This window comes from Streptomyces xanthophaeus (assembly GCF_000725805.1).
GTDB lineage: Bacteria > Actinomycetota > Actinomycetes > Streptomycetales > Streptomycetaceae > Streptomyces > Streptomyces xanthophaeus.
In genome coordinates this window covers 1-55,739 of the sequence record NZ_JOFT01000036.1, presented here as the reverse complement: position 1 = coordinate 55,739, position 55,739 = coordinate 1, and the positions used below count along the sequence as shown (strand labels likewise).

Annotated in this window: 53 protein-coding genes (1 of these 53 running past the window's edge); 19 read left to right on the top strand and 34 right to left on the bottom strand. The window is 72.9% G+C overall.

The features are described 5' to 3' along the window. Positions 1-737, top strand: partial view of a thiolase C-terminal domain-containing protein gene (locus tag IO30_RS0122805; protein WP_031145592.1) — the 3' portion only. It extends 493 nt beyond the left edge of the window; only the last 737 of its 1,230 coding nucleotides appear in the window; the start codon falls outside the window, past its left edge; its stop codon occupies positions 735-737. Positions 738-752: 15 nt separating this feature from the next. On the opposite strand, the gene IO30_RS0122800 is transcribed toward IO30_RS0122805, so the two are convergent. Beyond that, a complete protein-coding gene (locus IO30_RS0122800; protein WP_157853357.1) occupies positions 753-1,334 on the bottom strand; it encodes a hypothetical protein in 582 nt (193 codons plus the stop codon). Positions 1,335-1,358: 24 nt separating this feature from the next. Between IO30_RS0122800 and IO30_RS0122795 the strand changes: the two genes are divergently transcribed. Further along, positions 1,359-2,069, top strand: coding sequence for a pyridoxine/pyridoxamine 5'-phosphate oxidase (locus IO30_RS0122795; RefSeq protein WP_031145590.1), 711 nt, complete (start codon positions 1,359-1,361; stop codon positions 2,067-2,069). A gap of 22 nt (positions 2,070-2,091) precedes the next feature. Here IO30_RS0122795 and IO30_RS0122790 read toward each other — a convergent pair whose 3' ends face one another. From IO30_RS0122790 to IO30_RS0122770, 5 genes are all read right to left on the bottom strand, one after another. Beyond that, a complete protein-coding gene (locus IO30_RS0122790) occupies positions 2,092-3,822 on the bottom strand; it encodes a hypothetical protein (protein WP_031145589.1) in 1,731 nt (576 codons plus the stop codon). A gap of 150 nt (positions 3,823-3,972) precedes the next feature. Next, positions 3,973-5,019, bottom strand: coding sequence for a CU044_5270 family protein (locus IO30_RS0122785; RefSeq protein ID WP_051902520.1), 1,047 nt, complete (start codon positions 5,017-5,019; stop codon positions 3,973-3,975). Then, complete coding sequence (locus IO30_RS0122780; RefSeq protein WP_063768227.1) at positions 5,016-5,582, bottom strand: RNA polymerase sigma factor; 567 nt, start codon at positions 5,580-5,582, stop codon at positions 5,016-5,018. Before IO30_RS0122780 ends, IO30_RS0122785 begins: the two co-directional genes overlap by 4 nt. A 66-nt stretch (positions 5,583-5,648) precedes the next feature. After that, complete coding sequence (locus IO30_RS0122775) at positions 5,649-6,083, bottom strand: Zn-ribbon domain-containing OB-fold protein (protein ID WP_031145584.1); 435 nt, start codon at positions 6,081-6,083, stop codon at positions 5,649-5,651. Next, complete coding sequence (locus tag IO30_RS0122770) at positions 6,080-6,532, bottom strand: DoxX family membrane protein (RefSeq protein ID WP_031145583.1); 453 nt, start codon at positions 6,530-6,532, stop codon at positions 6,080-6,082. Before IO30_RS0122770 ends, IO30_RS0122775 begins: the two co-directional genes overlap by 4 nt. 215 nt (positions 6,533-6,747) lie before the next feature. Between IO30_RS0122770 and IO30_RS0122765 the strand changes: the two genes are divergently transcribed. The 3 genes from IO30_RS0122765 to IO30_RS0122755 all read left to right on the top strand — a co-directional run bounded on the left by IO30_RS0122765 (position 6,748) and on the right by IO30_RS0122755 (position 11,693). After that, on the top strand, positions 6,748-7,926 hold the full coding sequence (locus IO30_RS0122765; protein WP_031145581.1) for a flavin-containing monooxygenase: 1,179 nt from the start codon (positions 6,748-6,750) through the stop codon (positions 7,924-7,926). 166 nt (positions 7,927-8,092) lie between these two features. Beyond that, entirely contained in the window at positions 8,093-10,327 is a 2,235-nt protein-coding gene (locus IO30_RS0122760; protein ID WP_031145579.1) for an acetate--CoA ligase family protein, read from the top strand. A 565-nt stretch (positions 10,328-10,892) separates the two neighbouring features. Beyond that, positions 10,893-11,693: an enoyl-CoA hydratase/isomerase family protein gene (locus IO30_RS0122755; protein ID WP_031145577.1), complete on the top strand. Its 801-nt coding sequence runs from the start codon at positions 10,893-10,895 to the stop codon at positions 11,691-11,693. A 53-nt stretch (positions 11,694-11,746) separates the two neighbouring features. Here the strand turns inward: IO30_RS0122755 and IO30_RS0122750 are convergent, their stop codons facing one another. After that, on the bottom strand, positions 11,747-12,535 hold the full coding sequence (locus IO30_RS0122750) for a VOC family protein (RefSeq protein ID WP_031145576.1): 789 nt from the start codon (positions 12,533-12,535) through the stop codon (positions 11,747-11,749). Between the two features lie 193 nt (positions 12,536-12,728). Here IO30_RS0122750 and IO30_RS0122745 point away from each other — a divergent pair, with 193 nt between their 5' ends. Continuing rightward, a complete protein-coding gene (locus IO30_RS0122745; RefSeq protein ID WP_031145574.1) occupies positions 12,729-13,349 on the top strand; it encodes a flavin reductase family protein in 621 nt (206 codons plus the stop codon). Here IO30_RS0122745 and IO30_RS0122740 read toward each other — a convergent pair. The 4 genes from IO30_RS0122740 to IO30_RS0122725 form a co-directional block, all read right to left on the bottom strand. After that, entirely contained in the window at positions 13,339-13,890 is a 552-nt protein-coding gene (locus tag IO30_RS0122740) for a hypothetical protein (protein ID WP_037894866.1), read from the bottom strand. The genes IO30_RS0122745 and IO30_RS0122740 overlap by 11 nt on opposite strands. Before the next feature lie 121 nt (positions 13,891-14,011). Further along, positions 14,012-15,079 carry a Zn-dependent alcohol dehydrogenase gene (locus IO30_RS0122735; RefSeq protein WP_031145571.1) on the bottom strand — a complete coding sequence of 356 codons (1,068 nt, stop codon included), beginning with the start codon at positions 15,077-15,079 and terminating at the stop codon, positions 14,012-14,014. Beyond that, positions 15,076-16,278, bottom strand: coding sequence for an acyl-CoA dehydrogenase family protein (locus IO30_RS0122730; RefSeq protein WP_031145569.1), 1,203 nt, complete (start codon positions 16,276-16,278; stop codon positions 15,076-15,078). Before IO30_RS0122730 ends, IO30_RS0122735 begins: the two co-directional genes overlap by 4 nt. Before the next feature lie 31 nt (positions 16,279-16,309). Then, positions 16,310-17,230, bottom strand: coding sequence for an SDR family NAD(P)-dependent oxidoreductase (locus tag IO30_RS0122725; protein ID WP_031145567.1), 921 nt, complete (start codon positions 17,228-17,230; stop codon positions 16,310-16,312). 108 nt (positions 17,231-17,338) lie between these two features. Between IO30_RS0122725 and IO30_RS0122720 the strand changes: the two genes are divergently transcribed. The 3 genes from IO30_RS0122720 (at position 17,339) to IO30_RS0122710 (ending at position 19,662) form a co-directional block, all read left to right on the top strand. Further along, a complete protein-coding gene (locus tag IO30_RS0122720; protein ID WP_031145565.1) occupies positions 17,339-18,265 on the top strand; it encodes a cyclase family protein in 927 nt (308 codons plus the stop codon). A gap of 152 nt (positions 18,266-18,417) precedes the next feature. Beyond that, entirely contained in the window at positions 18,418-19,140 is a 723-nt protein-coding gene (locus IO30_RS0122715; protein ID WP_051902518.1) for a hypothetical protein, read from the top strand. 102 nt (positions 19,141-19,242) lie between these two features. Continuing rightward, positions 19,243-19,662, top strand: a complete 420-nt coding sequence (locus tag IO30_RS0122710) for a hypothetical protein (RefSeq protein WP_051859595.1) — start codon at positions 19,243-19,245, stop codon at positions 19,660-19,662. A gap of 267 nt (positions 19,663-19,929) precedes the next feature. Here IO30_RS0122710 and IO30_RS0122705 read toward each other — a convergent pair whose 3' ends face one another. The 4 genes from IO30_RS0122705 to IO30_RS0122690 form a co-directional block, all read right to left on the bottom strand. Continuing rightward, complete coding sequence (locus tag IO30_RS0122705; protein WP_031145560.1) at positions 19,930-20,403, bottom strand: ATP-binding protein; 474 nt, start codon at positions 20,401-20,403, stop codon at positions 19,930-19,932. A gap of 331 nt (positions 20,404-20,734) precedes the next feature. After that, positions 20,735-21,673, bottom strand: a complete 939-nt coding sequence (locus IO30_RS0122700) for an acyl-CoA dehydrogenase family protein (RefSeq protein WP_051902516.1) — start codon at positions 21,671-21,673, stop codon at positions 20,735-20,737. A gap of 5 nt (positions 21,674-21,678) precedes the next feature. Further along, positions 21,679-22,833, bottom strand: a complete 1,155-nt coding sequence (locus IO30_RS0122695; protein WP_031145556.1) for an acyl-CoA dehydrogenase — start codon at positions 22,831-22,833, stop codon at positions 21,679-21,681. Further along, entirely contained in the window at positions 22,833-24,026 is a 1,194-nt protein-coding gene (locus IO30_RS0122690) for an amidohydrolase family protein (protein WP_031145554.1), read from the bottom strand. Before IO30_RS0122690 ends, IO30_RS0122695 begins: the two co-directional genes overlap by 1 nt. Positions 24,027-24,160: 134 nt before the next feature. Here IO30_RS0122690 and IO30_RS0122685 point away from each other — a divergent pair, with 134 nt between their 5' ends. Further along, positions 24,161-25,735 carry a class I adenylate-forming enzyme family protein gene (locus IO30_RS0122685; RefSeq protein WP_031145552.1) on the top strand — a complete coding sequence of 525 codons (1,575 nt, stop codon included), beginning with the start codon at positions 24,161-24,163 and terminating at the stop codon, positions 25,733-25,735. Positions 25,736-25,762: 27 nt separating this feature from the next. Here IO30_RS0122685 and IO30_RS0122680 read toward each other — a convergent pair whose 3' ends face one another. Then, positions 25,763-26,281 (bottom strand): EF-hand domain-containing protein, encoded by a 519-nt coding sequence (locus IO30_RS0122680; protein ID WP_031145550.1) that lies wholly within the window; start codon positions 26,279-26,281, stop codon positions 25,763-25,765. Between the two features lie 300 nt (positions 26,282-26,581). Between IO30_RS0122680 and IO30_RS0122675 the strand changes: the two genes are divergently transcribed. Further along, positions 26,582-27,160 (top strand): sigma-70 family RNA polymerase sigma factor, encoded by a 579-nt coding sequence (locus tag IO30_RS0122675; protein WP_031145548.1) that lies wholly within the window; start codon positions 26,582-26,584, stop codon positions 27,158-27,160. Then, positions 27,157-28,410, top strand: a complete 1,254-nt coding sequence (locus IO30_RS0122670) for a maleylpyruvate isomerase N-terminal domain-containing protein (protein ID WP_031145547.1) — start codon at positions 27,157-27,159, stop codon at positions 28,408-28,410. Before IO30_RS0122675 ends, IO30_RS0122670 begins: the two co-directional genes overlap by 4 nt. Before the next feature lie 85 nt (positions 28,411-28,495). On the opposite strand, the gene purU is transcribed toward IO30_RS0122670, so the two are convergent. Then, positions 28,496-29,380 (bottom strand): formyltetrahydrofolate deformylase, encoded by an 885-nt coding sequence (gene purU, locus IO30_RS0122665; protein ID WP_031145546.1) that lies wholly within the window; start codon positions 29,378-29,380, stop codon positions 28,496-28,498. Positions 29,381-29,394: 14 nt separating this feature from the next. Next, positions 29,395-29,841 carry an SCO4402 family protein gene (locus IO30_RS0122660; protein WP_031145545.1) on the bottom strand — a complete coding sequence of 149 codons (447 nt, stop codon included), beginning with the start codon at positions 29,839-29,841 and terminating at the stop codon, positions 29,395-29,397. Positions 29,842-30,038: 197 nt separating this feature from the next. Here IO30_RS0122660 and IO30_RS0122655 point away from each other — a divergent pair, with 197 nt between their 5' ends. After that, positions 30,039-31,358, top strand: coding sequence for an ABC transporter substrate-binding protein (locus IO30_RS0122655; RefSeq protein WP_031145543.1), 1,320 nt, complete (start codon positions 30,039-30,041; stop codon positions 31,356-31,358). 21 nt (positions 31,359-31,379) lie between these two features. On the opposite strand, the gene IO30_RS0122650 is transcribed toward IO30_RS0122655, so the two are convergent. Beyond that, the gene (locus IO30_RS0122650; RefSeq protein WP_245234198.1) at positions 31,380-32,795 is read right to left on the bottom strand and encodes a hypothetical protein; all 1,416 of its coding nucleotides are present in this window, start codon (positions 32,793-32,795) and stop codon (positions 31,380-31,382) included. A 129-nt stretch (positions 32,796-32,924) separates the two neighbouring features. Continuing rightward, the gene (locus IO30_RS0122645; protein WP_031145538.1) at positions 32,925-34,307 is read right to left on the bottom strand and encodes an NsdA family TPR-like regulatory protein; all 1,383 of its coding nucleotides are present in this window, start codon (positions 34,305-34,307) and stop codon (positions 32,925-32,927) included. A gap of 215 nt (positions 34,308-34,522) precedes the next feature. On the opposite strand from IO30_RS0122645, the gene IO30_RS0122640 reads away from it, so the two are divergent. From IO30_RS0122640 to IO30_RS0122630, 3 genes are all read left to right on the top strand, one after another. Next, positions 34,523-35,209, top strand: coding sequence for a bifunctional DNA primase/polymerase (locus tag IO30_RS0122640; RefSeq protein WP_031145536.1), 687 nt, complete (start codon positions 34,523-34,525; stop codon positions 35,207-35,209). 110 nt (positions 35,210-35,319) lie between these two features. Beyond that, complete coding sequence (locus IO30_RS0122635; RefSeq protein ID WP_031145534.1) at positions 35,320-36,156, top strand: ABC transporter ATP-binding protein; 837 nt, start codon at positions 35,320-35,322, stop codon at positions 36,154-36,156. Further along, positions 36,153-37,772 (top strand): hypothetical protein, encoded by a 1,620-nt coding sequence (locus IO30_RS0122630; RefSeq protein ID WP_031145533.1) that lies wholly within the window; start codon positions 36,153-36,155, stop codon positions 37,770-37,772. Before IO30_RS0122635 ends, IO30_RS0122630 begins: the two co-directional genes overlap by 4 nt. Before the next feature lie 87 nt (positions 37,773-37,859). Here IO30_RS0122630 and hemB read toward each other — a convergent pair whose 3' ends face one another. From hemB to IO30_RS0122600, 6 genes are all read right to left on the bottom strand, one after another. After that, entirely contained in the window at positions 37,860-38,861 is a 1,002-nt protein-coding gene (hemB, locus tag IO30_RS0122625; protein WP_031145531.1) for a porphobilinogen synthase, read from the bottom strand. 537 nt (positions 38,862-39,398) lie between these two features. Beyond that, on the bottom strand, positions 39,399-41,072 hold the full coding sequence (locus IO30_RS0122620; RefSeq protein WP_031145529.1) for a bifunctional uroporphyrinogen-III C-methyltransferase/uroporphyrinogen-III synthase: 1,674 nt from the start codon (positions 41,070-41,072) through the stop codon (positions 39,399-39,401). After that, positions 41,069-42,037 carry a hydroxymethylbilane synthase gene (gene hemC, locus IO30_RS0122615; RefSeq protein WP_031145527.1) on the bottom strand — a complete coding sequence of 323 codons (969 nt, stop codon included), beginning with the start codon at positions 42,035-42,037 and terminating at the stop codon, positions 41,069-41,071. Before hemC ends, IO30_RS0122620 begins: the two co-directional genes overlap by 4 nt. Then, positions 42,034-43,746, bottom strand: a complete 1,713-nt coding sequence (locus tag IO30_RS0122610) for a glutamyl-tRNA reductase (RefSeq protein ID WP_031145525.1) — start codon at positions 43,744-43,746, stop codon at positions 42,034-42,036. The genes hemC and IO30_RS0122610 overlap by 4 nt, the downstream gene beginning before the upstream one ends. After that, on the bottom strand, positions 43,743-44,552 hold the full coding sequence (locus tag IO30_RS0122605; RefSeq protein ID WP_031145523.1) for a redox-sensing transcriptional repressor Rex: 810 nt from the start codon (positions 44,550-44,552) through the stop codon (positions 43,743-43,745). The genes IO30_RS0122610 and IO30_RS0122605 overlap by 4 nt, the downstream gene beginning before the upstream one ends. Positions 44,553-44,825: 273 nt before the next feature. Beyond that, positions 44,826-45,104 (bottom strand): glutaredoxin family protein, encoded by a 279-nt coding sequence (locus tag IO30_RS0122600; RefSeq protein WP_373316488.1) that lies wholly within the window; start codon positions 45,102-45,104, stop codon positions 44,826-44,828. A 107-nt stretch (positions 45,105-45,211) separates the two neighbouring features. Here IO30_RS0122600 and IO30_RS0122595 point away from each other — a divergent pair, with 107 nt between their 5' ends. From IO30_RS0122595 to IO30_RS0122585, 3 genes are all read left to right on the top strand, one after another. Further along, positions 45,212-46,174 carry an HAD family hydrolase gene (locus IO30_RS0122595; RefSeq protein WP_031145520.1) on the top strand — a complete coding sequence of 321 codons (963 nt, stop codon included), beginning with the start codon at positions 45,212-45,214 and terminating at the stop codon, positions 46,172-46,174. 360 nt (positions 46,175-46,534) lie between these two features. Beyond that, the gene (locus IO30_RS0122590) at positions 46,535-47,350 is read left to right on the top strand and encodes an ECF subfamily RNA polymerase sigma factor, BldN family (protein WP_031145518.1); all 816 of its coding nucleotides are present in this window, start codon (positions 46,535-46,537) and stop codon (positions 47,348-47,350) included. A 233-nt stretch (positions 47,351-47,583) separates the two neighbouring features. Next, positions 47,584-48,795, top strand: coding sequence for a DUF5667 domain-containing protein (locus IO30_RS0122585; RefSeq protein WP_031145516.1), 1,212 nt, complete (start codon positions 47,584-47,586; stop codon positions 48,793-48,795). Between the two features lie 60 nt (positions 48,796-48,855). Here the strand turns inward: IO30_RS0122585 and IO30_RS0122580 are convergent, their stop codons facing one another. From IO30_RS0122580 to IO30_RS0122545, 8 genes are all read right to left on the bottom strand, one after another. Beyond that, positions 48,856-49,854, bottom strand: a complete 999-nt coding sequence (locus tag IO30_RS0122580; protein WP_031145514.1) for a lysophospholipid acyltransferase family protein — start codon at positions 49,852-49,854, stop codon at positions 48,856-48,858. Further along, the gene (locus IO30_RS0122575) at positions 49,854-50,930 is read right to left on the bottom strand and encodes an NAD-dependent epimerase/dehydratase family protein (RefSeq protein ID WP_037894875.1); all 1,077 of its coding nucleotides are present in this window, start codon (positions 50,928-50,930) and stop codon (positions 49,854-49,856) included. Before IO30_RS0122575 ends, IO30_RS0122580 begins: the two co-directional genes overlap by 1 nt. A gap of 95 nt (positions 50,931-51,025) precedes the next feature. Further along, complete coding sequence (locus tag IO30_RS43715; RefSeq protein WP_003948845.1) at positions 51,026-51,124, bottom strand: 30S ribosomal protein bS22; 99 nt, start codon at positions 51,122-51,124, stop codon at positions 51,026-51,028. Positions 51,125-51,254: 130 nt separating this feature from the next. Then, positions 51,255-51,464 carry a helix-turn-helix domain-containing protein gene (locus IO30_RS0122565; RefSeq protein ID WP_031145511.1) on the bottom strand — a complete coding sequence of 70 codons (210 nt, stop codon included), beginning with the start codon at positions 51,462-51,464 and terminating at the stop codon, positions 51,255-51,257. A gap of 115 nt (positions 51,465-51,579) precedes the next feature. Beyond that, positions 51,580-52,410 carry a phosphatase gene (locus IO30_RS0122560; protein ID WP_031145509.1) on the bottom strand — a complete coding sequence of 277 codons (831 nt, stop codon included), beginning with the start codon at positions 52,408-52,410 and terminating at the stop codon, positions 51,580-51,582. Between the two features lie 78 nt (positions 52,411-52,488). Continuing rightward, positions 52,489-53,658, bottom strand: a complete 1,170-nt coding sequence (locus IO30_RS0122555) for an acetoin utilization protein AcuC (RefSeq protein ID WP_031145508.1) — start codon at positions 53,656-53,658, stop codon at positions 52,489-52,491. Then, positions 53,609-54,829, bottom strand: a complete 1,221-nt coding sequence (locus IO30_RS0122550; protein ID WP_031145506.1) for an MFS transporter — start codon at positions 54,827-54,829, stop codon at positions 53,609-53,611. Before IO30_RS0122550 ends, IO30_RS0122555 begins: the two co-directional genes overlap by 50 nt. Positions 54,830-54,872: 43 nt before the next feature. After that, positions 54,873-55,526, bottom strand: a complete 654-nt coding sequence (locus IO30_RS0122545) for an HAD family hydrolase (protein ID WP_031145504.1) — start codon at positions 55,524-55,526, stop codon at positions 54,873-54,875. Positions 55,527-55,739 lie beyond the last annotated feature (213 nt).

The window sequence follows — 55,739 nt, the reverse complement described above, 5'->3', positions numbered from 1 at the left end:
CCAAGTACGCGATGGCCGCCCGCCGCCACATGCACGAGTACGGCACGACGCTGGAGCAGCTCGCCGAAGTGGCCGTCCAGGCAAGGGCGAACGCGGCCACCAACCCGGACGCGATGTTCCGCGAGCCCATCACCGTCGAGGAGGTCCTCTCCGGGGACATGATCGCGGACCCCTTCACCAAGCTGCACTGCTGCATCCGCTCGGACGGCGGCTGCGCGGTGCTCCTGGTGGCGGAGGACTACGTACCGGACACCGCCAAGGCACCCGTGTGGATCCTGGGCTCGGGCACCTCCGTCTCCCACACCACCATGTCGCAGTGGGACGACTTCACCGTGTCCCCGGCCGCGGTCTCGGGCCGGGTCGCCTTCGAACGGGCGGGCCTCACCCCCGCGGACGTGGACCTCGCCGAGATCTACGACGCCTTCACCTACATGACCCTGGTGACCCTGGAGGACCTCGGCTTCTGCGCGAAGGGCGAGGGCGGCGCCTTCGTGGAGAAGGGCCGCCTGCTGCGCGAAGGCGAGCTCCCGGTCAACACCGACGGCGGCGGCCTCTCGGCCTGCCACCCCGGCATGCGCGGCCTCTTCCTCCTGGTCGAGGCCGTCCGCCAGCTCCGCGGCGAGGCGGGGGCGGGCCAGGTGACCAAGTCCGGCGGCCGGCTGCCCGAGGTGGCGCTGGCCTCGGGCACGGGCGGCTGGTTCTGCTCCTCGGGGACGGTGATCCTGGGCCGGGACTGACCCCGGCCCCGCTCCTCACCAGACCAGGCTGCTCAACGGGCGGCCCTGCGGGGAGAGTTCGATCAGATGCGGCTGGTGGTCGAAGTCGATCAGGCGGATGACGTCCGGGGAGGCCCATTCCGCGTCGCGGACGCCCTGCGGCCAGGGCACCAGCTCGTCGAACCGGGCCACCGGCCAGCGGCGGGCCGTCGGGAAGCTGCCGTCGTCCACGTAGACCTCCCAGACCGGGTCGGTCAGCGCCGAGGTGCGCTCCACCACCAGGCGGCGCGCGACGCCGTCCGGGGCCGGCACGTCGTACTCGACGGAGGGGAAGGGGTCGGTCGCGATCAGGTAGACCGGGACGCACGACGCACCCAGGACGACCGCCCACACCAGACCGTGGGCCGCAGCCGTACGCAGGCCCTTGCGGCGGGAGGAGAGTCCGGCGGCCCCGGCCAGGGCGAGGGCCGCGAGGGAGCCCACGACCAGGGGTTCGTCGAGTTCGGCCAGCAGGGCGTATCCGCCGGGCCGGTGGTACAGCGGGGCGAGGACCGCCGCCCCGGCAAGTATCGCGGCGAGGGCGAACAGGGCCCTCGCCACACCTCTGTGCACGTTCATGGGCCCGCACCCTAGCCTGACGCCATGACGAGCCAGAACAGCGAGACCGACGGCAGGGGCGGCGAGGAGTTCCGGGCCGCCCTGCACTCCCTGCGCGTATGGGAGAACCCGCTCCCCGCCTTCGACACCGGGGCCGCGCCGGACGCGCCCCTGCCGCTGTTCCGGGAGTGGTTCCTGCACGCCGCCGCGGCGGGGCAGCCCGAGCCGCACACGATGAGCCTGGCGACGGTGGACGACCGGGGACGGCCCGACGTGCGCATCCTGATGCTGCACGACGCCGATGCCCGCGGCTGGCACTTCGCCTCGCACTCCACCAGCGCCAAGGGCAGGCAGCTGGCCGGGCAGCCCGAGGCCGCGCTGGCCTTCTACTGGCCCGCCGTGGGCCGGCAGGTGCGCATCCGGGGCCGGGTCACCGCGTGCGGGCAGGAGGAGAGCCGGGCGGACCTGGCCGTACGCTCGCGCGGCGCGCTGGCCGCGGCACTGACGGGACGGCAGAGCGAGCCCCTCGGCTCCCGGGAGGAGCTGGAACGGGCCTCGGCGGCCGCCTGGGCGCGTGCCGAGGCGGAACCGGACGCGCCGGCCCCGACCTGGACCCGGTACGTCCTGGAGCCCGCCGAGGCCGAGTTCTTCCAGGGCGACGCCGCCCGCCGCCACACCCGGCTGCGCTACCGCCGCAAGGACGGGACCGACGCGAGCGACGCGAACGGCTGGCTCCGCGAACTGCTGTGGCCTTAGCGACGGACACCGGCAAGGGGCGTCACGCCGTGGGACGGCGCCGCTTGCCGGTGCCCGCGACGAGCGCGGCGCCCATGGCGACGGCGAGGCCCGCACCCCCCAGGGCCCAGCTGGTGGCCGGGTCGGCGCCGGCGGTGGCCAGCTTGCCGCCGCCCGCCGTGGCGCCCTGGCCCGCGGCCGGGCCGGAGCCGCCGTCGGGCTTCGGCTGGTTGCCGTTGCCGTTGCCGTTGCCGTTGCCGCCGTTCTGACCGCCGGCGGCGGGATCGGCGGTGCCCGCCGCGAGGATGTGCGTCGGGAGGGACTGCGTGCTCGACGAGACGAACTCGCCCTTGTCCGTGTGCGCGTAGCCCCCGAACATCAGGTGGAAGGCTCCGGAAGTGGTGTCCTCGGTGAAGCGCAGGCGCAGCTTCAGCGTGGTCTTCGCGCCGGCCCCCAGCGACACCTCGCCGAGGTCGCCGCCCATGACTTCCTCGGAGCCGTCGATCGCGACGTCGTACCAGCCGTCGGCCCCGTAGGCCTGGAGCTTGACCTGCGCGGGCGTCACCCACGGGCCCTCGTTGAAACCGCGCCCCATGCGGGCGGAGACCAGGAAGTCCTTGAGGTCCGGTCTGCCCGCGTTGTCCAGGTGGAGCTGGAGCTCCTGCCAGTCCGCGCCCGCCCGGAAGCCGCCGGCGGGGATGCCGTCGACGCTCACCTTCGGGCCCTCGACCTCGACGGCACCGGAGCCGGAGGCGACGTGGGAGGAGTACGTGGCGGTGTCGGCGACGGCGCCGCCGTGGTGGGGGTTGCCCGACCCGAAGACGTTCAGCGCGAAGGAGGTCTGGGGGGTGTCCCCCGCGAACCGGACCCGCAGGACCAGGTCCCGCTGCTCACCGGCGCCGTATTCGCCGCCGAAGTTGAAGATCCGGACCTTGCCGTTCTCCTTGGTGACCTCGATCGGCTCCCAGTAGGTGGTGCCGTCGGTGGTCCTGGCGAAGTACTCCACCTCGACCTGGTCCGGCCGGACCTCGGCGTGCTGCCCGACGAGGTCGACACCGAGGTGGAACTCGCCGGTGCCGGGGCGCCCGGAGTTGTCGACCTTCAGGGTGAGGGTGCGCCAGGTGGCGTCACCGGCCTTGAAGCCGTTCTCCGGCAGGCCGGAGAGGCTGAGCCCCGGGGCCTTGGCGGCCTGCTCCTGGCGGGTGGTCTTCGATGTGTACTGGGCCGTGCGGGAGTTGACGTCCTTGCGGTTCGTGCCGGTGACCTGGATCCGCAGCGGGGAGGCGGGGGCGTCGGCGGCCACGCGCACGCGCACGGGTATCTGGATGGACTTGTCCTGGGCGACGGGGATCCCGGACAGCACGTCGAACGACGCGGTCTGCGGGCCCGGTCCGGCCTTGCGGTCGGCGGGCTGCCACACGCCGGCGTAGCGGTGCTCGACCTCGATGTGCGCGCCCTTGACCGCGGGGTCGGTGCCGGAGAAGGACATGCCGATGTCGTAGCTCGACAGGTCCTTCCCCTCGCTGTTGTCCATGCGCAGGGTGAGGTCGGTCCACTCGCCGCCGGCCTCGAAGCCGTCCTCCGGCAGACCGTCGAGCGCCAGCCGGGGGCCGTTGTAGGCCGTCTCGGAGCCCGCGGCGTCGCCCTTCGGGTCGGTGTCCGGGGTGGTCACCGCCGGGTTCTTGACCTCGTCGGCCATCGCGGGCGTGGCCATCAGGACGCTGGGGCCGACCACCGCGGCGGCGGCCACGACCGCCATGCGCTTGAACTTCATCTGTGCTGCTTCCCCTCGTACCGGCTCCGGACGCGCTGATGGGCGCGTCCCCCGCGGAGCCTGGTCACCGATCGCTGTGAACGCGGTCAGACTAATTCAGCTGCGGGGCACCGGAATCCAGTCCGCGTCCCGGGTCCGCACCGGCCCGCGCTACGGGGTCCGCCCGGCCCGGTCCACGACCCCCCGGCCGACCACCGCCACCGAGGTCACCGGCGTACCGGCCGTCCCCCACGCACTGTCCTCCAGGAGGACCGTGCGCTCGCCCAGCAGGCGCAGGCTGTCCCTGTCGAAGATCCATTCCGTGCGCTCGGCGTCGTGGACCCGCGCCACCGCCACCCCCGTCCGCCCGGCGGCGTCGGTCGCCTCGGGCACCAGGACCACGCCGGGGATGCGGGCGGCGGCCCGGTAGAGGGCGGCGCTCACGCCGGGCGGGGCCTCCGCGGTCCGCAACAGGTCACCGATCATGACGAACGCCTGCTGGTCGGGACCCGTGGTAGAGCCCGAACCCGCGCCATGGCCGCGGCGGGCCTCGGCCCGGATCAGCTCCAGCAGCCGGGCGGGATCCGTGGGGAGGGAGGCGAGGAAGCGGTACGTGGGATTGCCCAGGCCGGGCTTCCCCGCACCCGCACCCGCACCGGGCACAGTCGCGCTCCCCCGCGCGGTGCGCGTGAGGGTGCCCGCCGACCCGTCCACGGACACCCAGCGCTCGGCCGATTCGTCCGTGCGGGCCGCCTCCATGGCGCCGTTCGCGGTCTCCGACAGGGAGGTGGAGTGGCCGGTCGTCCGCGTGTAGAGGAACTGCCCGTCCCGGACGGCCGGATCGGGCTCCGCCTGCGCCGCGAGCGCCACCCGGTCCAGCAGGTGCACGGCCGCCGGTTCGCTCCGGGCGGCGGGTGCCTTCGCGCCGGAGCCTCCGTCCGTGAGGAGGGCGACGGTCAGGGCCAGGGCGCAGGTGGCGGCCCCGGCCGCGAGGGCCAGCGCCAGGGGGCGGCGGGTCCGCGTCCGCGCTCCGGACCAACGGCTCGCGGGCGTACGGGCGCCCGGCGTACGGGCCTGCGCGCGCGCCTCGTTCAGCAGGTGCTCCCTGATCCGGAGCTCGCCCTGGAAGGGCAGCTCCGCGTCGCAGAGCCCCGGCAGCCGGCTGCGTACGTCGGCGCGGTCCGCGTCGGCGGAGTGGTCGGAGCGGGCGGCGTTCACAGGTTTCCCTCCCGTGCGGCGGGGGACACGGGCAGGCGTCCGGGGGCTGGGGGCTGCGCGAGGCGGGCGTCCGTGAGCCGGCGCAGGCGGGCGCGGGCCCGGGAGAGGCGGGAGCGCACGGTGCCCACGGGCACCCCGCAGGCCCGCGCCACCTCCTCGTGGCTGAGGCCGGACCACACGTGCAGCAGGAGGGCTTCGCGGTCGGCGCGCCGCAGCCGGTCCAGCACGGCGAGGGCCGCGGCGGCCTGCGCCGCGTCGGCGAGCCGGGACACGACGGCGTCCGCGGGGTCGGGCACGGCTTCGGGCGGCGGGAGGCGGGTCATCGCGTCCCGGTGACGGCGCGCCGTCCTGCGGGTGTTGCGCATGACGTTCGTCGCGATCCCGAGGAGCCACGCCCGGTGGCTGGTGACGGAGTCGAGCGTGTCGCGGAGCCGCCACGCCTGGAGGAAGGTGAGGGAGACGACGTCCTCCGCCCCGGCCCGGTCGGCGGTCATCCGGACGGCGTGCGCGTACACCGCCCGGGCGTGTGCGTCGTAGATGTCCGCGAACAGTTGGTGGTCCACACCGGGTAGTGTCCGCAGGCGCCCGGGCGTTGCACGTGACCTACGCCACTGCCCCTGCGGCCTCGTTCACTGCGGAACCGGCGGGCGGAACACCGCCACGGCCACGCCGTCCGCCGCTTCCCGGAAGGTGACCTCCAGCTCCATCCCGATCCGCAGGTCCCCCGGCGCGCAGTCGACGACCTCGGTCATCATCCGCGGCCCCTCCGCCAGGTCGACCACCGCCGCCGTGTACGGGACGCGCGCCCCGAAGGGCGGGAGGTCGTTGCGGTGGATGACCGACCAGGTGTAGAGGGTCGCCCGGCCGCTCGCCGGCTCCCAGGTGACGCGGTCCTCCCCGGCCCAGCAGGACGGGCAGAACTCCCGCGGGTAGTGGTGCGCCCGACCGCAGTCGGCGCAGCGGCGCAGCAGGAGGCGGCCCTCGGCGGCCGCGTCCCAGTACGGGCGGGTGAAATCGTCCGTCTCGGGGAGGTCGAAGCGGGCGGTGTCCGGCGGCGGGGTCACAGGAAGAGTCCGATCGACGCGTCGAGGGACCAGGTCTGCCAGCTCATGGCGAGGAGCGCGACGAGGGAGATGAGCGCCATCATCGCGTTCTGGCCCTGCTCGGCCCAGTCGTGGATCATCAGCACGAGGTAGAGCAGGTTGAGCAGCAGCCCGCCGATCAGGGCGACCGGGGTCAGGAAGCCGAGCACCAGGCCGAGTCCGAGGGCGAGTTCGGCGTAGACCACGACGTAGGCCATCAGCTTGGGGCGCGGCTGGACGACCTTCTCGAAGCCGCCCTTGACGAAGGACCAGCGGTGCTTGCCCGCGACGTCCGCGGCCCAGGCGATGCCGGTGCCGCGTTCGAACCAGCCCTTCCTGTCCTTGTGCCGCCAGCTCTCCAGCCACCACAGGCCGAGGCCTATCCGGAGCACGGCGAGCCATTCGGCCCCGCTGAGCCAGACGGTCTGCATCTGCAGCCTCCACCCCTCGCACCATTGATCTGACGGTACGTCAGTTCAGCGGATCCGCGGCGATCGCGCAAGGCCCCGGCGGCCACGGCGCGGCAGCCCCGCCGCCCGAGCCCCGCAGCTGCCCCGCCCCCCGCCCCGCCGCCGTGATCGATCCGCAATCGATTCCCTCCTTGACCGAGACCCATCAACGCTGCGTGGCGATACGATCACACCTCATGCCCGCAGTCCCCGCAGCACCTGATCTGACCACCCAGCCCCGCCCCGTGTACGTCATCGGAGCGGGCCCCGGCGGCCTCGCCGTGGCCGCCGAACTGCGCTCCCGCGGGATCCGCGCGGTGGTCGTGGAGAAGTCCGACGCGGTCGGTGCCTCCTGGCGCCGCCACTACGACCGGCTCCACCTGCACACCACGCGCCGCCTGTCCGCCCTCCCGGGCCTGGCCGTACCGCGGCGCTTCGGACGCTGGGTCTCCCGCGACGACCTGGTGCGGTACCTGGAGAAGTACGCCGAGTTCCACGAGCTGGAGCTCGTCACGGGCGTCGAGGTGACCCGGATCGAGCCCGCGGCCGAAGGCGGCGGCTGGACCCTGCACGCCACCGGCGGCCGGGTGCTGTCGGCCGGAGCCGTCGTCGTCGCCACCGGCTTCAACCACACCCCCGCCCTGCCCGACTGGCCGGGCCGCGAGGCGTACACCGGACGGCTGCTGCACGCCGCCGACTACCGCGCCCCCGGGCCGTACGCGGGCCAGGACGTCCTGGTCGTCGGCGTGGGGAACACCGGCGCCGAGATAGCCGTCGACCTCGTCGAGGGCGGGGCCGCGCGGGTCCGCCTCGCCGTGCGCACCGCCCCGCACATCGTGCGCCGCTCCACCGCGGGCTGGCCCGCCCAGCGCACCGGGATCCTCGTGCGGCGGCTGCCCGTACGGCTCGTGGACCGGCTGGGGGCGCTCGTCGCGAAGGCCTCGGTCCCGGACCTGTCGGCGTACGGGCTCCCGCGCCCGCAGAGCGGCCTGTACAGCAGGGCCCGGCAGGGGGCCATCCCCGTGCAGGACGTCGGCCTGATCGATGCGGTCCGCAGCGGCAAGGTCGAGCCGGTGGCCGCGGTCGCATCCTTCGAGGGCGCCGAGGTGGTCCTGGCGGACGGCTCGCGGATCACCCCGGACGCAGTGATCGCGGCCACCGGATACCGGCGCGCCCTGGAGGGGCTGGTCGGTGACCTCGGCGTTCTCGACGAGCGCGGGCGGCCCCGTACGCACGGTGCGCGCACCTGCGCCCAGGCTCCCGGCCTGTACTTCACCGGCTTCACCAACCCCATCAGCGGCATGCTGCGGGAGCTGGCCCGGGACGCCGGGAAGATCGCCGAGGCGGTGTCCCGCCGGCTGCGCGACCTGGCCTGAAGGGCGCTCTGGACCCTCGCGGCGGGAATCTGACACCGTTCACCACATCTCCTCCACCAGCTTTCCTGCGCAGCCCTGTTCCTGACGGCACGTCAGTTCAGTAATCTGACTACACGTCAGTTATTGAGGTTCCATCGATGTTCATCGAGCAGGAGCGGGCGGAACGATGCTTGGATCTACTCACGGCACCCTCACCACCGACTTCCGCGCACGCGTCGAGGCCTGCGGGGAGTCCCCCAGGACGGCGGTCCACTCCACGGCGGCACCGTCCACCGAGGACGCGGTCCCGCTGGACGTGAGCGGACGGCCCCTGCACTCCGACGTCCCCGACCTGGACCGGTTCTTCCGGCCCGAGTCGGTGGCCGTCGTCGGCGCCTCCGACGCCGAGGGCAGACCGAACACCGGCATCACCCGCCAGCTCATCGCCTGGGCGGAGCGCGTCGGCGCGCGGATCCACCCGGTGCACCCGACCCGCGAGTCCGTCTTCGGCCTGCCCTGCGCGCCGCGCGTGAGCGACCTGCCCGAGGAGGTGGACCTCGCGGTCCTCCTCGTCGCCGACCCGCTCCCCGTCATCGAGGAACTGGCCGAGATGAAGGTGAAGTTCGCCGTCGCCTTCGCCTCCGGCTTCGCCGAGACCGGCGACGAGGGCGCCGCCGCCCAGGCCCGGCTCGCCGCCGCCGTCGGCCGCTCGGGGCTGCGCCTGCTGGGCCCCAACACGAACCTCAACGCCTTCCAGGAGTTCCGCGACGACCTCGACGGCCCGGCCATCGCCCTGATCACCCAGTCCGGCCACCAGGGCCGCCCCGTCTACACCCTCCAGGAGCTGGGGATCCGGCTCTCCCACTGGGCGCCGACCGGCAACGAGGCCGACCTGGAGACCTCCGACTTCATCTCCTACTTCGCCGGACAGCCCGAGGTCGGGGCGATCGCCTGCTACGTGGAGGGCCTCAAGGACGGCCGGTCCTTCCTGCTCGCCGCCGACCGGGCGGCGCGGGCCGGGGTCCCCGTGGTCGCCGTCAAGGTGGGCCGCACCGAGACCGGCGCCCGCATGGCCGCCTCCCACACCGGGAAGCTGACCGGCGCCGACACCGTCGTGGACGCCGCCATGCGGCAGTTCGGCGTCATCCGCGTCGACGGTCTCGACGAACTCCAGGACACCGCCGCCCTGCTCGCCCGGGCCCGCCGGCCCCAGGCCGAAGGGGTCGTCGTCTACTCCATCTCCGGCGGCACCGGAGCCCACTTCTCCGACCTGGCCACCGAGGCGGGCCTCACCCTGCCCACCCTCTCCGAGGCCAAGCAGCAAGAACTCCACCAGTGGATCCCCGGCTACCTCAACGTCGCCAACCCCGTCGACAACGGCGGCCACCCGGTCGGCGACTGGCGCGGCCGCAAGATCATCGACGCGATCCTGGCCGACCCGGCCGTCGGCGTCCTGATCTGTCCCATCACCGGCCCCTTCCCCCCGATGAGCGACAAGCTGGCCCAGGACCTCGTGGACGCGGCCGAGCAGACCGACAAGCTCATCTGCGTCATATGGGGCTCCCCCGTCGGCACCGAGGAGGCCTACCGCACCACCCTGCTGGGCTCCTCCCGGGTCGCCACCTTCCGCACCTTCGGCAACTGCATCACCGCCGTACGGGCCTACCTCGGCCACCACCGCTTCACCACCGGCTACCGCTCCCCCTTCGAGGACGCACCCCGAACCCCCTCGCCCTCCTACCGCAAGGCCCAGGCCCTGATGCGCCCCGGCCAGCAGCTCAGCGAGCACGCGGCGAAGCAGCTGCTGCGCGCCTACGGCATCCGGGTCCCCCGGGAACAGCTCGTCACCAGCGCGGCGGCCGCCGTCCGCGCCGCCGGGCTGGTCGGCTACCCGGTGGTGATGAAGGCCTCCGGGCCGCAGCTCGCGCACAAGACGGAGCTGGGCCTGGTGAAGATCGGCCTGACCTCCGCCAGCCAGATCCGCGACGCGTACCGGGAGCTGACCGACATCGCCCGCTACGAGAACGTCCCGCTCGACGGCGTCCTCGTCTGCCAGATGGTCGAACGGGGCGTGGAGATGGTCGTCGGCGTCACCCAGGACGACCTCTTCGGCCCCACCGTGACGGTCGGCCTCGGCGGGGTCCTCGTGGAGGTCCTGCACGACGCGGCGGTCCGCGTGCCGCCGTTCGGCGAGGACCAGGCGCGGACGATGCTCACCGAACTGCGCGGGCACGCCCTCCTGGAGGGCGTGCGAGGCGCACCCCCGGCCGATGTCGACGCCCTGGTGGAGGTGATCCTCCGGGTCCAGCGCATGGCCCTGGAACTGGGCGACGAACTCTCCGAACTGGACATCAACCCCCTGATGGTCCTCCCCCGCGGCCAGGGGGCGGTAGCCCTGGACGCCCTGGCCATCTGCCGCTGACCCCACCCAGGCCCGCCTCCTGACCCCGCCGGGGGGCGGGACCGAGGGCCCGGGCCGCCCTCCCGGCACCGCCGGTAGGCAGGCCGAGCGCCAGGTCCCAGGCAGCTTTCCGACCCTGCCGGGGGGGGCAGGCCGGGGCTCAGGCCCCAGGCCGCCCTCCCGGCACCGCCGGTAGGCAGGCCGAGCGCCAGGTCCCAGGCAGCTTTCCGACCCTGCCGGGGGGGCAGGCCGGGGCTCAGGCCACAGGCCGCCCTTCCGGCCCCGCCGGGGGGCAGGCCGGGGGCCAGGTCCCAGACCACCTTTCCGGCCCCGCCGGGGGCGGGGCGGGGGCGCAGGGCGGCCCATCCCCCTGGCCCACGCCGGAGGCGTCGGGCTTCCCGGTCCCGCCCGGGGTCCGGGGCGGAGCCCCGGGAAACGGAGAAAGGGCGGGGCGGGGACCTGCTCCGCGCAGCGGCACACCCGCACCCGCCCACCGTCCCGCACCCGCCCGCGCAACCCACAGCCCGCAGCCCGCAGCCCGCAGCCCGCAGCCCCAACCCGCCACCCCCGAACGGGAGTCCACCGCATGGCCAGCGCCCCCGAGGACGAAGTCCTCCACCGCACGGAGAACGGCGTCTCCTGGATCACCCTCAACCGTCCCGAGGCCATGAACGCCGTCACCTGGGACCAGCGCGAGCGCGTCATCGCCCTGCTCACCGAGGCCTCCGCCGACCCCGCCGTACGGGCCGTCGTCATCACCGCCACCGGCAAGGGCTTCTGCGCGGGCGCCGACCTGCGCGGTGCGCCCGCCACGGGCGAGAGGGTCGCGGGCGACGTGGCCCGCATGATCCGGCTCGGCGCGCAGCGGCTGATCACGGCCGTGCTCGACTGCGAGAAGCCGGTGCTGGCCGCCGTCAACGGCACGGCTGCCGGCATCGGCGCCCATCTCGCGCTCGCCTGCGACCTGGTGATCGCCGCCGAACCGGCCCGGTTCATCGAGGTGTTCGTGCGCCGCGGCCTGGTGCCGGACGGCGGCGGCGCCTACCTGCTCCCCCGGCTGGTCGGCCCGCAGAAGGCCAAGGAGCTGATGTTCTTCGGCGACGCCGTCCCGGCGGCGGAGGCCGAACGCCTGGGCCTGGTGAACCGGGTCGTGCCGGCCGAGGATCTGGAGGCGGCAGCCCGGGAGTGGGCCGAGCGCCTCGCGCAGGGCCCGACCCGGGCGCTGGCCCTGGCGAAGCAGCTGGTCAACGCCTCGCTGGACGGTGACCGGGCGGCCGCACTGGCCGCCGAGGCCACCGCTCAGGAGATCAACATGACCACCGCCGACGCGAACGAGGGCGTGGCCAGCTTCGTGGAGCGGCGCACGCCCAAGTACCTCGGCCGCTGACCGGCCGCGGCGGCCAGGCGGCCCGCCGGCCCGGTTCCGACCGGAGCCCCGTCCTACATCCGGGGGTCGGGCGTCAGCAGCGCGAACACGGCTCCGGCCGGGTCCGTCAGCCACGCGATCCGCCCGACCTGCGGCACGTCCGCGCCCGGCATGAGCACCGACCCGCCGCCCTGCTCGGCCGCAGCGGTGGTGGCGTCGACGTCCGCGACGCTGAAGTACGGCACCCAGCGGGCCTCCTGACCGTCACCCGCGCCCTCGCCCAGGGGCGCGACCCCGCCGAAGGAGCCGTCCTCCTGGTCCCCGTCGGCGATGCTCAGGACGCGGTAGGTCATCCCGGGGGCCTGCATCTCGGCGTGCCGCCAGCCGAACACCCCGCGGTAGAAGCCGATGGCGGCGAGGGGGTCCGGTACGTGGAGCTCGGCCCACACCAGCGAGTTGTCGGCGGAGGCCAGCCCCAGTCCGGCGGTGTTGCCGGGCTGCCAGGAGGCGAACTCGGCGCCCTGCGGGTCGGTGTACTGGGCCAGCCATCCCTCGCCCATGACGTCCATGGGCTCCATCCGGACGGCGCCGCCGCCCGCCCTGACGGCCTCGGTGGTGGCCTGGATGTCGGAGCTCATGAAGTGCAGCATCCAGGCGGACCTCGCGCCCTCCTCGGTGAGCGGGCCGAGGGCGGCGACGGTCTTCCCCTGGAACCGGAAGAAGCCGTACCCGCCCGCCTCGGGTCCCGCGGAGACGAACTCCCACCCGAATACGGCCCCGTAGAACCGCGCGGCGGCCTCCGTGTCGGGGCTGCCGAGGTCGAGCCAGTTGGGTGATCCGGTGCGGAAGTCGGTGCCGAGCATGAGGTCCTCCGGTGGGGGGCGGCTGTACGGGTCCGCGGCCACGATGCCGAGCCCCCGCGCCCGGCGGGCGCACGGGGGTGCTGGCGGGCCGGTGATTCACCCGTGTGGCGTCCGATCCATACCGCTCCTGCACCCGCCCTTCCCATCTGACGCACCGTCAGCTTCAATCGACGGTGTGATGGGACATGCAGGGATGGCGGCCACCGTCGTCCGATACCTCAGATCAGTGGGCTCCCCCACCTCCGCCGGACGGGAGCCGGAATCCGTGGGCGCGGCGGACGCCCTGCCGCGCCCGGACCTGCGGGCCGTCCGCGAGGACGAACGGGCGCCGGTCGACGCCGCCGAATTCCGGGCGGTCCTCGGCAACTTCGCCAGCGGGGTCACCGTCATCACCGCACCGCCCGGCGCAGACGGGGAAGGGCCGGCCGGCTTCGCCTGCCAGTCCTTCGCCTCCCTGTCCCTGGACCCGCCGCTGGTCACCTTCATGGTGGCCCGTACGTCGACCACCTGGCCGAAGATCGCCCGCGCCGGGGTGTTCTGCGTCAACATCCTCGGCGCCGAACAGGGCGCGCTGTGCCGGTCCTTCGCCGTCAGCGGCGCGGACAAGTTCGCCGGGGTCGTCCACCGCCCGGCGCCCGTCACCGGCTCGCCCCTGCTGGAGGCCGTGCCCGCCTGGATCGACTGCCGCATCCACGCGGTCCACACGGGCGGGGACCACCTCATCGTGGTGGGCCGGATCGAGGCCATGGGCGCGGTCGGCGAGGGCGATCCGCTGCTCTTCCACAAGGGCCGCTTCGGCCGCTTCAGCGACTGACGCGGCGCCCCAGCAGCCGGGACTGCTCGGCCTTCAGCCGGGCGAAGGCCTCCCGCGCGTAGTCCTCCAGCTCCCGGCCCGGGTAGGGGGCCAGCGACCAGCTCTCCTCGTGGTCGCCCTCCGCCCACCGCGCGAGGGTGATCTCGTAGCCCGCGACGTGCGCGCAGAGCCGGAGCAGCACCTGCGGCACCTCCTCCTCGACGAGCAGGTCCGCCTTGCGGACCACCACGTCGCGCATGGCCCGGACGTTCGGCACGAACACGTTCGTGGCCCAGGTCCGCCACTGCGCGAGCTCTTCCTCGGTGGCCGTCACCCCGGGACTGAAGGGGTCGCTGCCGTCGGGCCGTGCGTACGCGCGCGTGAACGCCTCGAACGTACGGCTGTTGGTCTCCGTGAGCGCGAACAGCGGACCGTAGAACTCGCTGAGCTGCTGGCCGACGCGCGCCAGGCGGGCCTGTCGCTGCGCCAGGCGCAGACCGTTCACATAGGTCGCCAGGTAGCCCAGGAAGGCCAGGGCGACGGTCACGATCACTGTGGTCACTGAAGCCATGAGGCGTGATCGTAAGTGACCCGGTCGGATCTTCGTACGGTCCCACCGCGCCGGTGTCCTCGCGCGCGGGGCCCCGCCGGACCGGCCGGCGGGGCCCCGCGCGCGGACGCGGTCAGAAGGTCAGCACCCCGCGGGCCACCCGCCCGTGGTGGGCGTCGTCGGCCGCCTTGGCGAAGTCCTCGACCGGGTAGACCTCCGTGACCAGTTCGTCCAGCAGCAGCCTGCCCTGCCGGTAGAGGTCCGCGTACAGGGCGATGTCCCGCTGCGGGCGCGAGGACCCGTACCGGCAGCCCATGATCGTCTTGTCCAGGTAGAGGGACGAGACGAGGAAGGACGCCTCCTCCTTGAACCCGGGCACCCCGAGCAGGACCGCCTGCCCGTGGCGGTCCAGCAGGTCGACGGCCTGGCGGATCAGCTTGACGCTGCCCACGCACTCGAAGGCGTGGTCGGCGCCGGTCGGCAGGATCTCCCGGACCGCGGCCGAGGAGTCCGCGGTGGCGGAGGCGTCGATGAAGTGCGTGGCCCCGAACTGCCGGGCCACCGCCTCCTTCGCCGGGTTCGCGTCGACCGCCACGATCGTGGAGGCTCCCGCGATCCGGGCCCCCTGGAGCACGTTCAGCCCGATGCCGCCGGAGCCGATGACGACCACGGACTCGCCGCGGTCCACCTTCGCCCGGTTCAGCACCGCCCCCACCCCGGTCAGCACCCCGCAGCCGATCAGCGCCGCCGAGGTGAAGGGGATGTCCTCGGGGATCTTCACCGCCTGCACGGCCCGGACGATCGTGCGCTCCGCGAAGGCGGAGTTGGAGGCGAACTGGAACAGCGGCTTCCCGCCCCTTGAGAAGGGCTGCCCCGGCATGCCGATCGCCTTGCGGCACATCGTCGGCCGGCCCCGGTCGCAGTCGGCGCACGCCCCGCAGTTGGCGAGGGTGGACAAGGACACGTGGTCGCCGGGCACCACGTGCGTGACGCCCGCGCCCACGGCCTCCACCACCCCCGCCCCCTCGTGCCCCAGCACCACCGGCGGCGGGAACGGGATCGTCCCGTCGATCACCGACAGGTCGCTGTGGCACAGCCCGGCCGCCCTGACGGCCACCAGCACCTCCCCCGGCCCCGGTTCCCGGATGTCCAGGTCGTCGACCACCTGGGCCTGCTTGCCGTCGAACACGACGCCTCTCACCTGGACTCCTTAGGCAGGCCGAGCACGCGCTCGGCGATGATGTTGCGCTGGATCTCGTCCGAGCCGCCGTAGATGGTGTCGGCGCGGGTGAACAGGAACAGGCGCTGCTCCTCGTCGAGTCCGAGCTCGTACGGCAGCTCCGGGGCCCAGTCGGCCGCTCCGGCCGTCGCCGCCGCCCCGCGGACCTCCACCGCCAGCTCGCCGAGCCGCCGGTGCCAGCCGCCCCACAGCAGCTTCGCCACGCTCGGCGCCCCCGGGCCGCCCTCGGCGCCCAGGGTGCGCAGGGCGTTCCACCGCATGGTGCGCAGTTCGGCCCACTGCCCTACGAGGCGTGCGCGCAGGACCGGGTCCGCGGCCCGGGCGGAGCCCGCGAAGGCGGCCAGCACCCGGTCCAGCTCGGCGGCGAAGCCGATCTGCTGGACGAGCGTGGAGACGCCCCGTTCCAGGGCGAGCAGCCCCATGGCCACGGTCCAGCCCTCCCCCTCGGCGCCGACGGCCTCGGCCGCCACCGCCCCGTCGAAGAACACCTCGTTGAACTCCGAGGTGCCCGACATCTGCCGGATCGGCCGGACCTCGACGCGGCCCGGCTGGTCCATCCGGACGAGCAGGAAGGACAGGCCCCGGTGGCGCCGGGACCCCGGGGCGGTGCGGGCGAGGACGAAGCACCAGTCGGCGTCCTGGGCCAGGGAGGTCCATATCTTCTGCCCGGTGACCCGGAACAGCCCGTCGGCCGGGTCCCGGACGGCCGCGGTGCGGATGCCCGCGAGGTCGGAGCCGGCGCCCGGCTCGCTGTAGCCCTGGCACCACAGTTCCTCGCCGCGCGCGATGCCGGGCAGGAAGCGGTCCTGCTGCTCCCGGCTGCCGTACGCGATCAGGGTGGGCGCGAGGAGGTTCTCGCCGATGTGGCCGACCCGGCCGGGTGCGCGCAGCGCCGCGTACTCCTCGGCCCACACGACCTGCCCGGTCAGGGACAGCCGCTGCTGCCCGTAGGCGCCGCCCGGGGCCTCCCAGCCCTGGCCGATCCAGCCGCCGCGGCCCAGTTCCCGTTCCCAGGCGCGCCGCGCCGCCACCTCCTGGTGTTCGCTGCCCGGCCCGCCGACTCCGACGGCCTGCGCGTACGGGCCCACGAGGTGCTCCGTGAGCCACGTGCGGGCCCGGCCGCGCAGCTCCTCGTCCTCGGCCCCGAAGCTGAAGTCCACGCCGTTCCTCCTGGTCCGGTCCGGTCGGGCGCTACGCGTTGGGGCGGTCCTTGGCGGCTGCCGCCTTGGCCATGGCTTCCAGCTGCGCGAGCATCGGCATCGGGTCGGTGCCGACCGTCCCGGGCAGGAAGTCGGCGATCTTCTCCGGCGTCCAGGACCCTTCGGCGTACCCGGCGCGCAGTTCGCGCGGCTGGGCCCAGACGGCGATCTTGGGTCCGGCGATCGTGTAGACCTGCCCGGTGATCCGCTCGCCGCCGACGGCCACGGCCCTGTCACTGAGCAGGTAGGTGACCAGGGCGGCGACGTCCTCGGGCTCGCCGATCTCCTTGAGCTCCATGGGGACGTTCGCGGACATGCGGGTACGGGCGACGGGTGCGACGGCGTTGGCGGTGACCCCGTACTTGGCCAGGCCCAGGGCGGCGGAGCGCACGAGGGAGATGATCCCGCCCTTGGCGGCGCTGTAGTTGGCCTGGGCGACGGAGCCCTGGTGGTTGCCGCTGGTGAAGCCGATCAGCGTGCCGCCGCCCTGGCGGCGCATCACGGCGGAGGCGGCCCGGAAGACGGTGAAGGTGCCCTTGAGGTGGGTGGCGACGACGGGGTCCCACTCCGCCTCGGACATGTTGAAGAGCATCCGCTCGCGCAGGATGCCGGCCACGCACACGACGCCGTCGATGCGCCCGTACCGGGCGAGGGCCGTGTCGACGATGCGCTGGCCGCCCGCCATGGTGGAGATGTCGTCCGCGACGGCGACGGCCTCTCCGCCCGCGGCCTGGATCTCCTTCACCACGCCGTCGGCGATCTCGCTCGTCGGCTCGCCGCCCTCGATGCCCACCCCGTAGTCGTTGACGACGACCTTGGCGCCCTCGGCGGCCGCGGCGAGTGCCACGGCCCGCCCGATGCCCCGGCCGGCGCCGGTGACGGCGACGACCTTGCCTGCCAAGAAGTTCCCCACGTCCGGCCCCTTCCCGCGTTTTCTGACGGACCGTTAGATTCTATGACCAGTCAGATGCAGTCGCACAAGCCCTAGTTGCCGTCCGCATTCACGAGGAGCCGAGGACCCATGGCCCTGCCCGACGAGTTCCACGACATCGCCAAGCGCGTCAACAACTGGGGACGCTGGGGCGCCGACGACGAGATCGGCACCCTGAACCTGATCACCGACGAGGTCGTTCGGGCGGCGGCGGGGGAGGTCCGCACCGGCCGCCGGATCCCCCTCGCCCTCCCGCTGAAGGAGGACGGCGTGCAGGCCGGCCTGATCCCCGGCCGGATCAACCCCCTGCACACGATGGTGCAGATCAACCAGGAGCTCTTCGGCCCGGGCACCGTGGCGTGCAGCGACGACGCGGTGACCATGGGCCTCCAGTCGGGCACCCACTGGGACGCCCTCACCCACGTCTCGCACTCGGGGAAGATCTACAACGGCCGTCCGGCCTCCTCGATCACCGCGCACTCCCGGGCCGAGTACAGCGGCATCGACAAGGCGGGGCACATCGTCTCGCGCGGGGTGCTGCTCGACGTGGCGCGGGCCAAGGGCCTGGACCGGCTGGCGGGCGGCCACGCGGTGACCCCGGAAGACCTCGCCGAGGCCGAGGAGTTCGGCGGGGTGACGGTCCGTCCGGGCGACGTCGTCCTGGTCCGCACGGGCCAGGTCCAGGTCTACCTGGCGGGCGACAAGCACGGCTACGGCTTCCCGTCCCCCGGGCTGTCCGTCCGCACCCCGCAGTGGTTCCACGCCCGGGACGTGGCGGCGGTCGCCAACGACACCCTCACCTTCGAGATCTTCCCGCCGGAGATCGAGGATCTGTGGCTGCCGGTGCACGCCCTCGACCTGGTCGAGATGGGCATGCACCAGGGCCAGAACTGGAATCTCGAAAAGTTGTCCACAGCCTGTGCAGAAGAGCGCCGCTACTCCTTCCTGCTCTCCGCGATGCCCGAACCCTTCGTCGGCGGCGTGGGCACCCCGGTGGCTCCCGTGGCCGTCCTGTGACCCCGCGGGCGCCGGCGGGAGGATGACCGAAAGCCTGGGGTCCGGGTGGCTGAAAAGAGTCGGACCGGCCGTGGAACCATGAGGTGTCCATGACGCGTCACTGTCGGCGCGTCACACCCCCGTCCCCACCAGCCGCCCCCCAGGAGGAGCGCATGTCCAACCCCTACGCGGTATCGCCACCGCCGCCGCCGCAGCCCCAGCCCCAGCCCCCCAGGCGGCGCTCCGGCGGCGGCCTGGCCGGCTTCCTGACCGTCGCCCTGGTCGTCGGCGGCATCTACGGCGTCTCGCAGTGGCTCGGCGACGACGGCAAGTCCTCGAAGTCCTCCTCCCCCACGGCGTCCCCGTCCGCCAAGCCCTCGGCCGCCGACCCCGGCTCCCCCGAGTCCTCCTCGGACACCTCCAGTTCGTGGAAGGTCGGCGACTGCGGCGGCCCGGACCCGGACAACAAGCCCGACGGGTTCCGCCCGCAGAGCTGCTCCGCCTCCGGCGCCACCTTCAAGGCCATCGACATCAAGGACGCCAGCATCCTGCCGGGGTCCATCCAGTGCCCGCCCGGCACCGACCTCATGATCGAGGTCAGCATCTCCTACGGCGGCGGCAAGAAGAGCGGGATCCCCACCAACACCGTCTGCGGCCGCAACCTGTCCGAGGACCACCCCGGCGACGCGGGTGCCGGCGGCGGCCAGCTGGTGAAGGGCGACTGCGTCACCGACCAGGCCCAGGAGGTCGCCTGCGCCACGGGCGGCGCGGGCACCTTCAAGGTGCTCGGCCTCGTGAAGACGAAGAACGAGTGCCCGTCGGGCACCACCGAGCCCATGCAGCTGACCATGGCCGTCGGCCGCCCCTACGACGTGATCTGCGGCGGCAAGGCGTAAGCCGCGCCCCGCGCCCCCTCCCCACCGGCCCGTTCCGGGTCCCGGTACCCTGCGTTGCCCCCGACCGCCGGGGGCCGCGTTCCCCCCGCTCAGGAGTCCCCCATGGCCATCAAGAAGGCCACGATCCAGCAGCAGGTCGCAGAAGCCATCACCCAGGCCAACCCTGCCGACCGCCCCCTCGTCACCATCCAGGCCGTCGCCGGTCCCAGCGTCTGGCTGATGAGCATGCTCGGCCTGATCGGCCAGGCGTTCCTCACCTACTACTTCATCACCGTGACCGAACAGGCCGTGGTGGTGCACAAGGCGAGCCGGATGAGCAACCGCCCGCAGGAGATAGCCTTCGCGATCCCCGCCGACCAGGCGGCGGGCATCATCTCGGAGGTCAATCGCAACACCGTGTGGAGCAACTTCCGGATGCAGCTCCCGGGCCAGCAGAACCCGACGCGGATGAACGTCCACCGCATCTGGCGCACCGAGTCGGACCACCTCCTCGGCCTCCTCACGGGCCAGCCGGTCGCCTGACCCACCCCGCCGGTGCCGGCCTTCCCCACCCGGCACCGGCGGCTGCTGACGACGCCGGGACGTCCACACGGCCCAAGGCCCTGCGGCCTGCGGGCCCCAGGGCCCGCAGAGGCTTGCGGGTGGCGGCGGCGCGCATGCACGCCCCGAGCGCGGCACGGCGGCCGCCACCCCGCGACCCGCACTCGTCAAGGCCTGTCCTTGGCGTCCCCTCGCGTCGAATCGCTCCACACCAGGGTGATCAATAGGTGACGATGCGTCAACACCTCGTTAGAGGTACACGCGCGGTTCCCGCACCGGGCCGTATTGTTCCGGCACCGTCTCGGGCCCGTCGCCGGCGCAGTCCGACGCCGTCTTCTCGGCCCGGTCGATCTCGCACCAGATCCGCTTGCCCGCGCCCTCGCGCTGCCAGCCCCAGCGGTCCGCCAGGCCGTCCACCAGCTCCAGGCCGCGGCCGCCCGTGTCGTCCCCGGCGGCCTGCCTGCGAGCCGGTGCCCGGTCACTGGCGTCGGCGACCTCGACCCGTACGCCCGGCTCCCCGAACAACATCCTCAGCACGGCCGGACAGCCCGTGTGCACGACCGCATTGGTGACCAGCTCCGAGATCAGCAGGATCAGCGTCTCAGCGAGCGGCTCGTCGTCCCCTATGCCCGACCCCGCGAGCCTGGACCGCGCCCACCGGCGGGCCCGGCCGACCTCGGCGGGATCCGGCCCTACCTCCAGCTGAACCTGAAGCACCTGCACCGCTCACACCATCCGAACCGGCGGACACTTCGCCTCGCGACAGGATGGGATCACCCAGTGTGATCCCCTTGCGGAGCAGCATCGTTGACATACAGTCACGACAACAAGCGCTTCGGGCATATTCGCGCGCGAAGGACTGGGCGTGGTGCATACTGTGCGACGCCTGCGCCGCTCAACCGCTCGCATTCGTGGGAGCGTACCGGAGCTGGCCCCCGCCTCCGGTCCGTAATGCGGCGGACGAAGGACACAAACCGATATCAACTCTCTGTAATCGGACATGCGTCCCGCGGCGTCACTCCCGTGCCCTCCCGTACCTCTGCGTCACCGCCCGCTACCGCCCGGTGTCCGCCGTCTCCCCGGCCTCCGCCGCGTCCAGCAGTTCCGCCGCCAGCAGTTCCTCCGCCTCCGCCCCGGTCCGCCACTGCCCGGCCCGCACCCAGGCCCGTTTGAGGTGCAGGTGCACATCGGCCTCCCAGGTGAAGCCCATCCCGCCGTGCACCTGGAGACAGTCCCGGGCATTGCGCACGGCCGCCTCGTCGGCCAGCAGCTTGGCCCCCGCCCCCTCACCCGCGTCCCCGGTCACGGCGGCCGCGTAGACCGCCGTACGGGCCACCTCGGCCCGCACCAGCATCTGCGCGCACAGGTGCTTGACCGCCTGGAAGGCTCCGATCGGCTGCCCGAACTGCTCGCGCTCGCGGGCGTAGCCCACCGCCAGCTCCACCGTCCGCAGTGCACTGCCGAGCTGGAGCGCCGCCGTCAGCAGCGCGCCGGTCTCCCGGTACGCCGCGCAGTCCCCGTACGCGGACACCCGGTGCAGCGGTGTCAGCGGGTCCGCCGAACGCACCGGCTCCCCGGGCGGGAGCGCCCCGGCGCCCAGCACCGCGTCCGCCTCCCCCAGGTACGCCACCAGCGGGCCCCCGAGGTCGAAGGCCGTCACCACGGCGGTCCCCTCGGCGGCCCCCGGCACCACCCCGGCGGCCAGGTGCGTGGCCACCAGCGGCCCCGGTACCAGCGCCCGTCCGGCCTCCTCGAAGACGAGCACCGCCTCCGGGAGGCCGAGCCCCACTCCCCCGGCGGACTCGGGCAGCCGCAGCGCGAAGAAGCCCGCCGCGCCGAGTTCCCGCCACAGGGTGCGGTCGACCGCGGTCCCGGTGTCCACCGACGCCCGGTCCACCGACGCCCGCAGGGCCTCGCGCCCGTACCGGCCCGCCAGCAGGTCCCGTACGCCCGCCCGCAGGTCCCGCTGCTCCTCGGTCGGCTGGAAGTGCACGCCCCTCACCGGCCCTTCGGGAGGCCGAGGATGCGCTCGGCGACGATGTTCTGCTGGATCTGCGAGGTGCCCGCCGCGATGGTGTACGAGAGCGAGGACAGGCGCTCCAGCGCCCACTCCTCCTCCAGCGAGAGGGACTCGGGTCCCAGGACCTCCGCGGCCGTGTCGTAGAGCTCCTGGCGGGCGTGCGAGTAGGCCAGCTTGAAGACGGATCCGCCGGTGCCCGGGACCCCGCCCGAGCTCTCCGCCTCGCTGACGTTCCACTGCGTCAGGCGCCACAGCGCGCCGAACTCCCCGTACAGCCGCCCGAGCCTGCGCCGCAGCACCGGGTCGTCCCAGCGGCCGTTGGCCCTGGCCCGGCGGGCGAGGGCGGCCAGGGTGCGGCGGCAGGCCACGACCTCCCCGACGAAGGCGGTGCCCCGTTCGAAGGACAGGGTGACCATGGTGACCCGCCAGCCGTCGTTCTCCGCGCCGACCCGGTCGGCGACCGGGACCCGTACCCCGTCGAGGAACACCTGCGCGAACTCGGTGGACCCGGCGAGCGTGCGCAGCGGCCGGACCGTCACGCCCGGCGCGTCCATCCGCATGGCCAGCCAGCTGATGCCCCGGTGCTTGGGCGCGTCGGGGTCCGTGCGGACCAGCAGTTCGCACCAGTCGGCGACCTCGGCGTGCGAGGTCCAGATCTTCGACCCGGTGATCACGTACTCGTCGCCGTCGCGCACCGCCCGGGTGCGCAGGGCGGCCAGGTCGGAGCCCGCGTCCGGTTCGCTGAAGCCCTGGCACCACACCTCGTCGCCGCGCAGCACCGGCGGCAGCCAGCGCGAGCGCTGCTCGGCCGTGCCCTCGGCGGCGACGGTCGGCCCGGCGTGCAGCAGGCCGACGAAGTTCGCACCGACGTACGGGGCACCCGCGCGCTCGGTCTCCTCCAGGAAGATCAGGTGCTGGGTCGGGGTGGCTCCGCGCCCGCCGGCGTCCACGGGCCAGTGCAGGCCCGCGTACCCGGCCTCGTACAGCCTGCGCTGCCAGCCGAGGTCGTAGGCCCGCCGCCCCGGCCAGTCGTCCGGTGAGGGCCTGGCGGGCAGCTCGGGCAGGGCCTTGGCGAGCCACTCGCGCAGGCGGGCGCGGAACTCCCGTTCCTCCTGCGTGTACGTCAGGTCCATCAGGTCAGGTCCAGGCCGAGCATGCGGATGGCGTTGCCGCGCATCAGTTTGTAGACGGTCTCCTCGTCGAGGCCCTTCACGTGGTCGAGGGCGACCTCCTTGGTGTGCGGGAAGGTCGAGTCCACGTGCGGGTAGTCGGTCTCGAAGGTGGCGTTGTCGCGGCCCACCACGTCGAGCGAGGCGATCCCGTGCTTGTCGCGGAAGAAGCAGCAGAACATCTGCCGGTAGTAGTAGGTGGACGGCGGCTCGGGGATCAGGTCCTTGACCCCGCCCCAGGCGCGGTGCTCGCGCCACACGTCGTCGGCGCGTTCGAGGGCGTACGGGATCCAGCCCATCTGGCCCTCGCTGTAGGCGAGCTTGAGCGTCGGGAACTTCACCAGGACCCCGCTGAAGAGGAAGTCCATCATCGAGGCCATGGCGTTGTTGAAGCTGAGCGCGGCCTGGACCGCGGGCGGTGCGTCGGGGGAGGCCGCGGGCATCTGCGAGCTGGACCCGATGTGCATGTTGACCACCGTGCCGGTCTCCTGGCAGACGGCGAAGAAGGGGTCCCAGTAGCCGGAGTGGATGGACGGCAGTCCGAGGTAGGTCGGGATCTCGGAGAAGGTGACCGCGCGGACCCCGCGGGCCGCGTTGCGCCGGATCTCGGCGACGGCGAGGTCGATGTCCCACAGGGGGATGATGCACAGCGGGATGAGCCGGCCGCCGCTGTCGCCGCACCACTCCTCGACCATCCAGTCGTTGTAGGCGCGCACGCAGGCGAGCGCCACTTCCTTGTCGTGGGCCTCGGCGAAGGTCTGGCCGCAGAAGCGCGGGAAGGTCGGGAAGCACAGGGACGCCTCGACGTGGTTGAGGTCCATGTCGAGCAGCCGTGCCTTGGGGTCCCAGCAGCCGCGGCGCATCTCCTCGCGGGTGATCCCCTCCAGGGTCATGTCGTCCCGGTCGAAGCCGACGGCGGCGATGTTGCGCTTGTACGGGAACTTCAGGTCCTCGTAGATCCACCAGTCGGTGGGCGGGCCGTCGGGGTCCATGGTGATCACGTACTTGCCGCCCGTGTACGCCAGCTCGCCGATGCCCGCGGTGAGGGGCTTGGGTCCGCGGTCGCGGTACTTGGCCGGCAGCCAGACGTCGAAGAGGTGGGCGGGCTCGATCACGTGGTCGTCGACGCTGATGATCCGAGGCAAATCCAGTTCCATGACCGTCTCCTCAATCTGATGGATCGTCAGAAACAAGCTAGCCCCGCCACCTCTGGACCGGCAAGCGTCGGCGCCCTACGCTCTCCGCTTGATCTGACTATCCGTCAGCTACTTCGGCCAACGGGAGGTCCGGGATGACGGACACCGCCACGGAACTGAGCCGGTCCGCGACCCTGTGGGAACTGATCGCCCGCCGCGCCGCGCTGACCCCGGACGCCACCGTCCTCATCGAGGCCGCCGACGAGCCCCCGGCGGACCCGTCCGCCGACCGCCGCCTGACCTTCGGCGCACTCCACGACCGCGCCGAACGCGTCGCCGCGGGCCTGTACGGCACGGGCGTGCGCCCCGGCACGGTCGTCGCCTGGCAGCTGCCCACCCGCATCGAGACGGTGCTGCTCTCAGCCGCCCTGGCCCGCATCGGCGCCGTCCAGTCCCCCGTCATCCCCTTCTACCGGGACCGGGAGGTCGGCTTCGCGCTGCGCGAGTCCAAGGCCGAGTTCTTCGCCGTACCCGGCGTCTGGCGGGGCCACGACCACACCGCGATGGCCGCCCGCCTCGGCGCGCGCGGGGTCTTCGAGGCCTACGAGGACCTGCCCGACGGCGACCCCGCCGTCCTCCCGCCGCCCCCCGCCGACGGCACCGACGTCCGGTGGATCTACTGGACCTCCGGCACGACCTCCGACCCCAAGGGCGTCCTGCACACCGACCGGTCCCTGATCGCGGGCGGCTCCTGCCTCGCCCACGCCCTGCGCCTGACCCCGTCGGACACGGGGTCGATCGCCTTCCCGTACGCGCACATAGGCGGCCCGGACTACCTGGTGATGCTGCTCCTGTACGGCTTCCCCGCGGTCCTCTTCGAGAAGTTCGCCATGCCCGCGGCCCTGGACGGCTACCGCCGCCACGGGGTCACGGTGGCCGGCGGCTCGACCGCCTTCTACTCCATGTTCCTCACCGAGCAGCGCAAGGCCCCGGACGTCCCGCTCATCCCCACCCTGCGCCTCCTGGCGGGCGGCGGGGCCCCCAAACCGCCGGAGATCTACCACGCGGTCGTCCGCGAGCTGGGCTGCCAGCTGACCCACGGCTACGGCATGACCGAGGTCCCGATGATCACCATGGGCGCCCCCGACGACACCGCGGAGAACCTGGCGGCCACCGAGGGCCGCCCCCCGGCCGGCATGTCCATCCGCATCACGGCCCCGGACGGCACCCCGCTGCCCCCGGACACCGACGGCGAGGTGCGCCTGCGCGGAGAGGCGGTCTGCCGGGGCTACCTGGACCCGGACCGCTCCGCGGAGGTCTTCGACGCCGACGGCTACCTGATCACCGGCGACCTAGGCCACCTCACGCAGGACGGCTACCTGGTCCTCACCGGCCGCAGCAAGGACGTCATCATCCGCAAGGGCGAGAACATCTCCGCCAAGGAGATCGAGGACCTGCTCCACCAGCTCCCGGGCATCGCCGACGTCGCGGTCATCGGCCTCCCGGACGCGGACCGCGGCGAACGCGTCTGCGCCGTGGTCGAACAACCCCCGGGAGCAGCCCCGCTGACCCTGCCCCAGATCGCGGCGTACCTGCGCACCCAGGGCCTGGCCACCCACAAACTGCCGGAGCAGCTGGAACTCCTGGAGGCGCTCCCCCGCAACGAGGCCCTCCGCAAGGTCCTGAAGTACCAGCTCCGCGACCGCTACAGCCGGGCAGCCGCGGGCTAGTACCGGTCACAGCACCGGGAACGGGCGCTACGCGTCCGGGGCCTCCACCCCGCAGTAGCCCGCGAACGCCGCCAGGATCTCCTCCTCCGAGATCCGGCCGTCGCCGTCGGTGTCCAGCGCCGCCGCCACCTGCACGGCCAGCTCCGGCGCGGTCCCCAGGACCCGCAGGACCCGCGCGGTGGCCGGCGGCGACGCCCCGGCCCCGTCCTCGTCCGCCACCGCGATCACGGCCCGCAGGAACGGCCGCGCGATCTCGGCGAACCGGTCCGGGCTGTCCCGCAGCCGCTTCGCCGCCCCGGTGATGAACTCCTCGCGGGACACCCGCTGGTCCCCGTCGACGTCCGCGATGCCGGCCATCCCCTGCCAGAACGCCTCGGCGCCCGCGAAGACGGCCTGGCCCTTGTCCGACCGGGCGGCGGTGCCGAATTCGGCCAGCACGGCCTTCGCAGCCGTACTGAAGTCCTCCCGGTCGATATAGCCGGACCCGTCCTGGTCGAAGGTGGCGAATCGGGCGGCGATCTTGCGCTCGTATTCTGCGCTGTCCATTTCGGCGTTCCGCCTTCACATGTGCGGTGGGTTCAGATCAAGACAAGGCAGGAGCGTACGGCCTCGGTGGCCTGCGCGTTAAGCGAAGCGGTCAAGCAGGTGGCCGCATCGAACCCGCGCACGGGGAGCGCGGCGGGGCGCGCACACCTGTGCCCATCCACCGGTGGCCGCACCACTGTTCACGCCCTGCCACGCTCCTATCACGCACGGCACCTTTCCTGGACGAGGTTCTCTCAAAACGGGCGCCTGCCCCCATGTGCCCACTACATTCGTTGCGTCGACACACGGCTGGGGGCACTGATGCCTAAGGACGTACCACCGCGCTGGGACCGCCGCATGCAACAGCGGCTCGCCCGCGGCGAGGCCGCCGCGCTCGGGGAGCTGTACGACCGCTTCGCCTCGCTCGTGCACAGCCTCGCGCACCGGGTGCTGGGCGACGAGAAGGCCGCGGACCGGATCACCCGCGAGGTCTTCGGCTACATCTGGGAGAACCCGGACGCCTACGACCCCAAACAGGGCTCCATGCGCTCCTGGGTCGCCCGGATCACCCAGGGCCAGGCCGTGGCCCGGCTGCGCCAGGCCGAACTGGGCCGCGGCTCCCGCGAGGAGCTGGAGCAGAAGGTGCGCAGCGCCAACGCCGCCGCACGCGCGGACTACATCGTCACCTCCATGCCCGCGCCGCTGCGGGCCGCGCTCGAACTGGCCTACTTCAAGCGGCGCGACTACCGGCAGGCCGCCGCCGACCTCCAGATCAGCGAGGACGAGGCGCGCCGCCGGCTGCGGCTCGGGCTCCAGCTCCTGTCGACCGCCAACGCCCTCCCGCAGGAGGACACCTCCCGGCCCGGATACGGCCCTCGCGAATTTGGGACGCCCCGATGAACGGCCCCGCCCAGTCTCCCGACGACGGATACGAGCGTCCCGGCGGCCAGGCCCGGATACCGGGACCGCGCGCGGCCGCCGACGACCTGGACCCGCAGCGCGCACCGCGGCTGCTGCCGGATCCGGAGCCCGTGGCGCCGCCCGCGCCGCCGCCCTCGCACGCCGTGCTGAAGTCCCTGCTCGGCGCGTGGGCGCTGGCCGCGTGCTCCGCCGAAGAGACGCAGGCGGTGGAGAACCACCTCACCGAGTGCGCACCCTGCGCGGAGGAGGCGCTGCGGCTGCGCGACGCGGTCGGGCTGCTGCACCCCGAGGAGACCCTGGACCTCAAGCCGCTGCTGCGGTCGCGGGTGCTGGAGGACTGCCTGGGCAAGCGGCCGGCCCGCATCCCGGTCCCGGTGTGGGCGAACCCGTACGACACGGAGACGGCGCGGCTCGATGCGCTGCTCCAGGACTTCGGGGACTCGGAGTGGCACACCCCGGTGCGGCTGAAGTGGTTCGAGGAGGAGCGGCGCCAGTCGCAGCGGACCACGGTGGCCGGGGTGATCGGGCACCTGCTGACGGTGGACGGGCTGGTCGCCACCGCGCTGGGGCTGGACGACCCGCTCGGGCCGGACGCGCCGCCCACGGGTCCGGCCGCGCGGACGGAGCACTACTGGAACGCGTCGGCGTACCCGCCCACCCGGCACGTCCGCGATCCCTGGCGGGAGCAGGGCCACACCCTGGTGCGCACGGTGTCCTTCGCCGGGCGGGGCGTGGCGGAGCTCGGGGTGGACTACGGCGGCTACCGGCTGCCGCTCGGCGACGCCTTCCTGGAGCGGGCCTTCGAGTGCTGGGTCCACGCCTGGGACATCGCGGAGGCGGTGGACTACCCGTACGAGCCGCCGTCCGGCCCGCACCTGCACGGGATGATCGACCTGGCGGCCCGGCTCCTGCCGGGCGCACTGGCCCAGCGGCGCCGTACGGGTCTGGCGGCGCCCGCGCGGGGCCTGGTCGCGGCGGGGGCGCCCGGCCGGACCCTGCACCTGGAGATCGAGGGCGCGGGCGGCGGTGGCTGGGACATCGCCCTGGACTCCCCGGCGGCCAAGCCGTCGCCGGACCGGACGGTGGCGGAGATCGCCCTGGACGGCATCGAGTTCTGCCAGCTGGCCGCCGGGCACATCTCCCCGGAGGAAGCGGCCGTGGGCCAGCACGGCGACCGCGAAGCCATCCGCGACGTCCTCTTCGCAGCCGCCTCCCTGAGCCACCTCTAGGGACGCCCTGGACCGGCGCGGGCCCCGGCGCGGGCCCCGCCGGGGCACCGAAGCCGCCCCGCACCGCCGGCCGCCCCGGAGGGGATCAGGCGAAGACGACCGTCCGGGCCCCGTTCAGCAGCACACGGTGCTCGCTGTGCCACTTCACGGCCCGCGCCAGCGCCTGGCACTCCACGTCGCGCCCGATCGCCACCAGCTGGTCCGGGGTCACCTCGTGGCCGACCCGCTCGACCTCCTGCTCGATGATCGGCCCCTCGTCGAGGTCCGCCGTCACGTAGTGCGCGGTCGCACCGATCAGCTTCACACCGCGCGCATGCGCCTGGTGGTACGGCTTCGCACCCTTGAAGCTCGGCAGGAACGAGTGGTGGATGTTGATGATCCGCCCGCTCAGCTCCTTGCAGAGGGTGTCCGACAGCACCTGCATGTACCGGGCGAGCACCACCAGCTCGACGTTCTCGGAGCGCACGAGCTCCAGCAGCTCGGCCTCCGCCGCCGCCTTCGTGTCCTTGGTGACCGGGATGTGCACGAACGGGACGTCGTACGAGCCGACCAGCTCCGCGAAGTCGGTGTGGTTGGAGACCACGGCCGCGATCTCGACCGGCAGGGCCCCGATCCGCGAGCGGAACAGCAGGTCGTTCAGGCAGTGGCCGAACTTCGACACCATGAGCACGATCCGCATGCGCTCGTCCGAGCGGTGGATCTGCCAGTCCATCTTGAACGAGTCGCCGATCGCGGCGAAGCTCGCGCGCAGCTTGTCCACCGTCACCGCGGGCTCGGCCTCGAAGTGCACCCGCATGAAGAAGAGCCCGGTCTCCCGGTCTCCGAACTGCTGGCTGTCCACGATGTTGCAGCCGGTCATGAAGAGGTAGCTCGACACGGCGTGGACGATGCCCTGCTTGTCGGGGCAGGACACGGTAAGGACGTACTGCTGGGGGGGCTGGGCCTGGGCCTCGGGCTGCGGGTCGCTCATGACCCGACAGCCTTTCACACCGTGCGCGTGAGGATCTTCAGCACTTCCAGCGAACTCGGCCGCACGTCCGGGTCCTCCCCGTCGGCCGTCGCCAGCCGTACGTGCGCCTCGCGCGCGGCCCGTACCGCCTCGGGCCAGGCGTGGTGCTCCAGGTAGGCGGAGACGGGCGCGTCGGGGCCCACCTGGTGCAGGATCCGCAGCACCCGCAGCACGGCGAGGTCGACCAGGGCCGCCTCCTGGGAGTCGCGCAGGACCGTGCCGACGTACTTCTCGGCCGACCAGCTGTCGAGCCAGGTGTCCTCGACGAGCCGGTACACGGCGTCCGTGACGTCCCCGTACCCTTCGGCGCCGGCCAGCCAGGTGTCCTCGTGGAAGGCCGGATCGGAAAGCATGTGCAGCGCCGAGCGCACGTTGCTGCGCCAGCGCCACCACGGCATGTCGTTGAGGGGCATGCCGCCCATGGTGGAGGAGCGGCCGCCGCGGCGGGAAGAGTTCTTCGAACCTTGGGCGAATGTCACGTTCGCGATCGTACGTTCCCGATGTCCGCGATCTTGAAGCGCCTGCGGGCCGGTGACGCCCTCGCAATTCACCTGGGCGTCACCCGATGTTGTGTCCGTCTCACTCCTGAGTTACCTCCGGAGCGGAATGGTGCATGGACATGACCACGTCGCACCGCGCAGCAGCCTTGTACCGCACCCTCGTGGCCACGGCAGTGGGTGCCTGTCTCGTCGCCGGGTGCGGGGTGGTCCCCGGAGGTCCGGGGGGCTCCGGGGGCACCATCACCGTCATGACCTTCGCGCCGGAGGAGACGAACGCCACCAACATGCCGGGCATGCCGGGCATGGCCAAGGCCTACGAACGGTGGGCCAACTCCAAGGGCGGCCTGGGCGGCCGCAAGCTGCGCGTACTGACCTGCAACGAGAAGAACACCCCGACCGGCGCCGCCGACTGCGCGCGCAAGGCGATCGCCGAGAAGGCCGTCGCCGTCGTCGGCTCCTACAGCCAGCACGGCCGTGCCTTCATGGCCCCGCTGGAGGCCGAGGGCATCCCGTTCATCGGCGGGTACGGGGTCTCCTCCGAGGAGTTCCAGTCCACGCTCTCCTACCCCGTCAACGGCGGCCAGCCGGTCCTCCTCGCGGGCGCCGGCCACCAGCTGGGCAAGGCCTGCAGCCAGGTGGCCCTGGTCCGCCCCGACACCCTCGCGGGCGACTCCCTGCCGGTCCTGCTCAACGCCGGGCTGAAGGCCAACAAGATGACGGAGGCCAACGACATCCGCGCCGCGGAGGACACCGCGGACTTCTCCGCGCAGGCGCGCGAGGCCCTCGCGAACACCTCGGGCACCAAAGAGACCAAGGACGCCAAGGACACCAAGGAGGCGAAGGACCCGAAGGAGAAGGGCTGTGTGACCGCCGTGCTCGGCGAGCGCACCGAGACCTTCTTCGACGCCTTCCGCCGCATCGACACCCAGCGCAGGAACCCGCAGATCTCCTCCGTCCTGGGCAGCGTCAGCCAGTCCCTGGTCGACCGCACCGGCGGCCGGGAGAGCCCCTTCGAGGGCGCGTACCTGACGAGTTGGTACCCGGTGTCCTCCGACCCGCTCTGGGAGCCGATGCGGAAGGTGATCTCCGAGCACGCCTTCGGCGACGACCACGTCGACCCCGACGACAGCGGCGCGCAGACCACCTGGATCGCGTACACGGTCCTGAACGAGATCGTGAAGCGCTTCAAGCCGGACGAGGAGGTCACCGCCCGCAAAGTGGGACGGATGCTCAACCGGTCGGAGCCGGTCGGTACGGGCGGCCTCACCCCGGACCTGAGCTGGCGCTACCAGGACATGGGCGCCGTGGCCGGCTTCCCGCGCATCGTCAACGGCCGGGTGACCTTCCAGATCGTCCAGGCGGGCCGCCTCGTGGCCCAGCCCGGCGAACAGTCCCAGGACATGACCCCCACCCTGGAACAGGCCCCCCGCGCCACCTGACGCCCCGCCCGCCGCCGCGGGTCAGAGCTGGCTCTTGTCCCGCTTGGTGAGGCCGTACTTGGCGGCGATCGAGTTCCACAGGCCCGACGCCGTCTCCTTGGCCTTCGTCGCCTCGCCGCTCGCCTTGTTGCCCGCGGCGGCGTTGTCGGTGGACTTGGCCTTGCCGTCCTTGCCGTCCTTGCAGCCCTTGTCGTCCTTGGCGTCGCCCGCCCACGCCGCATAGCTGTTGTCGGCGTCCGCGGAGGACTGCCAGGCCTTGGTGAGGGCCGCGGACAGCTTCGCGTGGTCGGGGAGCTTGTCCAGCTTCAGCTCCTGGAGGCGGGTGATCAGCTCCTCGCGCTGGCGGGCGGCGTCGCGCAGGTCACCGGCGGCCTGGTCGAGGTTCTTGCAGCTCTTGATGTCCTCCACGGCCTTGATCACCGAGGCCCGGCTGTCGTTGCTGTCCGCGAGGAGCTTGTCGAGCTGGACGGCCTGCGGGCGGGCCGGGTCGACGGGGGCCTCGCCGCCGGGCGCCGCGGAGCCGCCGCTCGCGGCGGGTGCGGAGGACACCGCGCCCGGGTCGTTGTTCTGCGGCTTGCCGTCGCCGAGCAGCGAGCCGACGCCGAGCCCGACCACGGCCAGGCCGATGACGACCGCGGCGATGATCGCCGGTGACACCTTGCGCGGGGCCTCCGGCGGCGGGGGCGGGGGCGCGTACTGCGGCTGCGCGTACTGCTGCGGGGGCTGCTGGTGCGGCGGCTGGTGCTGGAGCTGCTGGCGGGGCGGTACGGGGCCCTGGCCGCGCGGCGGATAGGGGCGGCGCGGCGGCTGCCTCAGCACCGGCTCCTGGACCGGCGGCAGGTGCTGGGTGTGCCCGGCGGCCCCGTCGTCGGCGCCGCCGCTGCTGCGGAAGAGCCCGTCGAACTCGGCGGCGGGCACGGGCTGGATGTACTGCGTGGCCGCCTCTTCGTGCGCGGGCCCCGCCGGCACGGGCGGGATGTACTGGGTCGCCGCCTCGCCGTGCGCAGGCGCCGCCGGCACGGGCGGGATGTACTGCGTGGCCGCATCGCCCTGCGCGGGCCCCGCCGGCACCGGCGGGATGTACTGGGTGACGGCCTCGGGCAGCGGGGGGTACCCGTAGCCGTGCGGATCCCCCGGGCCCTCGTACCCCGGCCCCACCACGTGCCCCTGCACGGGCGCTGCCTGCGGCCCGGAATGCGGATGCGGATGCGGATGCGGATAGCCGTATGCGGCGCCGGGCTGTCCCGGCTGCCCGTACGCCGGCCCGCCCTGCGGCCCCTGGCCCTGGCCCTGGCCCTCGGGCGGCTGCTGCCCCGGATACCCGTACGCCTGCTGCCCGGGATGTTCCGGGTAGCCGGACGCCGGATCCGGCTGCGCCGGGTCCGGACCCCACGGGGCACCCGGCTGGGGGGCGCCCCCCTGTCCGCTCTCCGTCACCGGGACTCCTTCTCCGACTCGCCCGAACCTACGGAACCGTCGGGTCACGCTACCCGGTCACCCACCACCCCCGTCAGCCCACCCACCCACCGGCCCCGGCCGCGACCGGGGCCCCGCACGCCACGGACCTCACGCGGCCCGGGCCTCCAGCCGTGCCCCGAACTCGCGGACCGCCGCCTCCTCCCGGTACGGCTCCAGCCGCAGCCGGAAGTCCGCCAGGTACTCCGCGCCCCGGTTCGAGCGGAGCCCCTCCAGCAGGTCCGCCGCCTGCGTGGCCGTGTGGCAGGCCTGTTCCACCTCCCGCTGCTGCACCTGCGCCGCCGCCAGCAGCAGCAGCCCGATCGCCCGGCGGCGCGCCTTGCCCGCCGGAAGGCTGCGCAGGGCCTCCTCCGCCTGCCGGGCCGCCTCCTCGGCCTGGCCCAGGTCCCGGTGGCAGTGGGCCAGTTCGTCCGCGAGGTAGGCCTCGTTGAAGTGCCGGATCCACACCGGGTCGTCACCCGCCTCCGGCCGCGCCCGCTCCAGCGCGGTCACGGCCCGCGAGGTCAGCACCGCCGTGGCCCGGGAGTCCCCGAGCAGCGCGTGCCCCCGCGCCTCGGCGGCGTAGAACATCGCCTCCACCCGCGGGGTGACCTGACCGCGGGTGCCCTCCTGCGCGGCCCGCGCCAGCTGCGCGATCTCCCGCGGATTGCCCAGCTCCGCGGCGAGGTGGCTCATGGACGCCGCGAGCACGTAGCCCCCGTACGCCCGGTCCCCGGCGGCCTGGGCCAGCCGCAGCGCCTGGATGTAGTACCGCTGCGCCAGCCCCGGCTGGCCGGTGTCCACGGCCATGTACCCCGCGAGTTCGGTCAGCCGGGCCACGGCCGCGAACAGCGCCCGGCCCACCGGCTCCCGGTAAGAGCCGCCGATCAGCCCGGACACCACGGAGTTGAGGTAGTGCACGACCACCGGCCGCACGTGCCCGCTGCCGAAGCGGTGGTCGAGTTCGGTGAGGGCCTCCGTGGTGGCCCGTACCGCCTCCACGTCGGACATCCCGACGCGGGAGCCGCCGCTGCGGGCGACCTGCGCGTCGGCCCCGGTGATCAGCCAGTCGCGGCTCGGCTCGACCAGCGCCGAGGCGGCGACGCTGGAGCCGGCCAGGAAGTCGCGGCGCCCGACGTCGCTGCGCCACAGCTCGCAGACCTGCTCGATGGCGCCGATGACGGTCGGGGAGAACTGCAGGCCCACGCCGGAGGCGAGGTTCTTGCCGTTGGCCATGCCGATCTCGTCGATGGTGACGGTCCGGCCGAGCTTGCGCCCGAGCGCCTCGGCGATGATGCCGGGTGCCCGGCCGCGCGGCTGCTGTCCGCGCAGCCAGCGGGCCACGGAGGTCTTGTCGTAGCGGAGGTCGAGGCCGTGTTCGGCCCCGCACATGTTGACCCGCCGGGCGAGCCCGGCGTTGGAGCACCCGGCTTCCTGGATGAGCGCCTGCAGCCGTTCGTTCGGCTGACGGGCGACGAGAGGCCTGGCTGCCATTGAAAACCCCCTGAAGCCACGGGAGAGCGTTGGAATGATCACTTCCCGCCTGAAGTGCGGAGAATCTTCCGCTCTGCGTCTTGTCGCTACCCAGCGACCGCGCCCCGGCCTCCTACGCGCCCCCGAACATGCATCTGTGCGCCCCGCATGCAGGATCGATGCTCCGCCCACCGGCTGGTTTACGCCCGTAACCCCCGGTGACCCGGATAGTTGTGATGGGCGTGGAAGAGACCATCGGAGTCACGGAGACCGCACCCATCCCCAAGCAGCGCGGCGAGCAGCTGCTGGACCATGCCGTGCGGTACGCGGAAGAACGGCACTGGGACGTCTTCGCCGGCACCTGGCTGGAGGTGGCCGACGGGCGCGAGCTCTGCTCGTGCGGCGCGGCGGACTGCGCGGCGCCCGGCGCCCACCCGGCCGTCAAGGACTGGTCGACGCTCCCCACCGGCAGCGCGGTCCAGGTCCGCAGGGTGTGGGCGAAGCACCCGGAAGCCTCGATCCTGATGCCGACGGGACGGACCTTCGACGCGCTGGACGTCCCGGACTCCGCGGGATTCCTGGCCCTGGCACGGCTGGAGCGGATGCAGCGCACGATCGGACCGGTCGCCCTCACCCCCGACCACCGGATGCTGTTCTTCGTACTGCCGGGCGCCGGGGCCAAGATGGCGGACCTGGTGCGGGGGCTCGGCTGGTCCCCGTCCGCGATCGACCTGGCCGCCCGCGGCGAGGGCGAGTACGTGGCCGCCCCGCCCACCCGCTTCGGCGGCCGGGGTTCGGTCCAGTGGGCACGCCGGCCCACCCCCGCGAACCGCTGGCTGCCCGACACCGAGGAGCTGATCGACGCGCTCGCGTACGCCTGCGGGCGCGAGGCGGCCGCCGCCCGGACCCGCAAGGGACCGTGACCGCGCGTTTTGTACCCGCAAGTTCATGACATACGTAACTGCTCGGCCCCCGCTGCGTCCTCCTATGGTGAGGGAAGAACGACCAACGGGGACGAGCGGGAGGCGGGCGCATGCCGGACCAGGGCGATGCGACGGGCGGGACGCAGGGAACGGGTGGCGCACGACCTGCGCCGCCCGCCGTGCGGGTGGAAGGTCTCTGGAAGCGCTTCGGCGAACAGGTGGCCGTGGCCGGGATCGATCTCGAACTGCCCGCGGGCCAGTTCATCGGTCTGGTCGGCCCGAACGGCGCGGGCAAGACGACCACGCTGTCGATGGTGACGGGCCTGCTGCGCCCGGACATGGGGCGGATCATGGTCGCCGGGCACGACGTGTGGGCGGACACCGTCGAGGTGAAGTCCCGGATCGGCGTCCTGCCGGAGGGGCTGCGCCTCTTCGAGCGGCTGTCGGGCCGCGAACTGCTCGGCTACATGGGCCGGCTGCGCGGTCTGCCCGGCGAGGAGACCGACAAGCGGGCCACGCAGCTCCTGGACGTCCTCGACCTCGCGGGTTCGCAGCACAAGCTGGTCGTGGACTACTCGACGGGCATGCGGAAGAAGATCGGCCTGGCCGCAGCGCTGCTGCACAACCCCGAAGTCCTCTTCCTCGACGAGCCGTTCGAGGGGGTCGACCCGGTGTCCGCCCAGACCATCCGCGGAGTGCTGGAACGTTACACCGCGTCCGGTGCCACGGTCGTCTTCTCCTCCCACGTCATGGAGCTCGTCGAGTCGCTGTGCGACTGGGTGGCCGTCATGGCCGCCGGCCGGATCCGGGCCGCGGGCCCGCTGGCCGACGTACGGGGCAGCGCCCCCTCCCTGCAGGCCGCCTTCCTCGAACTGGTCGGCGCGCAGGGCCGCGGCGCGGCCGGCGACTCCCTGGAGTGGCTCGGCGGGGCGGCGGCTCAGTCATGACGACCGCCGCACCCCACCGGCCGGCGCCCGACGCACTCACCCCGGTCTTCGTCCGGCTGAAGCTGTCGCTGCTGCGCAACGGCCTGAAGGGCTCCTCGAAGCGCAAGGCCGTCTACTTCGCGACCCTGGCCTTCACCCTGGTCGTGGCCTTCTTCGTGACCCTCGGGCTGGCCCTGCTGCACGGCCACCACCGGGCCGGGACGGTCGTCGTCGTCCTCGCCGCGATCCTGGCGCTCGGCTGGGCCTTCATGCCGCTGTTCTTCCCGAGCGGCGACGAGACGCTCGACCCGAGCCGCCTGGTGATGCTGCCGCTGCGACCGCGACCGCTGGTCCGGGCCCTGCTGGTCTCCTCCCTCGTCGGCGTCGGCCCGCTGTTCACGCTGTGCCTGGCCGTCGGCTCGACGATCGCGGTCGCCCGGGGCGCCGCCGGCGCGGTGGCCGCCGTCCTGGCCGCCCCGCTGCTCCTGCTGGTCTGCGTGGCCCTCGCCCGGGCCGTGGCCACCGCCAACGTACGGCTGCTGACCAGCCGCAAGGGCCGCGACCTGGCCCTGCTGAGCGGCCTGCTCATCGCGGTCGGCGCACAGGTCGCCAACTTCGCCAGCCAGCGCCTGTTCGAGGTGGGCGGCCTGTCCCGGCTGGAGCCCGTCGAGGCCGTGGTGCGGTGGCTGCCGCCCGCGACCGCGGTCGGCATGGTGGACTCGGCGAGCGAGGGCGCGTACCTGACGGCCGCCGCCCAACTGCTGCTGACCCTCCTCGCCCTGGGCCTGCTCGTCTGGTTCTGGGAGCGCAGCCTGACCAAGCTCATGGTCACCCCGGACGGCTCGACCATCGCGGCGGCGGGCACGGCCACCAAGGACCGCAGCGGGAACGGCCTGTGGTCCCTGCTGCCCGCCGGACGCACCGGCGCGACCATGCAGCGCACCCTGCGCTACGCGGTCCGCGACCCGAAGACCAAGGCCTCCTGGGTGAGCGCGCTGGCCCTCGGCATGATCGTGCCGGTCTTCAACGCCCTCCAGGGCACGGGATCGGTCTACCTCGCCTGCTTCGGCGCGGGCATGCTCGGCGTCCAGATGTACAACCAGTTCGGCCAGGACACCTCGGCGTTCTGGATGGTCGCGCAGACCATCTCGACCCCGCACGACGCGTACGTGGAACTGCGCGCCCGCGCCGCCGCGCTGGCCCTGGTCACGGTCCCGTTCACGGTCCTCGTCACGGTGGTCACGGCCGCCCTCGTCGACGACTGGCGGACCTTCCCCGCGGCCCTGGGGCTGTCCCTGGCCCTGCTCGGCTCGATGCTGTGCACGGGAGCGGTGTCCTCGGCCCGCTTCGCGTACTCCATCCCCACGGACGGCGCCTTCAAGAACGTCGCCCCGGGCCAGGGCGCGCTCGCCTGGATGAGCATCTTCGGCGGCATGCTGGTCTCGGCGCTGATCTGCGCGCCGGTCATCGCGCTGACCATCTGGTTCAGCGTGGCGGACCACGACAGCGCCTTCTGGCTGCTCGTCCCGGTCGGGGTGGGCTGGGGCCTGCTCGCCGCCTGGGCCGGTCTGCGCCTGTCCGCCCCGGCGGTGTCCCGGCGGCTGCCGGAGATCCTGCTGGCGGTCAGCAAGGGCTGAGGTACGGCAGCCGGACGGGGCGGGGCGGGGGGAACCGCCCCGCCCCGTCCGGCTGTCCGGCGCCGTGCGCCCCGGCGCCCTCGGGCCTCAGCGGGTCTCGCGCAGCCACTGGGCGACCTCGGTCGCCCAGTAGGTCAGGATCGTGTCGGCACCGGCCCGCTTGATGCCGAGCAGGGTCTCCATGATCGCCCGGTCGCGCTCGATCCAGCCCTTCTCCGCGGCGGCCTCGACCATCGCGTACTCGCCGCTGATCTGGTAGGCGGCCACCGGGACGTCCACCGCCTGCGCGACGCGGTGCAGGATGTCGAGGTAGGGGCCCGCCGGCTTGACCATCACCATGTCGGCGCCCTCCTCCAGGTCCAGGGCCAGCTCCCGCAGGGACTCGCGGGCGTTCGCCGGGTCCTGCTGGTAGGTCTTGCGGTCGCCCTGGAGGGAGGAGCCGACGGCCTCGCGGAAGGGGCCGTAGAAGGCGGAGGTGTACTTCGCGGTGTAGGCGAGGATCGCCACGTCCTCGTGCCCGGTCTCGTCCAGCGCGTCGCGGACCACGCCGACCTGGCCGTCCATCATCCCGCTCGGGCCCACCACGTGGACGCCCGCGTCGGCCTGGACCTGCGCCATCTCGGCGTACCGCTCCAGCGTGGCGTCGTTGTCGATGCGGCCGTGCTCGTCGAGGACCCCGCAGTGCCCGTGGTCGGTGTACTCGTCCAGACACAGGTCCGACATGATCACCAGGTCGTCGCCGACCTCGGCCCTCACGTCCCGGATCGCCAGCTGCAGGATGCCGTCCGGCTCGGTGCCCGCCGTGCCCAGCGCGTCCTTGTTCTCGTCGGCCGGGACACCGAAGAGCATGATCCCGGAGACCCCGGCCTCCACCGCCTCCACGGCGGCCTTCCGCAGCGTGTCCCGGGTGTGCTGGACGACGCCCGGCATCGCCGAGATCGCCAGGGGCTCGCTGATGCCCTCCCGGACGAACGCCGGAAGGATCAGGTCCGAGGGGTGCAGCCGGTACTCCGCGACCATCCGCCGCATCGCCGGGGTGGTGCGCAGCCGCCGGGGCCGCGAGCCGGGGAAGGATCCGTAGGTGCTCATCTTGTCGTCGCCTCTTCGAGCATCGAGAACAGTCGCGACCCAGCGTAGAGCCCGGGCCACCCCCACCCGGGCCCGCCACCACCCGCCCGACCGCCCGCCCGCCCGCGACGGCGAGGGGCCCGGCGCGCACCGCGCCGGGGGGCCGCCCGGACGGAGTCCGGGGCGGGAGCCCGGGCGGAACCCGAGGCGGGAACCCGGGAGCCCTGGGCCGCAGCCCGGACGGAACCCAAGGCGGGAGCCCGGACGGAACCCGAGGCGGGAACCCGGGAGCCCTGGGCCGCAGCCCGGACGGAACCCAAGGCGGGAGCCCGGGACGGTCCGGCGGAGCCCGGGAGCCCGGGGTCCGGGGTCCGGGGTCCGGGGTCCGGGGTCCGGGGTCCGGGGTCCCCGGGTCCTGGGTCCCCGGGTCCTGGGTCCATGGGCCGGGGCGCGGGGCGCAGCCCCGGTCGGCGGGCCGGGCCCGCCCACTCGGGGCAACGGGGGCGGGGCCCGGCGCGATCCGCGCCGGGCCCCGCCCCCGTACAGCTCAGCCCACCGCTAGGTGGTCCGGCGCCTGCGCGCCCCCGGCCGCCGCTCGCTCGGCCGGAAAACGGTCTCCCCGGCCTCCTTCGCGGCCTCGCGGCGCGCCGCGCCGTACTCGGCCAGCGCCTCCGCCAGCTTCGACACCGACGGCTCCGGCGACAGCACGTCCACGCGCAGCCCGTGCTCCTCCGCGGTCTTGGCCGTCGCCGGCCCGATGCACGCGATGACGGTCACGTTGTGCGGCTTGCCCGCGATCCCGACGAGGTTGCGGACGGTGCTGGACGAGGTGAACATGACGGCGTCGAACCCGCCGCCCTTGATCGCCTCCCGCGTGTCCGCCGGCGGCGGCGACGCGCGCACGGTCCGGTAGGCCGTGACGTCGTCGACCTCCCAGCCGAGCTCGATCAGACCGGCGACCAGCGTCTCGGTCGCGATGTCGGCGCGCGGCAGGAAGACGCGGTCGATCGGGTCGAAGACCGGGTCGTACGGGGGCCAGTCCTCCAGCAGCCCGGCCGCGGACTGCTCCCCGCTCGGCACCAGGTCCGGCTTCACGCCGAACTCCACGAGCGAGGCGGCGGTCTGCTCGCCCACCGCGGCGACCTTGATCCCCGCGAAGGCACGCGCGTCGAGCCCGTACTCCTCGAACTTCTCGCGGACGGCCTTCACGGCGTTGACCGAGGTGAAGGCGATCCACTCGTACCGGCCGGTGACCAGGCCCTTCACGGCCCGCTCCATCTGCTGCGGGGTACGCGGCGGCTCCACGGCGATGGTCGGCACCTCGTGCGGCACCGCTCCGTAGGAACGCAGCTGGTCGGAGAGCGAGGCGGCCTGCTCCTTCGTGCGCGGTACGAGCACCCGCCAGCCGAACAGCGGCTTCGACTCGAACCAGGCCAGGTCCTCGCGCCGCGCGGCGGCGCTGTGCTCACCGACCACGGCTATGACCGGCCGGGCGCCCTCGGGCGAGGGGAGCACCTTGCCCTGCTTGAACACCTGGGCGATCGTGCCCAGCGTCGCCGACCAGGTGCGCTGGCGGGTGGTGGTGCCGGCGACGGTCACGGTCAGCGGGGTGTCGGGCTTGCGGCCCGCGCTCACCAGCTCGGCGGCGGCGCTCGAAACGGTCTCCAGGGTCGCGGAGACCACCAGGGTCCCGTCGCTCGTCCCGGCCTCGCTCCAGCAGCGCGCCGAGGCGCTCTTCGCGTCCACGAACCGCACGCCGTTGTCGTCGCCGTGCTTGTCGCGCAGCGGCACACCGGCGTACGCGGGCACGCCCACGGCGGTCGGGATGCCCGGGACCACCTCGAAGGGGATGCCTTCGGTGGCGCAGACGAGCATCTCCTCGGCCGCGTTCCCGTCGAGCCCGGGGTCGCCGGTGACGGCACGGACGACCCGCCTGCCGGACCGTGCGGCCTCCATGACAAGATTGGCGGCGTCCCGGATCACCGGCACCCCAGCGGCGGCTGACACTTCGTCAGCGATGGTCAGCTGCGGCGTGTCGACACCCGTGCGCGCATGCGTGCGCACGACCTCGAGCACCTCGGGCTCCGCGATCAGTACGTCCGCGGCCGCCAGCGCCTCCACGGCGCGCAGCGTCAGCAGACCCGGGTCGCCGGGGCCGGCACCGAGGAAGGTGACGTGTCCGTGGGCGGCGACAGCCGGAAAAGCGGAGGTGGTCGGACTTGTGGGGTTCAAAGCGATCGCTCCCCCATCAGACCGGCCGCGCCCTTGGCCAGCATCTCGTCCGCGAGTTCGCGGCCGAGCGCCATGGCCTCGTCGTACGACTGGGGCACGGGACCGGTGGTGGACAGCTGCACCAGCGTCGAGCCGTCGAGCGTGCCGACGACGCCGCGCAGGCGCATTTCATTGACAATCTGCCCGTCGGCCAAAAGGTCGGCGAACGCCCCCACGGGTGCGCTGCAGCCGGCCTCCAGGGCGGCGAGCAGGGAACGCTCGGCGGTCACGGCGGCCCGCGTGTACGGGTCGTCGAGCTCGCCGAGCGCGGCGATCAGGTCCGTGTCGGACGCGAGGCACTCCACGGCCAGGGCCCCCTGGCCGGGAGCGGGCAGGACGCTGTCGACCGGCAGCAGCTCGGTCGCCTCGTCACCGCGTCCGATGCGGTTGAGCCCGGCGGCGGCCAGCACGACGGCGTCGAGCTCACCGTCCCGGACGTAGCCGATGCGGGTGTCGACGTTGCCGCGGATGGCCACGGTCTCGATCCGCTTGCCGAGGGACAGCGCCAGGTGGTTGAGCTGCGCCATGCGGCGCGGCGAACCGGTCCCGATGCGGGCCCCGTCGGGCAGCTGCTCGAAGGTCAGGCCGTCCCGGGCGACGAGCGCGTCCCGAGCGTCCTCGCGCTGCGGCATGGCCGCGACGACGAGGTCCTCGGGCTGGCCGGTCGGCAGGTCCTTCAGCGAGTGCACGGCGAAATCCACTTCGCCGCGCAGCAGCGCGTCGCGCAGGGCGGTGACGAACACGCCCGTCCCGCCGATCTGGGCGAGGTTCTCGCGGGACACGTCCCCGTAGGTCGTGATCTCCACGAGCTCGACGGGACGGCCGGTGACCGCCCGGACCGCGTCGGCGACATGGCCTGACTGGGACATGGCCAGCTTGCTGCGCCGCGTGCCGAGCCGGAGGGGCTGGTCGAGACGTGGATTCATGATGCCCGTCCTGAGTCGTCGTTCTTGTCGGCCGCGTCGGCCCGGCTGACGGAGGCCACCGTCTGCGGGTCGAGATCGAAGAGTTCGCGCAGTGCGTCCGCGTACCCGGCGCCGCCGGGCTCGCTCGCGAGCTGCTTGACGCGCACGGTCGGCGCGTGGAGGAGTTTGTCGACGACGCGGCGCACGGTCTGGGTGACCTCGGCCCGCTGCCGTTCGTCGAGATCGGGGACCCGCCCGTCGAGCCGCGCCACTTCCATGGCCACGACCTCGGCGGCCATGGCCCGCAGGGCGACGACGGTGGGCGTGATGTGCGCGGCCCGCTGGGCGGCGCCGAAGGCGGCCACCTCACCGGCGACTATCGCGCGCACGGCGTCGACGTCGGCCGCCATCGGGGCGTCCGCGGACGCCTCCGCGAGCGACTCGATGTCCACGAGCCGTACGCCGGGGATCCGGTGCACGGCCGCGTCGATGTCCCGGGGCATGGCCAGGTCCAGCAGGGCGAGCCGGACGGCGGAGCCGTCGGCCTGCGTACGGGTGCTGCGGCGCGGCTGGCGCTGCGCCGCGGCCTCGCCCTGGTCGGCCCAGGTGCCGTGCAGTTCGAGGGAGTCGGCGTCGACCCCGGTCAGGGCGGCGCGCCCGTCGGCGGCCCGGGCGGGGTCCCCCGTCGGCGCGTCCATCCCGACGGGGCAGCCGGCCTGGTCCGCCGGGGTTCCGGGGCTGATGGTCCGGGCGGCCCCGGCGTCGGCCAGCCGGCCGCCGTCCTGGGCTGCCGCGGCCAGCCGGGCGACCACGTCGGCCGGGACCAGCCCGGTGGCGCGGTCCGCTGCGGCGGCGGCCGGGGAGGGCTGCGGCGCAGCGGCCGGGGCGAGGCCCTGGGACACCGCGGCGGCCACCTCGTCGGCGGTCAGCACGAGCCCGGTCGCACCGGTGCAGGAGATCACCACGTCGACTCGTGTCAGCTCGGCCGCGACCTCGGACATGGCGACGGCCGAAGCCTTCACCCCGGTGCCCGAGGCAACCAGAATCTCTGCGAGACGCTCCGCACGCTCATCGGTCCGGTTCGCCACCACGATCTCGGCCACGCCGACCCGCGCCAGCGTCGCCGCCGCCAGTGAGGACATCGACCCGGCGCCGATGACCAGCGCCCGCTTGCCCGCGGCCCACTCGGCGACCGGCAGGTGCCCGCCGCCGAGCTGCTCCAGCCCGAACGTGACGAGCGACTGGCCCGCGCGGTCGATGCCGGTCTCCGAGTGCGCCCGCTTGCCGACCCGCAGCGCCTGCTGGAACAGGTCGTTGGTCAGCCGGCCCGCGGTGTGCTGTTCCTGGCCGAGCGCGAGGGCGTCCTTGATCTGTCCGAGGATCTGCCCCTCGCCGACGACCATCGAGTCCAGCCCGCACGCCACCGAGAACAGGTGGTGCACCGCCCGGTCCTCGTAGTGCACGTAGAGATAGGGGGTGAGCTCCTCCAGCGCGACCCCGCTGTGCTGGGCCAGCAGCGTGGACAGCTCGGCGACACCGGCGTGGAACTTGTCCACGTCGGCGTACAGCTCGATGCGGTTGCAGGTCGCGAGCACGGCCGCCTCCGCCGCCGGTTCGGCGGCGAGGGTGTCGTGCAGCAGCTTGACCTTGGCGTCCACGGAGAGCGAGGCGCGCTCCAGCACGCTGACGGGCGCGCTGCGGTGACTCAGTCCTACGACGAGCAGGCTCATGCCGGCATCACCGCCGGCACGTCGCCCTCGGGACCGCCCTTGCGCGCCTCGGCTGCGGCCCGGCCCGCGGGCGGGACCACGGCAGCGGCGGGCGCGGCGCCGCCCACGGAGGAGCCGCCGGCGGCAGCGGCCGCGGCCGCTTCCTCGCCGGCCTTGCGCTGCTCGTGGAAGGCCAGGATCTGGAGCTCGATGGAGAGGTCGACCTTGCGCACGTCGACGCCGTCGGGCACGGAGAGCACGGTCGGCGCGAAGTTGAGGATGGAGGTGACACCGGCGGCGATCAGCCGCTCGCTGACCTGCTGCGCAGCGCCGGCGGGCGTCGCGATGACGCCGATCGAGACGCCGTTCTCCTCGATGATCTTCTCCAGATCATCGGTGTGCTGCACGGACATGCCGGCGACGGGCTTGCCGGCCATCGCCGGGTCGGCGTCGATGAGGGCCGCGACACGGAAGCCGCGCGCGGAGAAGCCGCCGTAGTTGGCCAGCGCGGCGCCGAGGTTACCGATGCCGACGATGACGACCGGCCAGTCCTGCGTCAGCCCGAGCTCGCGGGAGATCTGGTAGACGAGGTACTCGACGTCGTACCCGACGCCGCGGGTGCCGTAGGAGCCCAGGTACGAGAAGTCCTTGCGCAGCTTCGCGGAGTTGACTCCGGCGGCGGCCGCGAGCTCCTCGGAGGACACCGTGGGCACCGATCGCTCGGAGAGCGCGGTGAGGGCGCGCAGGTACAGCGGAAGCCGGGCGACAGTGGCCTCGGGAATACCTCGGCTGCGGGTCGCCGGTCGGTGAGTTCGGCCAGTTGCCACGATGCTCCTGCGGGATGAGCGGGGCTGCAGGCGGCCACTTGTCCCAGGACCGCCCCGTCGACAGCAGGCTATGCCTTTGTGAACGCGTGCACAAAGATTGTGTCCGCTTTGTCCGAGCAAAGTGACCGGGGTCACGCAACCCCGGCCCATATCGCCGGAACCGCGAGCACGCCGAACCCGTTCAAATCCCGAAGGGGGCAAAACCGTACACACTCCTCACAGATACGCCCCCGAGTCCCCATAAATCGCCCATGATGGTAACCGGGCCGGAGGTCAGCCCTCCAATGCCCGCCGGAGCCGCTCCGGGTTCACCCTCCAGAAGGTGTGCTGTTCGCCGTCCACGAGCACGACCGGAATCTGTTCCCAGTGCAGCCGGTACAGCTCCTCGTCCTGCGAGATGTCCTTCTTCTCCCATTGCGCACCGGTCTCCGCGCAGACCTTCTCGACCACGGCCTGTGCGTCATCACACAGATGGCACCCGGGCTTCCCGATGAGCGTCACCATCCGGTCCGCGGGACGCTTCTTTTCCTTGCGGCGCAACAGAGGAGTCATGCCCTCCATTCTCGCGCGCCCGGCCGTAACAGCCGCGCCCCGAAGAGTTCACGCCGCCGAATCCCATCGGTTCGGGAACTCCCGAACACAGTGGCTATGCTCGCGTCATGGCCGCTCTGGGATGGCTCACCCCCCGTAGGCGCTCCGCCACCGCGCGGAGCGTGCTGGCAGGCGAGGCCTCGGCCGAGGCCGCCCGCAAGACCGCGCTGGCCGAAGCCCCACCTGCCGCCGAGACCGCTCCGGCGACGGAAGCGGAAGCTGCCGGGGCGGCTGGCGAACCGGAGTTCCCGGTCGCCGGCGACGACCTCGCCGCGGCCTTCTTCGACCTCGACAACACCGTCATGCAGGGCGCCGCGATCTTCCACTTCGGCCGCGGCCTCTACAAGCGCGAGTTCTTCCAGCGCCGCGAACTGGCCCGGTTCGCCTGGCAGCAGGCCTGGTTCCGGCTCGCCGGCGTCGAGGACCCGGAGCACATGCAGGACGCCCGCGACAGCGCCCTGTCCATCGTCAAGGGCCACAAGGTCTGCGAACTGATGGCCATCGGCGAGGAGATCTACGACGAGTACATGGCCGAGCGGATCTGGCCCGGCACCCGCGCCCTGGCCCAGGCCCACCTCGACGCCGGCCAGAAGGTCTGGCTCGTCACCGCCGCCCCCGTGGAGACGGCCACGATCATCGCCCGCCGGCTCGGCCTGACCGGAGCACTGGGCACCGTCGCCGAATCCGTGGACGGGGTCTACACCGGCCGCCTGGTCGGCGAGCCGCTGCACGGCCCCGCGAAGGCGGAGGCGGTGCGCGCGCTGGCCGCCGCCGAGGGACTCGATCTCGACCGCTGCGCGGCGTACAGCGATTCGCACAACGACATCCCGATGCTGTCGCTCGTCGGACATCCGTACGCGATCAATCCCGACACAAAACTGCGCAAGCATGCCCGTACCAACGACTGGCGGCTGCGCGACTATCGGACCGGCCGCAAGGCCGTGAAGGTCGGCGTCCCGGCCGCCGCCGGGGTCGGCGCGATCGCGGGCGGCACGGCCGCCGCCATCGCCCTGCACCGCCGCCGCAAGTAGCAACGGCAGGCCCTGCACGGGCCCGGCCCCGCCCCGGCCGCCCGACGGCCGGGGCCCGGGCAATCCCTCAGCTCTACCCCCGCCCGGCGCGCGGCACTCCGGCCTGCCCGACTCGGTCGCGGCGGCCCTCGGAAGCGTCCATTCCGCGCACCCAAGTGATCACCAACCGATCACCAACAGCGACTGAATATGCCCTCGGTACGCAACAGAAGTGTCGGAACCGGTGATTTGAGCAACTGGGTGTAGCGCTGCCTGTACGAAGCGTTATTCTCCTCAAACGCATGCCACCGGCCATCTGTCGCCACGACGGGTGAACGGTCCCGCACTGCACGTGATGGAAGCTCTGCCTCTGGGAGTCCCGTGTACCCACCTGTCGGGGTTGACGCCTCGGGCCTGGCTACGCTGCGCGCAACGGTCCTCGACCACCTGCGCGGCTTCGTCCCCACCGCGTACGCCGTCCCCGCCTTCGCCACCGCGGTACCTGCCGGCCTCGGTCCGGCCGGCCCTTGCTATGCCCTGACGGACGGCGGGGCGACAGTGGGCAGACGCGGCCGCACCGGGGGAGCCTCCGGCGCCGCCGCCGGCACGAGCACACAGACCACCCCCCGCCGCCCCACCGCGGACAGCGACCAGGCCCGCATGATGGACCTGGTCGAACGCGCCCAGGCCGGCGAAGCCGACGCCTTCGGGCGGCTCTACGACCAGTACAGCGACACGGTGTACCGCTACATCTACTACCGCGTCGGCGGCAAGGCGACCGCGGAGGATCTCACCAGCGAGACCTTCCTGCGCGCGCTGCGCCGCATCTCCACCTTCACCTGGCAGGGCCGCGACTTCGGCGCCTGGCTCGTGACGATCGCCCGCAACCTGGTGGCGGACCACTTCAAGTCCAGCCGTTTCCGGCTGGAGGTCACCACCGGCGAGATGCTCGACGCCAACGAGGTCGAGCGCAGCCCCGAGGACTCCGTCCTGGAGTCCCTCTCCAACGCGGCCCTGCTGGAAGCCGTACGGAAGCTCAACCCGCAGCAGCAGGAGTGCGTGACCCTGCGCTTCCTGCAGGGCCTCTCGGTCGCCGAGACGGCCCGGGTGATGGGAAAGAACGAGGGCGCCATCAAGACGCTCCAATACCGGGCGGTCCGCACCTTGGCCCGCCTCCTCCCGGACGACGCCCGCTGACCCCCTCCGACCCGACAACACAACCTCACATTCGGTGACCCCTCGATGACGCTGTGGTCCGATCATCCTTCGTCCGTAACCCAAGTGCCGCGACGCTCGTTGTGCGGAATGCAGGCTCCCTGTGGACAAGCCCTGCCGGAAGCCACTCACCCGAAAGGGTGGATGTGCTCAAGGAGGGCAACCTTCCGGACACCCTGGGGAGTCGATCGTCATGACGAGAGGAGGTGCCGCCAGTGATCGCGAACGTGACTCCGCACCGGCGGGCGAACGCCTTCGCCCAGGCTTTGGAGGATCGGACCCCGTCCGACCTTTCGGAACCGGACCCGGCGGCCGAGCAGTGCGAGGCACCTGCCGAACCTGCCGACCACGACCGGCTGTTGGCCTTGGCGAGTGCGCTCGGCGAAATGCCGCGCCCGGTACTGGACGCAGACGTCAAAGTGGTGCAGCGAGCCCAGCTCGTTGCCGCCATGGAAGCCATGGTGCTGGAGGAAAGGGCCGGGGGCGGTGCCGCCTCGGACCCTCTGGTGCCCGAACAGCGGACCGGCCGCGGCGCCCACCGGGCGACCTCGCTCCGGAAATTGCGGCCCCGCTCCCGCTGGTCCAAGGGCATCGCAGCGGGAGGCCTCACCGTGGGTGTGGCCGCAGGGGCCTTCAGCGGAGTGGCCGCTGCGAGTTCCGACGCCCTGCCCGGTGACCACCTCTACCCCGTGAAACGGGGCATGGAGGACCTGAAGCTCGGGCTCGCCGACGACGATTCGGACCGGGGCGAGCTCTTCCTCGACCAGGCCTCGAACCGTCTGTCGGAAGCCCGCAGGCTGATGGAACGGGGCCGGACGGGCGTACTGGACCACGAGTCCCTGGGCGAGATCCGCCGCGCCCTGGCGGGTATGAAACACGACGCGTCGGAGGGCCACCGGCTCCTCCAGCTGGCTTATGCACGGGACGGCTCGCTCGGCCCGATCCAGAAGCTGTCGTCGTTCTCCAACTCCCACCGCGACGCGTGGGGCAAGCTCCGGGAGAAGCTCCCGGCGCAGCTCACCGACGTCGGCGGAGAGGTGGAGTCGGTCTTCCAGGCCATAGACGATGACGTGGCGCCGCTCCAGGGCCTGCTGCCCAAGCCCCCGGAGCAGACCCGCGGCTCCGTCTCGGGCTCACCGGCCACCCCGGCCAAGCCCGGCACCCCCGGCGGCAAACAGCACTCCGCGCCGGCCTCGGGCACCCCATCGGGCAGCGCCGCCGCCCCGAGCCCGTCGGGAAGCACCACGCCCCCGCCGGCAGGCGGCCTCCTGGGCGGTACGGGCGACCTGCTGCACCCGCCCGCAGGGGGACAGTCGGCCCCGCCCCCCTCGGTGACCCCGGACCAGCCCAAGCCGGAGATCACCCTCCCGCCCCTCCTCCCGGGACTGCTCCCGGGGCTGGGACTCAAGGCGGAGGACGCCGAGTAGCAGACGTGGAGACGCCGGCGAGGCTTTCGGCCCCGCCGGCGTCTTCGCGCGCCCGCGACCTCAGAAGAACACGGACCTCCGCTGCACCAGCAGCTTGTACAGCGTGTGCTGGATCTGCTCGCGCACCTGGTCCGTCAGGTTGAACATCAGCATCGGATCCTCCGCCGCCTCCGCCGCGTAGCCCGCCGTGGAGATCGGCTCACCGAACTGGATCGTCCACTTCGTCGGCAGCGGCAGCGCGCCCAGCGGCCCCAGCCACGGGAACGTCGGGGTGATCGGGAAGTACGGGATCCCCAGCAGCCGCGCCAGCGTCTTCGCGTTGCCGACCATGGGGTAGATCTCCTCCGCCCCCACGATCGAGCACGGCACGATCGGCGTGCCCGCTCTCAGCGCCGTCGACACGAACCCGCCCCGCCCGAAGCGCTGCAGCTTGTACCGGTCGCCGAACGGCTTCCCTATCCCCTTGAAGCCCTCCGGCATCACACCGACGAGTTCCCCGGCCTCCAGCAGCCGCTGCGCGTCCTCCGCGCACGCCAGGGTGTGCCCGGCCTTGCGCGCCAGCTCGTTGACCACCGGCAGCATGAACACGAGGTCCGCGGCCAGCAGCCGCAGGTGCCGCTGCGCGGGGTGGTGGTCGTGGACGGCGACCTGGAGCATCAGCCCGTCCAGCGGCAGCGTCCCCGAGTGGTTCGCCACGATCAGCGCACCACCCTCCTTGGGGATGTTCTCGATGCCCTTGACCTCGACCCTGAAGTACTTGTCGTACAGCGGCCGCAGCAGGGACATCAGGACCTGGTCCGTCAGCTCCTTGTCGTAGCCGAAGTCGTCGACCTCGTAGTCCCCGGTGACCCGGCGCCGCAGGAAGGCCAGCCCGCCGGCGATCCGCTTGTCCCAGCCGCCGCCCGGGTCCTGGCCGGCGCCCGCGGCGCGCGGCACCTGCTCGACCTCCACGACCGGCTCCGCGGCCGGTTCGGCCTGCGGGGCCACCCGTACCCGGCGCCCCATGGGCCGCCGGCGCGGCCGGTCCTCGTCGAACGGAATGACCTTGGCGTCCGCCACTAGTGCTTCGCTCCTTCCACCGCGTCCACGTCGGCTTCCACGCCGTCCACCTTCAGCACGGCGGCAAGCCGGTCCACGGCCCGCCCCGCCCGTTCCGGCGGCAGCAGCCCCCGGCCCCGGCTCCGGGCGAAGTCGGCGAAGGTCTCGGCGGTCGTGTACATCGGCTCGAATCCCAGTACTTCACGCATCTGCGAGGTCTCCACGACCCGTCCGTGCGTCAGGAGCCTTATCTGCTCCGGCGAGAAGTCGGTCACCCCGACCGCCCGCAGCGCCGACCCGGCCCACGTCACCGCGGGCAGCAGCAGCGGCAGCGTCGGCCGCCCCAGCCGCCGCGAGCACTGCGACAGCAGCAGGACGCCGTCGCCCGCGATGTTGAAGGTCCCGCTGTTCAGGGTCCCGCGCCTCGGCTCCTGGGCCGCCAGCCGCAGCACCTCCAGTACGTCGTCCTCGTGCACGAACTGCAGCCGCGGGTCGTAGCCCAGCACGGTCGGCAGCACGGGGATGGAGAAGTACTCGGCCAGCGCCGAATCGGCGAAGGGCCCCAGGATGTTCGCGAACCGCAGCACGCACACCGCGACGTCCGGCCGCCTGCGCGCGAAGCCCCGTACGTACCCCTCGACCTCGGCGGCGTCCTTGGCGAAGCCGCCCGCCGGCAGGGACTTGGGTTCGGTGTTCTCGGTGAAGACCGCCGGGTCCCGCGAGGTGCCCCCGTACACGCTGGTACTGGACTTCACCACGAGCCGCCGGATGGTCGGCGACTTCTGGCAGGCCCCGAGGAGCTGCATCGTCCCGATGACGTTCGTTTCCTTCACGGTGCTGTGCGCACCGCCTGTGCCCGCACTGCCGCCGGTGACCGCCAGGTGGACGACCGTGTCCACGGCGTGCTCCGCGAGCACGCGGGCGATCGACGACTGCCTGATGTCCGTACGGACGAACTCGGCCTTGCCGAGCCGGTGCGGCGGGGTCACCGCGTCGACCGCGATCACCCGCTCCACATCGGGATCACGCTGGATCCGGCGCACGAAGCGCCCGCCCAGCTGCCGGGCAGCCCCGGTGACGAGCACGACCTTCCCCACGAGCTCAGCGCCTCCCTCGAAGAAGTCCCCCGGCTGCACCGCAGCCCCTCCACCAGGATGGTGGAGGGGCTGCGGAGAACACGTACAGCTGCCGTTTACTTCTTGTTACGGCGCTGGACGCGGGTGCGCTTGAGCAGCTTGCGGTGCTTCTTCTTAGCCATCCGCTTGCGCCGCTTCTTGATAACAGAGCCCACGACTACCCTCGCTCACTTCTCTTCACTGGTGCGGGGCGTCTGGGCCCACACGACCTACGTCGGCCTAGCCTACCCGCCCAAGCTCTGAGCTTGTAATCCGAGCCCTTCCAGGGAGCCGCGGACATCAGTCTCAGGCCGTCTCCACCCCCACATAGGACTCTCGGAGGTACTCGTGGACCGCCTGCTCGGGCACCCGGAAGGACCGGCCCACCCGGATCGCGGGCAGATGACCACTGTGCACCAGGCGGTACACGGTCATCTTCGACACTCGCATCACCGAGGCGACCTCCGCCACGGTAAGGAACACGACCTCGTTGAGAGGCCTCTCGCCAGCAGCCATGACACACCTTTGACCTTCCGCGCATGACGGGCACCGGCTTCCCCTCCGGTTACTCCTCGTCGTCGCACGCTCACTCCCCAGAGTAGGGGCGCGTGATACGAGTGGGGAAGAGGAGCTACAGCCACTCCTCGCGGCCGGGCAGACTGGCCCGATCGAGTACATAGCGAGTGAGCGGTCGGTAGTAGTCCGCAGGCACCGCGTCATCCAGCGGAACGGTCACGGAGACCAGCCCCTCAGCCTCCGCCACGAACGGAGCGGGATCATCCGTATCGGCCAGGGCGATCGCCTCCACACCCAGCTGACCTGCACCGCACACCCACCCGTGGTCCCCCACCACGAGCTCCGGCAGCGGCCCCCCGGCCTCCGCCAGCGCCCCGAGCGCGACCCGGACCGGCAACGGCGAATGGGTGTGTGCGCCGGTGGCGCTCCCGGCCGGCCGCGCGCCGGGCTCCCGCACCAGTGCGACCCCCCGTACGTAATCGATGCTGTGCGTGCGTACGCCGAACCGGGTCGCCATGTCGACACTTACCCCCTGCGCCGGGGTGAGGACAACACATCCCGCCGCCGATAACGCCCGCGCCAAACAGGCGTAGAACTCCAGGAGACGGTGCGGGTGACCCGTCCCGAACAACACGGGCGACCGGGCCCCCGCAGCGGCCCGCAGCCGCCCCGCGAAGGCCTCCAGCGCGGCCACCGTCCGCTCCGGATCGATCCTGTCCGGCCCGCTGACGTGCGACGGGTCCGCCGAGACCCCGCACTTGCGCGCCATCAGCCCCAGCAGCTCACCCTCGCCCCAGATCCGCTCCGGCTCCAGCCCCAGCAGCACCCGCGGATCCCGCGCCGCGAACAGGCGGTAACTGCGCAGGCTCTCCTCCCGGGAGGTGGCGATCGGCCCGGCCAACCGGGCGGCCAGCAGATGCGCACGCAGCGCGCCGGTGCTCAACACCCTCCGATGCTGCCCCACCCCACCTGGCGGGTCATCAATTCAGGCGAACAGCCCCACAGTTGGCGTAACGGGCGAACGTCAGGTCAGCATTCCGCGCAACGGGAACACGGCCCGCCGCGTGGCCAGGACGGCTTGATCCGTACGGTCCGCGGGGTCGTATCCGGCATCCCAGTCCCGCCACGACGGCGTCCGCCCGTCCGTCATCCGCGACGGCGCCAACTGCCGCGTCCGCGCGTACGCCTCCTGCCGCCACGACTCCGGCACCGGCGTCCGCGGCTCCACCGGCCGGTGAGCGGCGATCGCCACCAGGTGCGTCCACGAGCGCGGCACGACGTCGACGACCGCGTACCCGCCGCCGCCCAGGGCCAGCCACTTCCCGTCCGCGTAGGTGTGCGCGAGCTCGTGACACGCCTCCTGGACGGCCCGCTGGGCGTCCAGGGACACCGCCAGGTGCGCGAGCGGGTCCTCGAAGTGCGTGTCCGCCCCGTGCTGGGTCACCAGCACCTGGGGCCGGAAGTCCGCCAGCAGCTCCGGCACCGTCGCGTGGAAGGCCCGCAGCCACCCCTCGTCGCCGGTCCCCGCGGGCAGCGCCACGTTCACCGCCGACCCCTCGGCCGCCGGCCCGCCCGTCTCCTGCGGCCAGCCGGTCTGCGGGAACAGCGTCCGCGGATGCTCGTGCAGGGACACCGTCAGGACCCGGGGGTCGTCCCAGAAGGCCGCCTGCACCCCGTCCCCGTGGTGGACGTCCACGTCCACGTACGCGACCCGCTCCGCGCCCAGCTCCAGCAGCCGCGCCACGGCCAGCGCCGCGTCGTTGTACACGCAGAAACCGGCCGCACCGCCCGGCATCGCATGGTGCAGGCCCCCGGCGAAGTTCACCGCGTGCTCGGCCTCCCCGCGCCACAGCGCCTCCGCACCCGCCACCGACTGCCCGGCGATCAGCGCCGAGGCCTCGTGCATCCCGTGGAAGGCCGGATCGTCGACCGTCCCCAGCCCGTACGAGCCGTCGGCGGCACCCGGATCGGCCGACACCTCCCGCACCGCGGCCACGTAGTCGTCCCGGTGGACCAGCCTGAGCGTCGAGTCACCGGCCGCGCGGGCCGCCCGCACCTCCATCACCCGGTCCAGCCCGAAGGCACGCACCAGGCCCATGGTCAGCGCCAGGCGCACCGGGTCCATCGGATGGCTCGGCCCGAAGTCATACCCCGTGACCGCCTCGTCCCACATCAACAGCCCGCGCCCGCTCATGCCCGACACCGTATCGGGCCTCCCCGGCTCCGAACGAGCGGGCGTAGAACAGCGTGATCAGGACGAGGACCATCGGCACGAGCATCGCCCCCCGATAGCTCCAGGCGTCCCCGATCCCCCCGACGAGCGGCGACCCGATCAGGAAACCGACGTAGTTGAAGATGTTCAGCCGGGCGATCGCCGTGTCGGACGCCCCCGGGAACAGCCGCCCCGCGGCCGCGAAGGTCTGCGGCACGATCACGCAGAGCCCGATCCCCAGCAGCGTGAACCCGAGCATCCCCACCCACGCCCCCGGCGCCGCGGCCACCACCGCGAACCCCGCGGCGGCGACCACCGCCCCGCCCCGCACCACGGCGGCCGCCCCGAACCGGCGCACACCCAGGTCCCCGACGGCCCGCCCGATCAGGGTGGTCACCATGTAGACGTTGTACGGGACCGTCGCCAGCTGCTCGGAGCTCCCCAGCACGTCCTGGAGGTACTTGGCACTCCAGTTCGCCACCGTCGAGTCCCCGATGTACGCGCAGGCCATCACCAGGCACAGCGGCAGCAGCAGCTTGAACCCGCCGGCCCCCAGCCCCTTCTCCACCACGTCCCCCGCGCCCCCGGCACCGCGGTCCACGTAGGCCCGGCTCGCCCACAGCGTCAGCGGCAGCAGCACCGCCACCGCCGGCAGGTACGACACGAACAGCCCCAGGTGCCAGTGCGCCCCGGCCCAGGCGGCCGAGGCCCCCACGATCCCGCCGAGACTGTACGAGGCGTGGAACCCCAGCATGATGCTGCGCCCGTACGCGTGCTGCAGGCTCACCCCGAGCATGTTCATCGAGGCGTCCAGCGCACCGACCGACAGCCCGAACGCCCCCAGGGCCAGGGCCACGTGCCACATCTGGTCACCGGCCCCGACGCCCAGCAGGGACAGCAGGACCAGCGGCTGCGCCCACCGCAGTACGACGCTGGGCGCGACCCGCTTGACCAGGTGCTCGGTGGCCACGCTCGCCGCGCCCGCGAGGACGGGGACCGCCGCCAGGAAGGCGGGCAGCAGCCCGTCGGATATCCCGTACCGGTCCTGGATGGCCGGGATCCGGGTCACGAGCAGCGCGAAGGCGACCCCCTGCGCGAAGAAGCTGATCCCCAGAGCCCCGCGCCCCCGGCGCAGCCGCACTTCATCCGTCATGGCGGGTCAGCGTAGGCCCCGCCGCTACCGGTGGGTAGAGAGATCACACGGGCAGTTGCAGGAGCCCCGGCAGCTGCATCATGTCCCCGAAGTATCCGGTGGCCCCGGGGAGCCGCTCGGCGGGCAGCATCGCGGTGAACGCGTACACGTCCATCCCGGCGGCCGTGGCGGCCTGGATGCCGAGCGGGCTGTCCTCGACGACGACGCACCGCGCGGGCTCGACGCCCATCTGCCGGGCCGCGTGCAGGAACAGGTCCGGGGCCGGCTTGCCTGCCCCCACGTCCTGCGCACTGAAGATCCACTCCTCCTCGAACCATCCGTCGAGCCCGGCCGCCCGGTGTCCGACCCGGATCCGCTCGTGCGTCCCGGAGGAGGCCAGGCAGTAGCCGACCCCGCTGGCGGTCAGTGCTCCGAGGACGTCCTCCACTCCGGGGACGGGCTTCAGTTCCCGCTCGAACGCGGCGAAGGTCCGCGCGTGCAGGGTCTCGTCGAAGTCCGCCGGCAGCCGCTCCCCCGTCCGCTCGAGGACCAGGTCGTGCACCCGGTGCACGGCGGCCCCCATGTAGTCGCGGAGCGAATCCTCGTAGGAAGTCGCGTGCCCGAGCTCACTCAGATACCCGGCGAGGATGCTGTTGGCGAGCGGCTCACTGTCCACCAGCACGCCGTCGTTGTCGAAGATGACGAGGTCATAGCCCATGCCCCAACCCTACGAGCCGTCAGTCCAGGTGCCCGGCAAGCTGATGCTGGTGAACGGACGAACGCGGGAAAGATTCGCGGCCCCCAGGAGCCGGCCCCGGCGCCCCGGACGGTCCCCAGCGGGTCATCGATCTGCCCCTGAACGCAGAAAAGCCCCGCACCATAAGGTGCGGGGCTTTCCCACAATGATTGTTCGGCGGCGTCCTACTCTCCC

Bases quoted from the DNA above. Each gene is read 5' to 3' on its own strand.
- IO30_RS0122800 (WP_157853357.1), bottom strand. From the start codon at position 1,334: ATGAACGTGCACAGAGGTGTGGCGAGGGCCCTGTTCGCCCTCGCCGCG.
- IO30_RS0122795 (WP_031145590.1), top strand. From the start codon at position 1,359: ATGACGAGCCAGAACAGCGAGACCGACGGCAGGGGCGGCGAGGAGTTC.
- IO30_RS0122790 (WP_031145589.1), bottom strand. From the start codon at position 3,822: ATGAAGTTCAAGCGCATGGCGGTCGTGGCCGCCGCCGCGGTGGTCGGC.
- IO30_RS0122770 (WP_031145583.1), bottom strand. From the start codon at position 6,532: ATGCAGACCGTCTGGCTCAGCGGGGCCGAATGGCTCGCCGTGCTCCGG.
- IO30_RS0122765 (WP_031145581.1), top strand. From the start codon at position 6,748: ATGCCCGCAGTCCCCGCAGCACCTGATCTGACCACCCAGCCCCGCCCC.
- IO30_RS0122760 (WP_031145579.1), top strand. From the start codon at position 8,093: ATGCTTGGATCTACTCACGGCACCCTCACCACCGACTTCCGCGCACGC.
- IO30_RS0122755 (WP_031145577.1), top strand. From the start codon at position 10,893: ATGGCCAGCGCCCCCGAGGACGAAGTCCTCCACCGCACGGAGAACGGC.
- IO30_RS0122750 (WP_031145576.1), bottom strand. From the start codon at position 12,535: ATGCTCGGCACCGACTTCCGCACCGGATCACCCAACTGGCTCGACCTC.
- IO30_RS0122745 (WP_031145574.1), top strand. From the start codon at position 12,729: ATGGCGGCCACCGTCGTCCGATACCTCAGATCAGTGGGCTCCCCCACC.
- IO30_RS0122720 (WP_031145565.1), top strand. From the start codon at position 17,339: ATGGCCCTGCCCGACGAGTTCCACGACATCGCCAAGCGCGTCAACAAC.
- IO30_RS0122715 (WP_051902518.1), top strand. From the start codon at position 18,418: ATGTCCAACCCCTACGCGGTATCGCCACCGCCGCCGCCGCAGCCCCAG.
- IO30_RS0122710 (WP_051859595.1), top strand. From the start codon at position 19,243: ATGGCCATCAAGAAGGCCACGATCCAGCAGCAGGTCGCAGAAGCCATC.
- IO30_RS0122695 (WP_031145556.1), bottom strand. From the start codon at position 22,833: ATGGACCTGACGTACACGCAGGAGGAACGGGAGTTCCGCGCCCGCCTG.
- IO30_RS0122690 (WP_031145554.1), bottom strand. From the start codon at position 24,026: ATGGAACTGGATTTGCCTCGGATCATCAGCGTCGACGACCACGTGATC.
- IO30_RS0122685 (WP_031145552.1), top strand. From the start codon at position 24,161: ATGACGGACACCGCCACGGAACTGAGCCGGTCCGCGACCCTGTGGGAA.
- IO30_RS0122680 (WP_031145550.1), bottom strand. From the start codon at position 26,281: ATGGACAGCGCAGAATACGAGCGCAAGATCGCCGCCCGATTCGCCACC.
- IO30_RS0122675 (WP_031145548.1), top strand. From the start codon at position 26,582: ATGCCTAAGGACGTACCACCGCGCTGGGACCGCCGCATGCAACAGCGG.
- IO30_RS0122670 (WP_031145547.1), top strand. From the start codon at position 27,157: ATGAACGGCCCCGCCCAGTCTCCCGACGACGGATACGAGCGTCCCGGC.
- purU (WP_031145546.1), bottom strand. From the start codon at position 29,380: ATGAGCGACCCGCAGCCCGAGGCCCAGGCCCAGCCCCCCCAGCAGTAC.
- IO30_RS0122660 (WP_031145545.1), bottom strand. From the start codon at position 29,841: ATGGGCGGCATGCCCCTCAACGACATGCCGTGGTGGCGCTGGCGCAGC.
- IO30_RS0122655 (WP_031145543.1), top strand. From the start codon at position 30,039: ATGACCACGTCGCACCGCGCAGCAGCCTTGTACCGCACCCTCGTGGCC.
- IO30_RS0122645 (WP_031145538.1), bottom strand. From the start codon at position 34,307: ATGGCAGCCAGGCCTCTCGTCGCCCGTCAGCCGAACGAACGGCTGCAG.
- IO30_RS0122640 (WP_031145536.1), top strand. From the start codon at position 34,523: ATGGGCGTGGAAGAGACCATCGGAGTCACGGAGACCGCACCCATCCCC.
- IO30_RS0122635 (WP_031145534.1), top strand. From the start codon at position 35,320: ATGCCGGACCAGGGCGATGCGACGGGCGGGACGCAGGGAACGGGTGGC.
- IO30_RS0122630 (WP_031145533.1), top strand. From the start codon at position 36,153: ATGACGACCGCCGCACCCCACCGGCCGGCGCCCGACGCACTCACCCCG.
- hemB (WP_031145531.1), bottom strand. From the start codon at position 38,861: ATGAGCACCTACGGATCCTTCCCCGGCTCGCGGCCCCGGCGGCTGCGC.
- hemC (WP_031145527.1), bottom strand. From the start codon at position 42,037: ATGAATCCACGTCTCGACCAGCCCCTCCGGCTCGGCACGCGGCGCAGC.
- IO30_RS0122610 (WP_031145525.1), bottom strand. From the start codon at position 43,746: ATGAGCCTGCTCGTCGTAGGACTGAGTCACCGCAGCGCGCCCGTCAGC.
- IO30_RS0122600 (WP_373316488.1), bottom strand. From the start codon at position 45,104: ATGACTCCTCTGTTGCGCCGCAAGGAAAAGAAGCGTCCCGCGGACCGG.
- IO30_RS0122595 (WP_031145520.1), top strand. From the start codon at position 45,212: ATGGCCGCTCTGGGATGGCTCACCCCCCGTAGGCGCTCCGCCACCGCG.
- IO30_RS0122565 (WP_031145511.1), bottom strand. From the start codon at position 51,464: ATGGCTGCTGGCGAGAGGCCTCTCAACGAGGTCGTGTTCCTTACCGTG.
- IO30_RS0122555 (WP_031145508.1), bottom strand. From the start codon at position 53,658: ATGAGCGGGCGCGGGCTGTTGATGTGGGACGAGGCGGTCACGGGGTAT.
- IO30_RS0122550 (WP_031145506.1), bottom strand. From the start codon at position 54,829: ATGACGGATGAAGTGCGGCTGCGCCGGGGGCGCGGGGCTCTGGGGATC.
- IO30_RS0122545 (WP_031145504.1), bottom strand. From the start codon at position 55,526: ATGGGCTATGACCTCGTCATCTTCGACAACGACGGCGTGCTGGTGGAC.